Below are 54,070 nucleotides of genomic sequence, written 5' to 3'. Positions count from 1 at the left end.
CTCCAGGGTGGCTCGCACATTTTCGAGGGCCTTGATGGCAGGCCTGAATGCAGCCGGGCTAAACGTCGATGACCTCGAAGTTACAACTGAACCGCTCCTCCGGTTTCATGCGGTTAGAGCCAGAGCCTCAGGAGGAGTACTTGTTCGCACCGTCTTGGACGATCCATCTTCTGTCCAAATTCTTTTGGTTGACTCCAAGGGCCAGAACCTCGACGACGCCGCGTATCGCAAAATCGAAAGGTACTTTTCGAGAGGAGAGTTCAGGCGAGCTGACGCAACTGAGTTCGGGGAGATCACTTTTCCCCCGAGGGCACTAGAGTTTTACCGAGCAGCTCTCGACGCCGCGGTGGATGCCGAGAGCATCTCGGAGTCCCGCCTGAAGGTCGTAGCCGATCTTGCGTGGGGGCCGACATCCATAATTTTGCCAAGAGCTATAGGACGCCTAGGGATCGACCTTTTGGCGATCAACGCCTATACGGATCCCGACCGCTCGGCTCTCACGGAAGAGGAACATGCTGACTCACTGCTACGGATCGCCGACACGGTAAAGGCTTCGGGATCGCACTTTGGAGTTCTTTTCGATCCTAGCGGGGCGCGTCTCGACGTCATCGACGACTCGGGTCGGGTTCTTACAGATTTCGAGATGTCGATGATTTTGTTACGACATGCGCTTCGCTCGAATCCTGGAACCATCGTAGGTCTGCCTGTCAATGCAAGCTATGAGATGGTCTCCGAGATAGAACAAGCAGGCGGCCAAGTCGTTTGGACCGAGTTGGATCCTTCGCGTGCGGCCGAACGAGGCATTGCCGATGGAGCGGAGGTCGTAATCGGGTCCTCTGGGGGCGCTATATACACAGACTTCTTGCCTGCATTCGATGGGATGCTTCAGTTTTTGAAAATAGCTTCGTTTGTAGCCAACCTGCCTGGCCCGTTATCGGCCGAGATCGATGCTTTGCCTCGCTCGAGGGTAGTTCACCTTGAGGTAAGAAGTCCTCTTGAGACCAAGGGGACGATAATGAGATCGATGACAGAGCGAGCTAGGGGCTTGGTAGCGATTTTAGTGGACGGGGTTCGTTTCGAAACTGCTGGAGGGTGGGTGCTCGTCGCCCCCGACCCCACAGAACCAATTTGTCACGTGTGGGCAGAGGGACCAAGCACAGAAGAGTCCACAAAAATTGCACGAGAGTATGGACGACGTATCGAAGAGATAGCGCGTGGCAGTTGATGCTTACGACTTGCACAAGTCACGACTCAACAGACTGACTACGGAGGACAGCGAAACTCATGTACCCAGATGACCTGCTGTATACGAAAGATCATGAGTGGGCGCGAAAAGAGGGCAACTCCAAGGTAAGAACCGGCATCACCTGGTATGCCCAAGATGCCCTCGGCGACGTTGTTTTTGTAAAGCTACCAGACAAGGGTAGCTCGGTTTCTGCAGGGGATGCTTTCGCCGAGGTTGAGTCAACCAAGGCTGTGTCGGACGTGTACGCACCAGTGTCGGGATTGGTAACAGAGGTCAACGAGGATCTAGTCGATTCACCCGAAAAGATCAACGAAGATCCCTACGGAGCGGGGTGGATTGCGATAATCGAAATGAGCGATGAGTCCGAGCTTGCGGACCTAATGGATGCTGAGGCTTATAGACAGCTGGTTGAGTCGGGGGAGGGATGAGTCAGAGACACTGCCCAAATTGTGGCCGAGGCACCGAAGAGGGCGCCAACTTCTGCTCACACTGCGGTACCAGGCTAGAGGGAGACGAGTCGACAGTAACGCTCGTTGATTTAGAGGGGAGTGAGGAATCGGGACTGGAGGTTGGAGAGCTTCCGTCATTGGAGGCAGGGCAGGGAGTTCTCGTCGTGATAAGAGGTCCGAATCAAGGCTCGCGTTACTTCTTGGAAAACGAGGTTACAACCGTAGGACGTCATCCGGATTCCGACATTCAGCTTGACGACGTAACAGTAAGCAGACGTCACGCCGAACTCAGCAAGGATCCAGAAGGATACTTCTTCATAAAAGACGCCGGAAGCCTCAACGGCACATACGTCAATAAGAAACGAGTTGACCAGGCGCGTTTATCAACAGGTGACGAGATTCAAATCGGCCGCTACAAGCTCGTTTTTGTCGCCGGTGCTGAGGCGGCGAGGGGGCCGGCACCCCCTAGTACCGTGGTATGAGTTCCAAGCAAGAACGCGCTCATCTGACAATCGGAGAGGTCCTCAATCTCCTGAAAGAAGAATTTCCTGACGTCACTATCTCCAAGATTCGTTTCCTAGAGAGCCAGGGTCTTCTACAGCCAGAGCGAACACCTAGTGGTTACCGCAAGTTTTACCAGGAAGATGTCGAAAGACTCAAGTACATCCTGAGCCAGCAAAAGGAGCGTTTCCTTCCTCTAAAGGTCATAAAGAAACAGCTTTCTAGCATAGAGCGAGATGGAGGTCTGTCCAGTCTAGAGAGCGGGGCCGGAGGTGCGGATGCACTAGATGTGCGAGGGGAGCCGATCGATACTTCTGAGGGACTCCGCACCTTCTCTAAAGAAGGGCTTGCCGACGCTGCCGATCTGAGCCTCGATGCCATCGGCGAACTGGACAAGTATGGACTGATCGAAGCGAAGGTTTCAGCGGAAGGAAAGTTCTACACCGAGGAAGATCTCAAAGTGTGCAGGCTAGCCAAGGCGATGATGCGTCACGGCCTAGAGGCTAGGCATCTGCGCATGTACAAAGTTTTCGTGGACAAAGAGGTAGCGCTTTTTGAGCAGCTCGTCGAGCCAGTTATGAAACAAAAAAATCCAGAAGCGCAAAAGATCGCCAGATCCACTTTGGGAGAACTTGCCGCTCTTGCCAGAGAACTAGGACACGAGCTGCTGCGGCGACAGTTGAGACAGTTCGCCGAGTGAGAAAGCTAGCGTGAGCTTCTACAGATAATTGGAATTTGGATTGTCGAGAATTTATTTCCGGCAGTACAAGGGTGTGCTGCGAAGTGATCTCAAGGTACGCGCAAGGAAGCACGAGACAGCCGGATTACAATTCTTTGTGGCGGCGCATAGGACACCGATTCTAAAGAAGCTACCAGACAGAGGCGAGGAGGTGTCGTGGTAGAGCTCACGGTCGTTGGCGTCCGACTGGAGGTGCGATCGAATCAGCCGCTCGTTCTCTTGCGAGAGGTCTCGGGCGGGAGGTTTCTCCCGATTTGGATTGGGCCATGGGAGGCAAACGCTATTGCGATGGCTCTCCAGGGAATAGAGCCTCCTCGCCCAATGACGCACGATCTCATGAAAGAGATCCTCGAGGCTCTTGATGCTACGGTCAATCGGGTGGTCGTGACCGAGTTGCGCGACGGCACTTTTTATGCAGTAATCGATCTAAGCTATGACTCGAGGCGACAGGAGATTTCGTCACGCCCCAGCGACGCCATAGCGCTTGCCGTACGAATGGGAGTCAAAATCTACGCCGAGGAAGAGGTTCTTGAGGCCGCAGGCGTTACGATCCCCGAAGAAGAAGAGGAAGAGGAGATCGAGAAATTCCGGAGTTTTCTGGAACATGTCACACCAGAGGATTTCATGTAGGGCTCGACGTGACCATCGAAGCTTCGTCCAACGACTACTGCTCTCGAGTCGATCGCTAATCCCAACTTCGTAATTATCCTGGTGTAAAATCCGGTTACGAATTCGATTGCTGCTTTGCCGTGGCCGAGTTCTGTTCCCCCGAGCCGTGAGGGGCAGTCGCGCCGAGTTGCCATTGAGAGGGTCCATGCATGGCTGGTCGCTTTTTAGCATCGGCGAATCAAAAGGTAAGGGCTACTAAGAAGCCCTCTCTACATCGAAGCTCCCAGGTTTCGAGTACCGAAGGGGAGGAGGTTTCCATTCTCGACCGATTGGAAAACAACGGCGATGTCTTGGGAGCTTTTCGGGCGCCGGAAGTATGTGAGGTCGCTGGGGTTACCTATCGCCAGTTGGATTACTGGAGTAGAACCGGTCTCGTAAAGCCAGGGATCAAGGATGCATCAGGCTCGGGTACGAGACGCCTGTACTCTTTCAAAGACCTGGTGCTCATAAGGGCGATCAAGGGTCTTATCGAAGCTGGTATGAGCCTCCAAAAGATAAGGGAGGCCATCGATTACGTTAGAGGCGCAATGACTGAAGATCCTTCTGAACTGACTCTCATTGCCACAGAGGGCACTATTTTGGTGTTCGGACCGGGGGAAGAGTCGCGGCTCATCGATGCGTTGAAGGGAGGGCAGATCTCGTTGTCGATCGCTCTCGGTCCTTTGTATAACGAGCTAAAAAAGAGTGTCGCCGAGCTAGAAAGAGCAAAGAGGCGCCACCCCTCTCGGGAAATTCGTGTGGGGAGCGTTTCAGACGGACAGCTCAGCTTATTTTGAACGTGAGTCCTCGATCCTACCAAGCGGTGCACACCCCGGCTTTAAGCGCGCACCAGAGACTAAGAGCGCGTTTCACTGAGTTTGCAGGCTGGGTCCTTCCCCTTAGATATCCGGCGGGCACTATTGAGGAGCACCTTGCAACGAGAAGATCTGTGGGGGTTTTTGACGTGAGCCACCTCGGACGCGTGTTAGTCAGCGGGCGAGATGCTCTATTGCTTCTGCAGCGAGCCTTCACCAATGATCTCCTAAGAGTCTCGGTCAGAAAGGCTCAATACACCCTTTTGCTGAACGATGATGGAGGAATCGTCGACGACATTGTCGTTTTGTGGGTTGATTCAGACACGTTCGTGGTCATACCCAACGCTGCTAACACAATGGCGGTAGTGGACGCTTTGTCAAAGATAAGACAGAGATATCAAGCAGATGTCTTCATCGATAACATAACTTCTGAGACCGCTATGTTCGCTGTGCAAGGTCCGGCCTTTGAAGAAGTGTGTGAGAGCGCTGGGATCAGCCTCGAAACGTTGCCGCCGAGGTTTGGTGTCGTCAAGGCAGGGGAGTGGATTTTGTCTGGAACCGGATACACCGGAGAGCGGGGGATAGAGGTTATCGTCCCTGCCGCAAGCGCTTCGGATGTGTTTGAGACGTTGGCACGGTCTGCCATCGAAATTGGAGGAGGGCCAGCCGGTCTTGGTGCACGAGATACCTTGCGACTCGAGATGGGCTACCCGTTGTGGGGGAACGAGATGGACACATCTATTGCTCCCTCCGAGGCCGGCCTCGACTGGGTCTTGGTGGAGAGCAAAGACGATTTCGTTGGGAAGGCGGCTGCTCTTGAGTACAAGAAGTATCCTCGATGGCGGCCAATCGGCATCGTTATGAGGGATAAAGGTCCAATTCCCCGGAAGAGCTACTCAGTGAAAGCAGGTGAGATAAGCGGAACGGTTACGAGCGGGGGTTTCTCTCCTGTCTTGGGCCGCGGAATCGCTCTAGCTCGCATGCCCTCGAGCTTTGCTCCAACAAAGATTGTGGCGGGTACCAATCTCGCATTGCTTTTGGAATCGGATGACAGCGCCAGGAGATTGAAAGGCTACCACGAAGCTGCAGTAGGTGCGGAGGAGTTGTCAAGGCTTACTCGCCTCACTGTGGATATCAGAGGCCGCCCAGCTCTTGGAATTCTAACTTGCCCCCCTTTTGTAAAGACCTCACTGGACTGATTTAGTGCGTGGTGTCGGTGCCACGAAATTGGGGTGTGATATATACATATGGCCTTATCGTGAACCCCGTTGAAAGATCGAGAAGTTGTCGTCTTTGGGACCGATCAGGCCGAGGATCGCTGAGCGAGGAAAGGAGTTGAGGCCCGGCGAATGAGTTTCGTACCGCACACTAGCCAAGATCGCAAGGAGATGCTTGCCACTCTAGGTCTCTCTTCTAGCGACGAGGTTTTCCAGGGAATTCCACCAAAGCTTCAGGCCCCGGCACTTGATTCCTCCAAAGTTCCAGGTCCTTTGAGCGAGCCCGAGATTGTCAGATACATGCGAAGTTTAGCCGATCGAAACACGGGAGGTCGGCTGGTCTGTTTCGCTGGGGGAGGGGTCTACGACGAGTTTATCCCAGCTGCCGTCGCTGAGCTGGCAGGTCGTCCGGAGTTCAAAACTTCTTACACGCCATACCAGGCAGAGGTTTCTCAGGGAGTTTTACAAGCTCTTTTCGAATACCAAAGTCTTGTGGCCCGCTTGACAGGTATGGACGTGGCTAACGCGTCCGTATACGACGGAGGATCGGCTGTGGTCGAGGCCGCCAATATGGCAGTTGCTATAACGGGAAAGCCGGAGCTGGTAGTCAGTCGGGGCGTAAACCCCCGCTACAGAGAGATGCTCGCGACGTTCGCAAGCGGATCCGGACACAGTGTTTACGAAGCGGATCTCGACCAGTGCGCCACAAAAATTTTCGGGGACAAATCAGTTTCAGAGATGGCGGGACAAACGGGTCCTGCTGCCGTCATAATTCAACACCCGAACTACTTAGGCGTTATCGAAGATCTCGAATTACTGGTCGACATCGCTCACTCCGCTGGAGCTCTCGCAATCGTGGTGAGCGATCCCGTAGCAAACGGAGTTCTCCGCAGGCCCGGCGAGTACGGTGCCGACATCGTAGTGGCTGAGGGACAGCCTCTCGGAAACCCATTGATGTTCGGGGGGCCATACCTGGGAATCCTTGCCTGCAAGGAAGCTTACGTTCGTTACTTGCCGGGCAGGATCGCAGGAATGACCAAGGACGCCGATGGACGCACCAGTTTTGCTCTGGCGTTACAAGGCCGGGAGCAACACATACGCCGATCGAAGGCATCCTCGAACATCTGTACCAACCAAACGCTGAATGCCATTACAGCTTGTATCTATCTGTGCTGGCTGGGTCCAGAGGGATTAGCACGCAGCGCACGCATAGCGTGTTTGCTTGCCCACAAGCTAGCCTCGAGCCTGGCACAGATCGATGGATTCGAGATTGCCACGGACCTTCCATACTTTCGTGAGTTTCCCTTGAGAATTCCTGTGGATACACCCACGTTCCTCGAGGGTATGGCCAGAGAGGGAATCCTAGCTGGCATCCCGCTTGAGAGTCACTATCCAGAACTCGGAAACACCATCTTGATCGCCGCCACGTCGGCACGTACCATAGATGAGGTCGAGAGGTTCGTCCGGGCCGCAACCGGGGTGGGGAAATGATAAAGCGCTTCATAGAGAGAATCGTAGGAAAGACTGACACACCGCCAGAGCCGCTGCGTCCAGGGGAAGCAGTAGAAGGCACTTTCGAGGTGAAGTTACGGGAGAACGGCCACCGCTATAACATGGCAAAGGCTTTACAGCGCACCTACGAAGTTCAGGAAGCTAGACGAAAGCTGGGGCTAGACGCGGAAGAAGAGCTTCGTCTTCCGGAGGACTACTTGCTTGGCCCGGTGCCTAAATCTGTCCAGCAAAGCATGCTCGAAAGAGACAGGTATTTGGACACCCAACGCAGGTGAGTCGGAATCGTTGGATTTAGTATCTCCTCGCGGGGCAAAATACCTGCCTCGAGATCGTAGATCCCGCCACAACCAGGAATCCTGTCAGTTGATGTGACCCAATGAACAATGATCGGGCAGCCAGTTTGAGTTCACCTAAGGCAGGCGGCCGGGCATCCAGCGATCCTATATCTGAGGGAGCACCAGAGCCCGTAATTTTTGAGTATTCCCAGCCAGGTAGGGCGGCGTTCTCTCTACCTCCCGAGCCCGAAGGCCTTCCATCGTTGGATGAGGCGATTCCACCACAGCATTTAGCTGAGAGTCCGCCCCCTCTTCCAGAGGTATCCGAGCGAGATCTGGTCGCGCACTTTACGCGACTGGCTCACCGCCAATACTCGGTGGACGCCGGTGCGTATCCGCTCGGCTCGTGCACCATGAAGTACAACCCAAAAGTAGGGGAGCGTATTGCACTAATGGATGGATTCTCGGGCATGCATCCAGCCTGTGACCCCGCCTTAGCACAGGGAGCTCTCGAGGTCATGTATCTGTTGGAGAGGGCGTTGTGCGAAGTTACGGGAATGGCTAGAGCGAGTTTACAGCCACCGGCGGGAGCAGCTGGTGAGCTCACCGGCCTTCTCGTTATGACGGCCTATCAGAAAGCTCGTGGACAAGAGCGGAGAATTGTTTTGATACCGGATTCTGCACACGGAACAAACCCTGCAAGCGTCACCTTGGCGGGCTGCGAGGCCGTGGAGATTCCATCCGACGAAGAAGGAATGGTCGACATTTCGAGCCTTGAAAAAGCGGTGTCGGATAGCGTGGTGGGGCTCATGGTGACAAACCCGAACACCCTTGGGCTATTCGAGAAAAACATTGTGCGAATAGCTGAAATTGTCCATGAGGCGGGAGGGCTGCTCTACTACGACGGCGCGAATCTGAACGCGATACTCGGGGTTTGCAGACCTGGTGATATGGGCTTTGACGTAGTGCACATAAACCTGCACAAGACATTCGCAACCCCTCATGGGGGTGGAGGTCCTGGTGCTGGTCCAGTCGCGGTTTCGGAGGCTCTTGTCGAGTTCTTACCTGGACCTCTTGTAGAACGTGATGTAGAGCGCGACCATTTCTACCTTGAGAACCCGTCTCGCTCAATCGGCAGGGTTCACAGCTATTTCGGCAACTTTGGTGTGCTGCTGAGAGCATTGGTGTATATCCTGGCGAACGGTCCAGCCGGGCTGAGAGAAGTGGCTGAGACAGCGGTTCTGAATGCCAGGTATCTGCAGGCTTTAGTGTCTGATGCGTTTCCCCCAGCCTATCCTGGTCCGTGTATGCACGAGTTCGTTACTACTGCATCTTCGATCAAGAAAAGGACCGGTGTGAGAGCAATGGATATCGCAAAACGCCTTCTCGATAAGGGATTTCACGCGCCCACCGTGTACTTTCCTCTCATAGTGGAAGAAGCCCTAATGATAGAACCGACAGAGACGGAGACTCCGGAGACCCTACGAGCGCTAGCGAATGCACTTTTAGAAGTCGCTAGGGAGGCAGAGAGCGATCCTGAACTGGTAAAGGGAGCACCCCATACCACGCCGGTGCGAAGGCCCGATGAGGCCCGGGCTGGAAATCCTAAGACCAGACGGCTTTCTTGGTGAATCTGGTTATTCGGATCTAGCGAGACTTGAGTTGGAGGAGCGGGGTGGGAACTGAGCTGAAGCGCCTGAGGATTCTATCCGCCTCATTGATCACGCTGGATGTTCACAGAGATGGGCGCGGAGAATTCGTAGAGGTTTGGCGCGACTCTTGGATTGCAGGGGCATTGACTCCTAAGCAAGCTAACATGTCTCGCTCAAAAAAGGGGGTGTTGAGAGGATTGCACTACCACCTAAGACAATCCGACTTTTGGTTCCTAGTCGAGGGAAAAGCCCTTGTTGGGCTGTACGATTTTCGCCGGTCGAGTATTACAAAAGGGGAAAGTCAAATTATTGAATTGTCCGCAGAACGTCCCCAAGGGCTTTATATTCCGCCAGGAGTGCTACACGGTTACTACGCCCTGGAAGACTGTGTTCTTATGTACTTGGTCGACCAGGTATATGACGGAACCGACGAACACGGTGTTTTTTGGAACGATTCGGAACTGGGGTTGGACTGGCCTGTCGAGAATCCGGTGCTATCCCAAAGAGACCTATCGAATCCCAAGCTGTCCGAGGTGCCCCCTGAGGAGATACCGCAATGAGAGCATTACTCTCGGCAATTTCTTACAATCCCGTGGTCCGCATAAAGGTCGGTCCTATTTCTTTGTCTCCACATGGCATGGGGATCGCAGTTGGCTTTCTTGTCGGAATTTATAGCTTCTTTTTGCCGGGAATGCGGAAGAGGTCTATCCCCGAAGATCACGCTTACAGCATCGTAGCTCGTGTATTGATTGGTGCTCTAGTCGGTACTCGGCTTTTCTATGTCCTAAACCACCTCGATCAATTCCCCTCGCCACTCGATTACTTCAAAATTTGGCAGGGCGGACTCACTCTGCTCGGTGGAATGACCGGGGGAGTAACATTGGCCTACCTATACTGCCGCCGACGGGGTATACCCTTCTTTTATGTGAGCGATCCAGCAATGCCCGGTCTGGCAGCTGGCCTAATTTTTGGTCGTATCGGCGATCTTGTAATAGCGGATCACCTAGGCAAGCCGACTAGTTTTTTTCTTGGTTTTCGGTGTCCCAATCCAGCGGTGGTGGGCGAAACAGTTGGTTCTCCGTGCACTCCTGGGACTGTTGTACATCAGACAGCGCTTTACGATTTTTTTGTGGCAATTGGGTTGTTGGTTGTTCTTCTGTTGCTCAGCAAACGGGAGCGCTACCCCGGATTTCTAACACTCACTTTCGGAGTACTTTATGGCGCTGCGCGCGTTTTTGAAGACTTCCTGCGAGCCGACAAGACTATCGCAGGTCTGACAGGAAGTCAGTGGGTAGCCTTGGCGGTCTGCGCTTATTGCACCTATGTTCTAGTCATAAAACGACAAAGTCCCGGATGGGGAATGCGCGGTGACCTCAGTGTTATTTCTGAGAAAGCTACTGAAGTCGTATCCGGTTCCAAAGACTCAGAAGATAACCGGACTCGCCAAGCAGAGTATTCTTCTGAGAATTTGAAGCGTGACTGATATTTGCAAAATTTTGAGCATAGAGTATTGTGCGGATAAATATTCGTTTGGTCGGCCTCATCACTCAAATTCGGTTATTCATCTAAAAGTGGGGCGCCGTTAATGTCGTCGATGAGACGACGGAGTTGTGAAAATGATCGCCTGTCGAACCAAAGCGCTATCCTGGGAAGGTCGACTTCATCGTTGTCCTCTATTTCCTCAGGATACGGCGGCACTGCCTCGATCCGCCCCTCGGTAATGATAGGTGAGTATTTCTCTGTCAAATACTCCAAGTACTCTTCGGGAATTAGGCGCCTGAGCCTTAGAACTAGCCTTCCGTCGACGAAACGCTGAGAGTGGTAAACCGAGTAAAATCGCTCGATTATCTCGACGGCACGGTCGACGTCTTCAGTGACGTCCATTAGCTCGAGATCCGATTTGTCTATGTACCCTCGGCTCAGGACATGCTGCTCGAGAAATGTTCTCCATCCGTTCCAATAGGTGTCCTCTGTAGGCTCGAGTAACACAACGGGGTGGGGATCGGAGCGCCCTGTCTGCATAAGTGTAAGCAGCTCAAAAGTTTCGTCCAACGTTCCAAATCCACCAGGCAGTAAGACGAACGCGTGGGACTCTTTGACGAATGCGACTTTACGGGAGAAAAAGTATTTGTAGTTCACGAGCTTTGGATCCCCAAGGATTGTCTTGTTAGCACCCGGCTCGGAGGGTAGACGAATGCGCAAGCCGAAGCTTGCCCGCGCTCCAGCTCCCTCGTTACCCGCTGCCATCACCCCTGGCCCACCCCCGGTAATCACCATCCACCCTCGCCCAGCTATTTTTCGAGCGAATTCCTTAGCTTGCTTATAAACCGGGGAGTTCTCTGGGGCTCTGGCGCTTCCGAAGATAGCAACTCTTCGTACTTGTCTGTACGGGGCAAAGACTCTAGCCGTATAACGTAGCTCTTTCAGTGCCGAAAGAATTAGCTTGATGTCGCCTGTCGGTGCATCGTCTCGAAGAAGTCGCAAAGCCGTGGCGACCATTTCTGCTGCAAGTGATGCCTTCTCAGAAGGAGCATCGGGAGCAGCTAAGGAGACGCAGTGTTCGATGGCATCGTTGATCGAACTGTCTGCAAAAGCTCCTCTACGAAGAAGGGGATGTTGCTTCGAAACCACATCGAGGGTCTCGAAAGGTTTGTCGGATGTCGAATCGGAAGAAACGCTCACTATCACCCACTAGCCTTACACACTCTTTATCTCGCTAGAATGATCGCGCCCGGACTGAGCAACCTCCGATGGGTTAGTACAGCCGAGGAGCGCTGCTGGCAATACAAGAAGGACTAGAGGGAGCGTACCCGTTTGCACGTCTTTGAGGTTCGGGTTTTGACTGGCAAAAATTTGACCCTCTAAATAGCGGAGATTCCAAGCAGGATGAGCGAGCACGGCGAAGATCGCCAAGAAGACGCATCCACCTATCTGGAGGTGGGGACCGGCGCTAGATCGAAACCCTTTGAAGTTGGGGTGTGGCCGATGATTGTGCTCGGCCTTGTCATCGCCGTCGATCAACTCGATCAAAACATCCTACGGGGTGTACTTTCGCAGTTAAAAGACCAATTCCATTTATCGGACAGTGCCTTGGGATGGCTGACTTCTGCCTTTATCATCGTGCATGCCATCGTCACAGTCCCTGCAGGATATGTTGCTGACCGCCGTATCCGACGTAAGACCATTGGCTGGACCGTGGTGTTTTGGAGCTTTCTCACCTCGGCGACTGCTCTTTCTTTCTCCTATTTTCAGCTGTTTTTCTTCAGGGCCTTACTCGGCCTGGGTCAGGGAATAACCGAGCCCTCAGCTAGCTCACTTCTGGCGGATTACTATCCTCCTTCTCGGCGAGGTAGGGCATTTTCGGTGCAACAAAATCTCTTCTTCATAGGGGCCGGCATTGGCCTTGCTCTAGGTGGAGCGGTCGGCCAGGCCTTCGGTTGGCGATGGGCATTTGTCATTGCCGGAGTTCCGGGCCTCGTGGTTGCAGCTCTGGTGTATCGCCTCAAAGAGCCGAAGCGGGGGATGGGGGACAGGATAGCTATAGGCGCCGTCAAAAAGTTTGAGGAAGCTGAGGAATCGGAGGTACGGCCGGTTTTCGAGGAAGGGGTGGGAAGGTTCTTTGTCCTATTGGTCCAAGGACTTAAAGAGGATATGAAGACGATTCTTTCGATTCCAACCCTGCGTTATTCCTTGGTTGGAGTGAGCGCCCTTTTGTTCACCGTATACGGGCTTTCGGCGTGGCTTCCTATTTTTTACCAACGTTACTCCGGTATGAGCGAGGCAGCGTCGGGTATTTTGGTTGGAGCAATGGTGACAGTCGGAGGTGTCGCGGGAACAATAGTGGGAGGCAATCTTGCAGACCGTTACGGTACAAAGATAAAAGGGGGGCGAGTAGTTATCCCGGCGTACTGCATATTCGCGGCGACGATAGTGATGTTTCTTTCCCTTCCGGCAGTGTTTGACAAAAACTTTGTTTTGATCAGAGTAGTACTTCAGTTAGGCGCGATCTTTTTCGTAACGATGGCTTTGCCAGCATTAAGAGCCGGACTTTCCGATGCAGTGCCAGCAACCCTTAGAGGAGCAGGGTTTGCAGCCTTTTCTCTAGTGGCTGCGCTTTCTGGATCTGCCTTAGCAGCGCCGCTTCTAGGTCAACTAACGGATTTCTTCAATCGTCCGAGCCTTATAAAGACCACAGGTCGAATTGTAGGGCACTCAAGGTGGGCCAGTGACTACCTCGGGTTAGGGGTTGCGGAACCTGGACAGGGCCTACGGCTTGCATTCTTTGTAATACTTCCGCCTGTATTTCTTGGCTCGTATGTCTTGTACAAGGCGCGAGAGCACATGGACGAAGACGCAGCAAAAATTCTTCGTGCGGTAGCCGAGGCTTTGCAAAAACAACAAGAAGAAAAAGCGTCGGTATCTGAGCATGCTGCAGCGAGTGCTGGGTAATTAGGTCGATCTGCAGTCAAGTAAGTTGACATAAGATTCCTTATGGGCACATTGCAGAGACGGAGTTGTGTCGTTGGCCGAATCCCAGCTACTAAGCCGCTGTGCCACGCAGCACTTGGTATGCCCAGTTTATCTCGGCCGCTTTCGATGTAGCTTCAGACGGGCTAATCCCACTTTTAGGCGCCATGTCTGGGTGATAGCGAAGCATTAATTCTCGGTAGCGTTTTTTTATCTCGATAAGCGATGCATCCTGAGCGACTCCAAGAATGGCGCATGCTTTTTGCCGGTTTAATTCAGAAACTGCAGTTGTGGATGCATTGGAGTCGCTAGAGTCAGCTTTGGCGAACTCGGATAGTATGTTTTCGACGGTGTCCCCGGGCAGGCCAAGCCAACTTTCCCAGTGCTTGAGTAAGGAAATTTCAGGGTCGCTAAGCTTTCCATCGACCAAGGCAACGATGACCCCGAAGGTTAAGAGAAGCCGTTGGCTCAGTCGGTCCAGAGTTCGAGGGTCGAACGTCGTTGTGTATCCAGAAATAATCCACCGCTTAACGAGATCCGGAGGCAACATGCCGTCAGAGAATCGAGTACAAATTTCTGTTACCGCGTTGATTTCGGATCGCATTACCGCTCCGTCTGCCCGTGCAACAGCAGATGCCAGTGCAACCAACGACTCTATAAACCCGAGAATCTCGGTGAGTTCTCTTTCAATGTCGATTCCTATCGAGCGTGTTAGCTCGTCCAGATCCCGACGACGGAGCGACGAAGAAGCTCCTAACGCTGCAAGGTTTTGGACTAGAACGATGGGGGTTCCCAGGCCCCAGGGGAATCCCCACCATCCAAAAAGCAGGTTTTTGAAAAAATGCTGAATTACTACGGAACTACGGCAAAAATCACAGGTAATCTCTGGAACCGAACCAAACCGGTGAAAGATAAGAAAACCGCGTATGACCCATAGCTTTGTGACACCGGTAGCACGCCGAAATCCACAACTCGAACAAGGTAGTTCCAGATTTGATTTGATCTTGTCCACGACCACAGAGCTGACCGAAGGCAAAACATTCCAGGACTGAGGCGCTGATTGATGTCTCTTAGAGTGAAACTGGGTGCTCTCGGAGACATCCGCTCCTGAAGGGCCAGCATGGGCGAACCGGGCTAGACACTGAGTACACCACTGAGCGCTCATAGGGCTATAAGCACCGCATCGCTTGCATTGGAGTCGAGACATCGGTACCTACCCCTTTACGGCCCCCTGCGAAATCGAAAAAAGCTTCTATTGACAGCCGGCGGCGAAACGGGCAGTTCGAGCAAAGGCAAGCATAGCGGAGGCCTCTGACAAAATGAGTACCGCCTTGGTGCCCAATGGGACGTGGGCCCAGTTTGAGGTCATGCGCTCTTAGCGAGCTCCGGAAGCTTTCCCTCTTCGTAGAGCTTTCTGGTGAGGCTTCGCTGAAGTTTGCCACTAGATGTTTTGGGAATAGTTCCTGCTGGAACCATCACGACCTCGGTGGGTGCCAGCCCGAAGTGCTCGCGCACCGTCTTTGATGCTTGAGATGCAATGAATCCGGCGTTCTCTGGGTCTTTGGTCTCTGCGACCAAAGCAAAGGACTCCCTGCCGCGAGAAGTTCGCACAGAAAAGGCTACCGTGTTCCCAGCACGAACGCCGGGGACTCGTTCGACCAGCCTTTCGATGTCCTGCGGGTAAATGTTTCTACCGGCGACTATAATCACGTCTTTTTTGCGACCACAGATAACAAGCTCTCCATCGGCTATGTAGCCGTAATCGCCCGTGCGTAACCATTCGCCATCGAAGACCTCGGTGGTGGCCTGGGGATCGTTATAATACCCTGGCGTAATTGCCGGTCCTCTCAATTCAACTTCTCCAACGACCCTTTCCCCTAGCTCGTTTCCTGCATCGTCCACGATGCGCAGCTCGACGCTGGGTACAGGACGACCCAACTTTGGTAGGCGTCTGGCTTCTTGGCCTACCGAAGGTGGAGCGGCAATGTTTTCGCGCTCTAGTCGGATAGCCGATACTACATCCACGGACATCCCTGTGCCCGGCTTAGGAAATGTAGCGGCGATCGTTGCCTCGGCCAGTCCGTAAGCGCAAAACGGCGCACCAGGGGAAAGATTCGCCTCTCGACCTGCCTTGACAAAGCTATCTACCGTGTCGGGGTCGACAGGCTCTGCGCCGTTAAGCGCCAGCCGCCAGCTTGACAGGTCAAAACTAGACGCCGACTTTTCCAAGATTTTGGAGGCAAGCGCATATGCGGAGTTCGGAGCCGGTGAGATCGTGGCTTTGAAGTGAGAAATGGCCTCCAGCCAGTCTCTGGGGCGTACCAGAAAGTCTTGAGGCGCACCTATTACCAGATTTATTCCGAAGATGAGGGACGAGCACAAAACTCCAATGAGTCCCATATCGTGATAAAGGGGCAACCAACTCATGAGACGATCCTCTGGTGCGAGCTCAGCAACCTTGGCGGCGCCGTCGAGATTCGAACAGATCATGCTGTGGGTGACGATAACGCCGCGAGGGTCGCCGGTAGATCCCGATGTGAACTGGAGGACAGCCATCATTTCAGGGGTAACGCGAGGAACCTCGTACTGAGCACTGCCTGAAGCCTCGAGCTCCTCGATGCCCACAGGGACGGGGTCTGCAGGTTCTGGCACCACCAAATCTTGGAGTTCTTTAGAAACCAGTACGAGGGTGGGTGTAGCAGCCCGAATTCGCCGGCGCGTCGCATCTACAAAGGCTTCTATGGATCCTAGCCTCATGGGCAAGGGCATAACGATAACAGTGGCCCCTGCGAGCCAGGATGCTGCTATCGCCTTTACAACTCCTTGATTAGTGGGTCCCAAAATGGCGACTTTGGATCCTGGCCCTACTCCCTTCGCTTGGATCTTGCCGGCCATTTCCCGAGCCTCGTCGACAAAGAGCGTCAAAGGTTTGGTCTCGTGGCCACTTCGCCACAAAAAAACGATCTCTCGACCGTCATGATTAGCGCTGTTGATGCGCTCTGTTACGGTGCGAGGCGCGAGAATCGAATCGCACATCCTTCTACCCCACTTCTTTGCCCCAACCAGCGAGTGACAATGCTTGGCAAGACGATCACAGATGCTCATTAGACATCTGAAGGAGCCGTACGGATACAGTCGAAATGCTCCCCTCTCATTGCCAGCGGCTATTAACAATTTCATCTTCGTGTGACACTAATAATCATTCGTAACAGCCAAGTAACGAATCTCAGAATCCCTGTCGATATCCAGGGTGGAACACCAGGGAGGTGACAAATGAGTAGAACGAAAAGGCTTGCATGGACGGTGCTTGTTTCGAGTGTGGCATTGATTCTGGCAGCAGCAGCCAACGCTTCGTCTCCTAGTTCTGGAAATCAGGCTTCTACCGGTACGGTCCCTGCCGGCACTGTGGTAGTCGGGAATACGGTAGGAATCCCAGCACCCGAAGTCTCTCCCACATCTACTCCTTCTGAGGGTGAAAACGATGGCGAGGTTGAGGAATCTAACGAGTCTGGTGAGGCGGATGGGAGAGAATCCGACAATCACGGTAAGTATGTCTCAGAGGTAGCGCACTGCGTTCCTCCCGGCCCTGAGCATGGCAAGTATGTGTCAGAGATGGCTCACACACATGAGAACGAGGCACAGAAAGCGGATGAGCTTTGCAAAAGGGCGAACGCTGCCGACAACGGAACCGAAATGGAAGCAAACAAGCCATCGGAACACGACGTAGAAGAGGGCTCAGCTCAATCTGGCAATGAAGAAGAAGTAGCAAAAAACGCCAAACAAAACAAAACTAAAACTAAAACTAAAACTTCCGTGAAGCATCAGAAAGAAAAGAGTGGTTCCTCCTCAGAGGAGGATTAGTGAGAGGCAGCGCGCTTCTCGAAGGCAAACGAACCAAAACTACGCGGGCATCAGTGGCTTGGTGACGGGGAACCCATTTGCGGGTCGGGCCTTTTCAAAAGACCCGACCCGCTGTTTTTAGTTTTGCGAAGCGAGATACATGGGTACGACCGTGTAATAAACCCAGGAGATATATTCGACTAGTTGTGGTTTCCGGATGACAATGTCGCCCCGGTAGTGCCCACAAAATTCCGGAAGAAAATTGCGCGCTCGGCAAAGAAAGGTTGAGCTGTCGCTGATTGCAATCTCAAGGAGTAATCTACGTTCTGACCTAAATTGAATCCCACGGGAAAGTTCAAATCCACAGTGACCCTTTGACCCTTCGGTATTGATACGACCTGCTGTATAAATTGTCCAGTACTCGAGTCTATCTCCACGTGGATGGTGTTAGTAATGTCAGGGCTCGCCATTAGCAGGTATGCTTGCGCTCCTCCTAAGACTGAAAAACCTTCTAAAATTGTTCTATTAGTCCCTTCAGCAAAGTAGTAGTCCGTGCGCCTTTGGACTCGAAAGTCGCCGTAGTTCCACTGAGCTGAAGCCACGGTACCACCGCTCGCCCCGTTCACTACTCCCGTGAAGTACATAGGTCGCTCAGCAAAAAATGGCGTTTTGCTTAGGGAACGAAATCTGACGGCAGCATCTTTTTCTGGTCCGGTTATCCCAGCCAACTCAAGAGTTATTCGAGTGTTGGCGGGAAGGAAAAAGTCTTGATCGAAAACACTGCCCTGACCCGGGCCAAGCATGAACGTACCCCGGACGATCTGATCTGCCTCACTTACTAGAGTGTAGAAAGTTCTAAAACCGCTCCTCGAGGTTCCTTCAGCGAATACGACCTCGGTTATCGCGTCGGGTGCGATTCCTAGACCGTTGTGTCCGCCGGAGCTAGGAATCCCACCAACGGCTGAGGCATCCCAGTACATGGGTCGTTCAGCGAAAAAGGGTTTTCCAATCGATGAGACAATCTTTGTAGAAACATCCTTGCCCGGTCCTACAACTGAATTTACTTCGATTGTTATTCGCACGCCCTTCGGAAGGAAGACTGGCTGGCTTATCGGTCCCCCCTGACCCGGACCGAGCATGTACGTTATGTCCACAACCTGGTCGTCGTACGGGCTGTAGAGGGTTAGATATTGCTTGAAGCCCGCGCGCGTGGTTCCTTCTGGGAAGAAATACCTGTCATGGGCGCTCGGACCCGTAAACGATGATCTAAAAGCAGGACCTGGACAGGGTGCGGGTACACAAGCCCTGTTGACCCAAAAGTTGCTTTCACCAGGGGATGCTGACCCGTCTGTGGCGCCGATTACCACGCCATTGAAGTACAGGACCCTCTCTGCAAAGAATATTTTGCCCGATACCGAATCGGCTCGTATCGAAACGTCCTTACCAGAACCTACCTCGCTATTGACATCAAGTGTCACTCTGCTTCTAGGGGGCAGGAAATATCTCTTTATCACGTTGCCCCCTTGTCCAGGTCCTACAGCATAGGTGATGTCGACTTCTTGAGGGACATCTGGAGAGTAAAGTGTCAAGTATTCTTGAAATCCGGCGCGGGTCGTTCCTTCGGCAAAAAAGTGGGATGGCTTAGGCCCCCCTCCGGGCAGCGGTGAGTCATAAAAAATGTTGATGGCGCTACGCTCGGAGGCAAACTGCTCGAACGGCACTGAATATCCAGTGCTGGTAACCCAAAACTTAGTTCCGTTTGGATCGAAAGCGATGCCTAGAGGAAAACGGCGGGTATTGACAGTCAAATAAACCGAATCTTTCATTTCATCAATAATCGAAACGTCCGAGGTCCCGTAATTAGCAACATAAACTCTGCCAGATGACGGATTGACTTTGACACGCCGAGGATCAAGGCCGATGCCTGTCCTCATGGAATAAAGCTTTTTACTCTGTGCCACATCTACCACTGAAACTGAGTTCTCTTCGGGGTTTGTAGACCCTGAAGGATCGCAAGCGACAACAAAGCAAGAATGAGTCACGTATAGTTTTTTCGTAAAAGGATCGATGTCGATATCGGAGATTGGACTACCAACTGCAATCTGGCCCACTATTCTGTTTGTGTTACCGTCTATGATCGCAATGTCACCCTTATTGGGCCTTCCGACGTAGACCTTGTTGGTTAAGTAGTCAACTGCAACTCCTGTCGCCGAATCATCGACAGAAATGGTTGTGGTAATCGACCGAGTATTACCATCGATTACGAGAACATCGTGGTAGTAGAAAGAACCGTAGTTACCAGGCCTTGGGACATATACAAGATTGGTGACTGGGTTAATGCCCAGATATACCGGTCTCGAGGACAACCCCGTGCCTATCACTTTTTCAAAGCTTGGCCCCGAACCGCCTATTACGGCGGTCAATACGGCAATGTTGTCTGCCCATGAGCGCGTCATAAAGATCTGATTAGTGTTGGGGTTGTACACCATCCTTTCCGGACGCTTGACCCCTAAGAATCCGTCAGGAGTCTCTGTGGAAGGATCGATGGTACCGAGGACCGCCACGTTCGCCATCGTGTCTGCGTCGTGTACATAAAACTTGAACTGATCTGGGTGTACTCCGCCTATGCCTTGAGTCACCGTGTACAGAAGCCTCCGTCCGGTCACGGTGTCGGTGGCGAAGAAAATGTCCACCGGATTTGATGTTGCAGGACAGTCATACTCGGGGAAGGAACCACAATCCAGGGTTCTGGCCTGATCCACGACATCGACGTTTGCACTGGCCGATGCAGACTGCATTACAGGCAAAAGAAGTGCTATAAGCGTTGTTGTCGCTGCAAAAGCCACGACTCGTGTTTTTGCGGATATCCCTCGCACTGTTTGACTGCTCCCCTTCTCTATTCCCGGTTCCATGCACGGGTAGACCGTCTTTTTCTGCCTTTGCCCCTCCATGTGCTTTTCTGAAAACCGACACCTGTTTGCAGCGCGAAGCGGTCGCGCTGCGATGTCGGTGCACCTCCCTTGAATGATAGTCGACGGGGCCATATCAGGGGAGGTGCGCTTGTCGCGAGGGAGAAAAAGAGATCTCTAGGACTGGCAGAAACCTCTTTGTGATTCGAACATATGTTCGATAGCATATGGGTATGAAATCCCTCGGTAACGAATCATCTCCCTTTGGCCACTCCTCAGTACGCAGAGGAATGGCTGGAGCGACAAGGTTTACTATACCGCCCGATCCCTTCCAAGGTCTTGCAGCAGTTTTTCCGAGTGGGATTAGAGCGGGCTCAACTTTGACTCTGAGCGGTGCGCTGGGAAGCGGGGTCTCCCGCTTCTGCTACGAACTCTTGGCTTGGTGGTCAATCTCATGGGGATTTTGCGTTCTAGTCGATCTGACCAGAAAAGCTTCTCCGGCAGCCATAGTCGCTGCTGGAGTTGACCTCGCTCGTCTTGTAGTTCTCAGACCTGCTGCCCATCGCACCGACAGGATTGCCTCGGCAATAGGAGCCCTCATAGATGGCTTTCCTTTAACCGTTGTCCTGGCTCCACCAGGGGCTATACAAGATTGGGTTATCCGAAAAGCTAGAGCAAGAGCAGCCTCGAGAGGAGTAGTAGTCTGCTTCGCCACCACAGGGGAGAGGAGAGAGCCTACGCTCGCTCCGTTGAGCATCATCCTCTCTTGCGAAGAGTGGTTTAGTGATTCTTTAGGCATCCTCTCCCAACGCCGCATCAAAGCAAGCGTCAGAGAGTATGGCTCCTCGAGGGTCGCGTTTATCACAGAGAGGGCTGGTTGTCCCCACCTTTATGTTGCCTCTCAGAGGAGCGAAGGCTTGCTTTCTATTTCTGCCTCAGAAAATGCCTCTTTTCAGGAGCGATTTATTTGGCGTCCTGACGATCCCAAGGGGTACCTCGAGGTGGCAGTAAATGGATCCTGAAGGCAAGAGCGACCGTGGTTACTGCACCCTGAGTATATCTAGGTGGAACCTTGCCGCTGTACGGGCCGCCCACCCGGAGTTCGAAGATTCTCCAGTGGCTATCGTCTCCTCGGGCCGCATCTTAGAGGCATCTCCTGGTGCTGAAAGAATGGGCATCACCGTCGGCATGAGCACAAGGGAGGCACACTCTCGCCTACCCTCTCTTGTGCTTGTGGAGCAAGATGAAGAACTTTCGAGGCGCGCCTTTACTCCTATACTCAAGGCTATTTTCGAGGTGACCCCTTTTGTTCAGATAGAGCGAGTAGGATACTTACACTTCCCTCTCGATGGACTTCTCCGCTACTACAAATCACTCCGTATCTTGGCAGAGAGAGTTCTCGAGTCTCTCCCCTCCTCCTCGGTGCTGGTACCTCGCGGTGACACAGTGCCAGCTGTAGGGCTGGGAATAGGACCCACACGCTTTACATCCCTTATGGCTGCTTCCAGAGCTGCCAGACTGAGTGAGTCCTCCTCAGTTTTGACCTTGGGTAATGGTCCTCCTTCGACTAAAGATTCAGCTTCTTCTTGGGCCAAGAATGGCGCTGTGAGCATATCGCTCGCCCATTATCTTTCTCCTCCGGCAGGCTGGATGGTCTTCGACTTGGAAACCCCACCGGCCAGCCTTGTGGGCCAATTTCCGATTGAAGTTCTCAAGTATGTTTTAGAGCCCGAAGACCCTCACGATATGGATGTGTGGCACCTTCTTGGGATCCACACCCTAGGCGACCTAGCTGCCCTAGATCCAGGTTTGTTAGCTGATCGTTTCGGTCAGTGGGCTGTGAACGCTTGGATTTTGGCTAACGGGCAGGATCCCGAAGTGCTGCTTCCAGCCAGGCCACCTCTGGAGATGGAGGAATCGTGGGAATTTGACCCTCCCGCTTTCTCAATGGATAGCTTATTGTTTGCTTCCGCGCAGCTCGCGACCCGCCTAGATCAAAAACTCAAGGCCCAAGCCAGAGAGTGTCGCTATTTGCGATTGGAAGTCGTCGAGGAGAGCAGCCGGGTCGCTGCAGTGGCGTGGCGTGTACGAAGCTCGATCTCGGCATCGATCCAGCGTTGCAGATGGCATCTTGAGGCGATGGCTGTCTCTTCTCCGATAAGGGAGCTTCGGCTCGTCCCTCAGAACTTGATCTCGCTGAGAGGTACCCAGCTTTGCCTGGAAGGACTTTCTTGCACTTCTCCTAGCAATACCAGGGAGTGGGAGGTCATAGAGAAAGCTCTCGACCGAACCTCTTGGATTCTGGAGGAGGAAGCGGCTTACTTTGTCGAAGTCGTGACGCCTGGAGCCTCAAAGGGACATCTTCCTCACGAGGATGCCGTTTTCGTGAGCCGCTCTCTTTGCGAAGCTTCAAAGCAAAAAGCTTCTTTCAAATCGGGGCTAAGAAGTAGAGGTCGATTCCGGACCCTTTTTTCCTCCACAGATAGCTCGAAGGAGGGTACACGCCTCGACATAGGTGGCAGAGAAGGTTCTCAAGGTGACAGCTTGAGCTCTACTTCGTCCTGTATCCCAGGAGCCTTTCCTCTTCCTTACCCTGCCTTGGTGGTGCAGGTCGAAGAGAGTCGCGACGGCGTCGAAGATAACCGCGAGAGCAGTGTCTCGGAGATTGCCTTTGAATCACAGCAAGGCAAAGGAGTTTTCCTGCGCTCTCCAGGTATTCCCGCCGATCGGTCAAGTAAACTTCCGGAGCTTTTAGCTCTAAAGCGGGCATCCCGGGTGACAGCTGTTCATTTTCAAAAAGAACCGCTGGTAGTGCGCAAAGGTCCCCGGATTACCGATCCTCCCCAAAGTGTAGATGGACACCCTGTAGTTTCAGCCGCCGGACCATGGTCTTATCTCCTCAAATGGTGGGACGACCAGCACTCTTTTTGCGGAGAGGTGTGGCAAGTTGTGCTCGAAGATCCTCAAAACCAATCGGCGATGATCATTTTTCGTGCTGAAGACGGCCTGTGGTATTTGTATGCAATTTATGATTAGTGCATTGTACTTAGCGTATATACGATGCAATATGCAGAGCTTCACTGCCACTCCAATTTCAGTTTTTTAGATGGCGTATCGGATCCCGCTAAGCTAGTCGAGCAGGCCGCTCAACTCGGCTACTGTGGGCTTGCTATAACCGATCACAACGGCTTGTACGGAGCAGTCCGGTTTGCCGACGCTGCGAGAGCATTTTCCCTTCCTACCATCTACGGTGCAGAGCTCACGATTCATGCGGATACTTCCCTACGGCTGTACCAAAACGTTTCCCACTCGATTTGTTGCGGGCTCTCCACGGCTCACGTTGTAGTACTGGCGACAGGAGTGAAAGGATACTTTGCTCTTTGTAGGGTTATTTCGAGAGGAAATTTGAGGGGGAAAAAGGGACATCCGTTACTTCGTCTATCGGATCTCGAAGCTCTCTCAAAAGAGTGTCTGATTCTCACAGGAGCCTGCCCTCTTTCTGCCGACCCTCGCTATCTTTTGGAGATCGTCGACAGATCGCATCTGTTCATCGAGTTGACCAACAACTTGATGCCCGAGGACTGTGCCCGCAACGCCTTCAAACGCCAGATTGCAACTCGGGAACGGCTTCTCACTGTAGCTACCAACAACGTTCATCACGCCCTCCGTAAGCAGGGTACATATGCCCAGGTTGCAACTGCGATCCGCGCGGGTACTAGTCTCGACGATCCCATGCTGCGTTCTCTTCTTCATCCCACCAGCGAACGCCACCTAAAGTCTGCCGAAGAGATGGCGGAGTTAGTCGATCCCCTCAGCGTAGAGAGGGCTGCAGAGATTGGATCCTCGATAGCATTCGATCTATGTTTTGCCGCCCCGTCGCTTCCGAGATTCGATACCCCTGGCGGGAAGTCCGAAGCTCAGTACTTGAGAGACCTAGTCTTCGAGGGTGCTTCCAAAAAGTATCCTCCCCCTGGTAACGAGCGTGCCCTTCGGCAGCTCGAATACGAGCTTTCGATCATCGAAGAACTAGGCTACGAAGGATATTTTTTGATTGTCTGGGATATTGTCAGATTCTGTAAAGAGTCGGGCATTCTTTGTCAGGGAAGGGGCTCTGCTGCAAATTCTGCTGTCTGCTATGCGTTAGGTATTACCAACGCTGATCCCATCGCTTTGGACTTACTCTTCGAACGGTTTCTCTCGCCTGAGCGAGATGGTCCTCCCGATATAGACATAGATATCGAGCACGAGCGCAGAGAGGAGGTAATCCAGTACATCTACGCAAAGTATGGGCGGAGTCGTGCTGCTCAAGTCGCCAATGTTATCTGTTATCGCCAGCGCCTTGCTCTTCGTGATGCTGGACGAGCCTTCGGGCTTACACCGGGCCAATTGGACAGCATTTCTCGCGGAGTCTCAGGATTTCTCGGAAGCGAGGCACGCCAAGCACTGAAAAAATCCGGTATCGACCCTCGCATTGCCCGTCGAGTAGCAGACACCGCAGAATATCTGACCGGATCCCCTCGCCATCTAGGAATACACACTGGCGGCATGGTTCTGGCATCGAAGGAACTCTGGGAAGTGTGTCCCGTAGAGTGGGCATCGATGCCGGGGCGCTCCGTCCTGCAATGGGACAAGGACGACTGCTCTGCGATGGGACTGGTCAAATTCGACCTTTTGGGACTGGGAATGCTCAGTTGCATCCATCGCTGTATAGACCTGGTTCGCCAGCATCACGGGGTAGAAATAGATCTTTCCAAGCTCCCCCAAGAGCCCGAGGTCTACGAGACCATCTCTTCCGCTGATACGGTTGGCGTTTTCCAGATAGAGAGCCGTGCTCAGATGGGCGCCTTGCCCCGCGTTCGCCCCCGTTGTTTTTATGACCTGGTCGTCCAAGTCGCCCTGATAAGACCGGGGCCAATCCAAGGAGAATCGGTACACCCCTACATAAGACGCAGGCGCGGCGAGGAACCCATCACGTATCCCCACCCCCTTTTACGGCCAGCTCTCGAAAAAACTCTTGGGGTCCCCATATTTCAAGAGCAGCTCATGCGGATTGCAATGGACGCCGCGGGCTTTTCTCCATCTCGAGCAGACAAACTCCGCCAAGCTCTAAGTCACAAACGCAGCCGAGAGAGACTAGCCGCTCTCAAAGAAGAGCTTTTTGAGGGAATGCGAGCCAACGGGATACCCGATAGAGTTGCCGAAGAGATTTACTCGAAACTGCTAGGATTCGCCGACTTTGGTTTTCCAGAGAGTCACGCGGCTAGCTTTGCCTACCTTGTTTATGCCTCCGCATGGCTCCGCTATCACTACCCGGCAGAGTACTTGGCAGCCATCCTCAATTCACAGCCCATGGGGTTCTACAGTCCCGCCTCTCTAATCTCGGATGCTAAGCGTCATGGAGTGGTGGTCTTGGAGCCTGATGTCTGTTACAGCGACTTCGACTGCACTCTGGTTGACACGATGCCTTCTAGCTCGGGCGGAAAGCCGGTACTTCTAGGATTGCGTTATGTTCGCAATCTCGGTCCACGGACCATCGAGAGTATCCTGCGTGCTCGTCGTCAATCGCAAGAAGGCGGTCGTAGCAGCGAGAGATCGATGGGGACAAATGTAAGTGATCATGAGCTCCCGAGGAGCGAGGCGAGCAGTCTAGTCAGGGAAGGCTTTCCGAACATGAAGCCTTTTCGAGACTTTTATGATTTTGCCGAGCGGACGGGCCTCGACAGAAAAACACTCGAATCATTGGCCATGGCGGGAGCTCTTAGGTCCTTAGGGATATCTAGACGGGAAGGAATATGGAAAGCTGGCGTCGCTGCCGATGGCATCACTACTGCAAAAACCAAGGTGCGCCTGCCTCGCATAGGAAGCGAGATTCAGCTTCCCGAGCATATCGTAGAGATGAGTCCTTTTGAAAAAACAGTAGCCGACTTGTGGGCTACTGGGGTGTCTCCGCACTCTCACCTCATGGAGCACTACCGATCCTTTCTTGCTGAACAAGGCGTATGGACAGTGGCAGATGTATTGGCTTCGAAAAACAAGAGCAGGGCAAAAGTCGCAGGAATTATTACCCACAAACAACGTCCATCAACAGCAAGAGGAACTCTTTTTTTGAACCTCGAAGACGAAACAGGGATGCTCAATGTAATAGTCGATCCTCGAACACTCGAGAGGCACCTCGAAACCATCGTCCGGGCAAGATCCGCATTGATCGAGGGGGTAGTCGAAAAGTATCAAGGATCCGTAAACTTGTTGGCGGCACGGATAGCAGAGCTTGCCTTCGAAGCCGCTCCCGCAAGTCGAGACTTTCGTTAGGCATCGCTGGTCGAGACCGCTACACTAACTTCTAGAACTACCTCGACCACGACAGCAGCCGAGCGCCCGTAGCTCAGCTGGTCAGAGCAGCGGACTCATAATCCGTAGGTCGCAGGTTCGAATCCTGCCGGGCGCACCGATTATTTCAATGGGTCCTTGTTCAATGGCGAAGCAGCTATGCCATGCTAGCCTTGAGGGTGACCTCAGAACCGACGTCGCCTGGGCACAGTCTCGACAAGGCGTAATGGAAACTCGATCAGATAGACCAAGGTCATCGGATGCTTCAACTCCGCCCAAGCAGAGCCCGCAATCATGGGCGAGCGGAGATGAAATTGAGAGCCGCGCGATCGACGAACACCTGTATTCGAGCTGGCTGAACCAAATACGCCACTCGAACAGTACTGACGTCGAAATCAATCCCTTCCCTAAATCGAGGAGTCTCGTCGAAGAATTAGTCGCCTCTCGAGGCTTCGCACAATCTGGTGATACTCCAGATTTAGTGGATCCCACCATTCAAGCTACCCCCAGCATGCCTCCCTTAGTAACGGGACCACCTCGAGTTGTCAGAGAAGCTCCAGTGTCGTTGTATCGAGCAGTTGCAGTTTTGGCCTCGATTGTCGTAACTACTGCCTTCCTGTCGCTGTACGAGATTATGCTGCCGCAACGCAGAGCCGAGGCGTACAAGACTCGAATCGAATCTGCCATTGGTCAACTCGAAGACCTAAATAGCTCATACCGCCAGCTGTTGTCAGCTCAGATGGCGCCAGACTTCAGAGAAGCCTCCAACAAAGCGAAACAAGCTCTGCAAGGAGTTATGTCCTTTAAAAGAGTCACTTCTGAGCGCCCGCCGTCTAAATTGCCACTGACCGTATTCGGCGGCAGGCCAGATCCTGCCGCCGTCAAATCGGATGTAGACTCTCTCATCCAGACAATGGATCCCATAGTTGAGCAAGTCCAACTTCGCTCCGCACTTTTTGGCGCTGTTGCAGACTACCGAGAGCAACTTACCATCGCGCGTAGCGCTCTAACGTCCGAGGGCATCGAGGGTGAGGACAAAACCGTTGTCGTGAGCGGAATAGCATCTAACCTCGAAGCGATAAAAGCCACCCTCGAAAGAGCTTTTGTCCCCAAGGGCTGCGAGGAGTTTTACGTCATCCTGATAAATCACCTAAACGCCGTTATCTCGGAGATGCGCGGGATACTGAATAGATCGGGAGGTCAGCTCTCCTCACCCACTACCCCACTTCCCGACACCTCTGCGGTACTGAAAGCTATAGTCGAAGCTGACTCCTCCATAACAAACGCTCGTATTTATCAAGCATTGCCAAAAGAGCTCTTAGACATGTACGAGGCTCGCTTGAATAACATAAAGGCACAATATGTAGTGCGGCCTTGAGTTAAGCCCGGCGTTTATAGCGAGTAGCGACAAAGTTTTAGCAAGTGGAAAAGCCGCACGACTGGCACTTCCCGCAGCCTTCGGCAAAGACATAGCTGTACTCCTGGCACTCGGGACAGATCTCTAACATCCCACTGACATCGCCAAGGTATAGGTCTCCGCCGGATCGCTGGGTTGTCTGTTCTTGTCGAGGCGATACAACAGATGACCCGTCCATCAAGCCTGACGGGGATTCCCCAGCTCTAGCTCCGTTGGACCCATTGCTTCTGCCCAGATAATGCCTTTCCAGTAACTTGGCAAGCGCGTCAGGCACTGAAAATACCTTCTTTTCGCCAAAACCTATCGAACTCCGCCCACCAATTCCTTTGAGCTGGTCGACGATGAGTCTGAGCGGAATTCCACATCTCAGACCTAGGCTGATCTGCCGACCCAGAGCCTCCGAAAACGCGGCGAGGTCCGAGCCTGCCTTCCCGAAGACGATAAAGACCTCAAACGGCATGCCGTCGACCTCTGAAACAAAAACATTCATGATGCCAAGCGGAGTCGGCACCCTGAATCTGCGGGCCGGTAAGCCGTGCTCCGTCTCGGGGACTCTCCGCGGATACACTCTAGGGTGGTCTACACCAATAAGAGTACCGGTAGTTGTTTTTTGAGACGTAAGACCGGACCCTCCTACGGAGCTACCGGAGCTACTCGGCCTTGCGTCTTCTAAGTCATCGGCTGAATTTCCATACATTGAATCTTTGTTCGTTTCGCCTCCACCATTATCTCGCCTCTGTTTCTGCGGAACCCCGACATTGAGTACCTGCCACTCCTTTGAGCCATCTCGATAAATAGTGACACCTTTACATCCTAGTTCATATGCGAGAAAGTACACCTTTGCAACATCTTCAGGCCTTGCATCGTGCGCAAAGTTCACCGTTTTGGAAACAGCATTATCTGTATACTTTTGAAACGCAGCCTGATGCCTAATATGCCACTCCGGTGCTATTTCATGCGAAGTTACAAAGATATCCCGAAACTTCTTTGGTACCGCTTCTATGCCCCGAATTCCACCCTTTTTGATAATTTCAGCGATCAACTCATCGGAGTAAAATCCTTCCCGCCGTGCTACAGTCTCAAAGTAAGGATCTATCTCTACTAGTTGCTCACCATCCAGTACTTTGCGGTAGTACGCAAGAGCGAATAGCGGCTCGATACCCGATGAACATCCAGCTATAATTGAAATAGTCCCAGTCGGAGCGATCGTGGTCCGAGTAGCATTTCTCATCGGCCGCCCTATTTCCTCGTAATAGGAGCCTTTCCAATTTGGAAATGTTCCGCGCTCACTAGCAAGTTCTTCGCTTGCAGCGTCAGCTTCTCTTTGGATAAAAGACATTACCTCTTCCGCTAAGGCTATGGCTCTATCTGAGTCATAGGGAATTTCCATTCGGAATAATAGATCGGCCCACCCCATGACTCCAAGGCCAATTTTTCGATTGCCGTCCCGCGTGATGCGGGCAATTTTTTCGACTGGGTAATTATTCATTTCAATTACGTTGTCAAGAAATCTGACCCCGTAATGGACTATAGTACCAAGGCGATTCCAATCGAGAGTCTTGGTCTGTTCATCGAGAAAACGAGCGAGATTTATAGATGCTAGGTTGCAAGACTCGTATGGAAGGAGTGGTTGTTCTCCGCACGGATTAGTAGATTCGATAGTGCCAATATGAGGCGTAGGGTTTGTTCGAGGCTCGTTCATTCTGTCAATAAAGACGATACCTGGATCTCCGTTCTTCCATGCAGCATGAACAATCTTGTCAAAAACTTCTCTTGCCGAGAGACGACCGACTATCTCCCGATTTCTAGGATTTACAAGATCGTAGTCCTCGCCTTTTATTACCTTCTGCATAAAGTTTTCATCTACAGCAACAGAGATGTTGAAGTTTGTTATAAGATTGTCAGATGCGTGCTTGCATGTGATGAAATCTAAAATGTCCGGATGATCTACTCGAAGTATTCCCATGTTTGCGCCGCGCCGTGTGCCTCCTTGTTTTACATGTTCGGTCGCGGCATCGTAGACAGACATAAAACTTACAGGACCTGAAGCGACGCCATGAGTGGAACTAACTCTGTCGTTTTTTGGACGGATGCGTGAAAACGCAAAACCAGTTCCGCCCCCACTTTTGTGGATAATGGCGGCGTGCTTGAGGGTCTCAAAGATGGACTCCATTGAGTCTTCGACTGGCAACACGAAACACGCGGAGAGCTGCTGAAGATCTCTTCCCGCGTTCATTAAGGTGGGTGAATTCGGCATAAACTCACACGTAACCATCATTGTATAAAACCGGGATGCCCAAACAGTGACGTCTTGTGGGCAGCCGAATTTTTCCTCGGCCGAGGCAATGTTGGTTGCAACTCGCCAGAACATGTCGCGTGGAGACTCAATCGGGTTGCCGCGCTCATCTTTTTTCAAATAGCGCTTTTCTAGGACTCGCCTGGCGTTCTGAGTCAGCTTTGGTTCGATGGCCGGAATAGCCGTTGCCATAGATTCAGTCTTGCTCACTGCATCTCCTTATGTCTCAAGGCCGAATATTTCCACTCCTAATAATGTTTGACTATCAACCATGCTGTTGACTGGCAGTGCTGGCTCGCGCAGTCCTTCTACGCTTTTTGAGCTTCTCGAGCTCTTCGGAAAAATCGCTCGGGTCACCAAAACGTTTGTAGACCGAAGCGAATCGAAGGTAAGCAACGCTATCCAGTTCGAGTAGCTTGGAAAGAACGGCTTCGCCAAGATGAGCAGAAGTCACCTCGGCGCTGTTTCTGGATAGCACCTCGTCTTCTATCTCTTGCACAATCGACAAAATCACATCTGTACTCACTGGGCGGTTAGCGCAGGCCTTCTCCACACCCCGGATTAGCTTTTCTCTCATGAACGGCTCTGCTCGCCCATCTCGCTTTACCACGACCACTTGCTGAGGAGCTGGTCTCTCGTACGTCGTATACCTAGAACCGCACACCTCGCACTCTCTGCGCCGCCGAATTACCGATCCATCTGCTATTTCGCGCGTTTCAACTACGCGATCTTCGTTGCTCGAACATCTGGGGCACCGCACAGGGATTACCTCCACCTCACGGGTCTCCCGCTCAAACTTGCTTCTCAAAGCCCCTCCTCACGTAGTTACTGAGGCGAGATGCTGAAGGAGGCACTGTAGCGTAGCTCCCTACCGACCCAACCTTCTAACCTCAAACACTAGATATGGGGCTTTACACGTATTATGCGTCATAGATCTGGTAATTGCAAGGATGGAATTTGCCGCTTGTAATTTCCCCAACCTTTCCACGGGTTATCCCGAGCGACAATGGACATCTTCGGGAATGTTCAAAACCATGCCTACCTCGATCGTTGCCCCGCCGAGCTGGTTCGCGTCACGAATGGTTTCCACAGCACATCTTGGGTCCACCCCGGGAAAATTTTTCAGCGCGATGCCCCAGAGGGTCTCGCCTTCGGAAACCGTGTGCTGCGTCCTTGCTGGTACCCCGCGAAGCGGACCAGGTTCTTCTGCTGGTCCGCTAGCTATGCTTAGGGACCCCGGAATGGGTCCCAGCAAAAACACGACCACTACGACGACGAGCAGCTGAAGGCGCGTTCTCCACAGAACGCTCGACAAGTCGCGGCGAATTTTTCTCATTGCTGCTACCTCCTCGCCTGGTCACGAGTCTTGGCGCGCGTTTTGGGCGCGCGTCGTACAAATGTTCGATGCCACCTTAGAGGACGGGTATGACATTTTTGCCTTGGCAGGTTTCGCCAACCATTACGACCGAGGCGAACAACGGTTATTCAAGTAGGGGTGGATGACTTTCATCACGGCAATAGAACATATGTTTGACAGCTATTCGAAAACGTGCTACAAAGCGCTTAGGAAATGCCCGTTCATCTGTAACCCTTATAGGGCTATCGGCAATCAGGGGAAGGCTCGAGGCCGGTCGCGGCCTAAGCGCTGAGGTGTCTTCAAGCAGGGAAAGCTCGGAGAATAGCCTTCAAAGGACGATACACAGGGTGGTGGAACTCGTATGAGTAATGGCCTCGAGGGTAAGAGCGACGAAGGCAGAGGAATTGAAAACAGCAGGGATATCAGTGGTTTGACTCCTCGGCAGCGTCAGATTTTGGAGTTTATTGACGGATATGCTGGCGAGAGAGGTTTTCCTCCAACCATTCGTGAAATTCAGAATGCTGTAGGTCTTCGCAGTACTTCTTCAGTGCATGCGCAACTCAAAAATCTCGAAGAAGCAGGACATATAAAAAGGGAGCCCTCTCGCCGGCGGGCTTTGGGTATTACGTATCAATCCAGAAGACAGGGGCCGGAGGCTTTCTCATTGGGCGGGTTATCGATAAGAACCAAACCTACGTGCGACGTTGAGTCTGTTGTCGAGATACCGCTCGTGGGCAGAATTGCCGCTGGCCAACCACTCCAATCCTTTGAGCTAGAAGCAGAGGATGCCATTCCGGTACCTGCCGGCGTTTTTCCTGAGCTAAAAGTTGATGATGCGGAGAGTGGAAACATTTTTTTCCTGCGTGTGTCCGGTGACTCGATGGTTGGAGCAGGTATCAACGAAGGGGACCTGGTTCTAGTCCGTCGTCAGATAACCGCTCGGTCCGGGGAGATCGTCGTTGCTGAAGTCTGGGGAGAGACGACCGTTAAGCGGCTTCGGATCTCGAAGACAAAAATCGGGCTGGAGCCTGAGAACCCGTTTTACTCGGTAATAGAAGCAGATCCAGAGGAGGTCAGAATCATAGGAAAGGTAATTGGGCTTATAAGACCCATAGTTGCCTGAGCACAATAAGACAAACAGACTCTTGCTTTTGTCGGGAATTTGGGCCGCACGGTGTAGATGGGCCCTTCAGCCCGAGTACAAACAAGCAAATAGCGACACGACGGTGTGAAATCAGGGAACTGTGGCGACATCGGCGATAGCCCTCGGACAGAACGAGTGCGCTTTCGGCGAAAAAGTTTCCGGGGAATCAGAAAAGAGACACTCCCCTATTGAGTTTCGGAGCCGGTCCACTCCCTCTCCACTCTCAGCAGACAATAGAACCCAGGGCACACCATGTGGCGTGTGGGATTCTCTCAGCAAGCGCTCGACGCGCGAGTGACTGCTAGTGCCCATAAGATCGCACTTGTTTACAGCCAATATTTCTGGAATTTCTCCGGCTCCCATCTCGCCAAGCAATTCTCGTACGACTCTGATCTGTGCAGCAGCCTCTAAAGACGCGCCGTCGACCACGTGAACGATCAAATGTGCACTAGAGATCTCGTCGAGAGTAGCCTTGAACGCCCTCAGAAGCTCAGGAGGCAGCTCTCGGACAAAACCCACTGTGTCGATTACTAGAATCTCCTGTCGATGTGAGGCCAAATAGGTACGACCTGTATGTGGATCGAGAGTGGAAAAAAGTTTGTCTTCTATAGCGACTTCGGCTCCTGTGAGTCTACGTAGAAGGGTGGACTTGCCCACATTGGTGTAGCCAACCAGTGCCACTAAAGGAACACCCGACCTTGTTCTGAGCTTGCGGTTTGCCTGCCTGGTCTTGTCTAGTCTTTCCAATTGCCTAGAGACCCGGCCGAGCTGACGCCGGATTCTGCGTCTCTCTTCTTCTAGCCGTTGCTCGCCCGGGCCCCTTGTTCCCATGCCGCCACCTAGTCTGGAAAGCTCGCTACCTTTCCCCCTCAGTCGCCCGAGCTTGTACTGCAATTCAGCCATCTTCACCTGAAGCTTGCCTTCAGCAGAGCGAGCGTGCATAGCAAAGATCTCTAGTATCACGTCGGTGCGCTCGCGCACTCTAAGCCCTGTAAGCTTAGAGAGCGCTGCCTCTTGTGCCGGGCGCAACGGTCCGTCGACGACGAGACATGTTGCGCCGAGTCGAGTAGCGAGACTTTTTACCTCCCTTGCCTTCCCCTTCCCAAGGTACGTAGACGGATCGGGGGCTTGGCGCCGTTGTACGACCCGTGCGACCTCCTCACCTCCGGCGGTGTCAATGAGCTTCGACAACTCGTCGAGAGATGCCTCGACAAAGCGAGTGTGGTCATTGGCACCGTAAATGGCTACTAAGATGCACTTCTCCTTTTCCATGCAAGGTCAACTCGGCTACTTTGAACCGCCGAAAGCTTCTCCTATGCGCTCAATCCCTTCCTGAACACGTTTCTCGTCTAGAGTCACAGAGAATCTCACAAAGCCCTCCCCATGTTTTCCGTATCCCGCTCCGGGTACGACGACTACATCTGCCTTATCGAGCAGTAAATCGGCTAGCTCGCCAGAACGGTACCCCTCAGGTACTTTCGCCCATACATACAATGTCGCTTCTGGATACTGGACCCAATCCCATCCGATACTGCGAAGCCCGTCGACTAAGAGCTTTCTACGATGCCCATAGACCTCTCGAACCTTTTCTATAAAGTCCCTCGGACCGTTGAGTGCTGCTATAGCTGCTCTTTGAACTGCTGGAAAGATCCCCGAGTCGATGTTGGTCTTTATCTGGCCCAAAGCTGAGATTGCATCGCTGTTTCCCACCACCATCCCTACGCGCCAGCCGGCCATGCTAAAAGTCTTTGAAAGCGAGTGAAACTCAACGGCCACATCCTTGGCGCCGTCGACCTGCAGGATAGACGGTGCGATATATCCGTCATAGGTGATCTCTGCATAAGCATTGTCATGCGCTACGAGCAAGTCGTGTTTCTTTGCATAACCAACGACCTCGCGGAAAAAATCCAGCGTCGCCACGGCAGCACAGGGATTGTTAGGGTAGTTCAGCCAGAGTAGTCGGGCTCTGTCTGCTATCTCGTCAGGGATAGAATCTAGCGCCGGCATGAATCCCCGCTCTTCGCTCAATGGGACTCTGTAGATCTCTGCACCTGCAATAAGAGCCGACATTTCGTAAACCGGGTAGGCAGGATCGGGAACCAGAACCACATCTCCTTGCGAGCACATTGCGAGGGCGAGGTGGGCAATTCCTTCTTTAGAACCGATCAGAGCGAGTACTTCGCTCGAAGGATCCAAATCCACTCCGAATCTATGCTCGCAGTACTCGGCAGTTGCCTCTCGCAGCTCGGGCATTCCCTTGTAGGAGGGATACCTATGTACGTAATCGTCTTCCACTGCCCGCACAAGAGCAGCTTTTACATGTTCAGGAGGCGGGATGTCTGGATCTCCTACTGCAAAACTAATTACGTCAGCTCCAGAAGCAAGTCGCTCTTCTATCTTCTGATCCAATGTCGCAAATAGATAGGGGGGGATCCGCTCCAGGCGATCCGAGAACCTCATCCACTCCTCCTCTTTCTATCTATTCATCCAGTAGTCGTTCTAGATCTATGTCTGCTTCAAACACCTCTCTGGCAGGTCCTTGCAAAAAGACCGTTTTATTCAACCTCACGACGAGTTCTCCCCCGGGGAAGCGCAGTCGTACAACGTCGGACGTAGCTAGACCAGTAGCTAGCGCTACTACGCCGACAGCGCAAGCTCCTGTTCCACAAGAAAGTGTCTCGCCGACCCCACGCTCCCATACTCTTACTCGAAAAGTGTCCTTTCCAGATGGGCTGACGAATTCGACATTGGTGCCGTTGGGAAAAGCAGAATGCCGCTCGACAAGAGGGCCGAGATGTCTCACGGCTGATTCAAGATCCAAAGAGCTGTCGCCATGAAGGAAGATCACTGCATGAGGATTGCCCATGCTGACAATGTAGGCATCTACAAACTCCTCTTCTGAATCCCCGGCACAGAATCCAGCAGAGTGAACACCCTGCCCCGTGCCAAGCTTTACTCGAACGAGGGCAGGAGTCATCGAAGTAGCATGCTTCAAGAGCTGTATTCCAGGAGCCGTGAGATCAACGATGTCGTCTACTGCCAAGCCCGGTTGGCCCATATCCACACTGAAGTCTGCTGAGTCATTTTCAGCCACTACGATCTTGTGTCCTGCACGTGTCTCGATAGGGACCTGCGGTCCCTCGACGATTCCTCTGGCGAGAAGATATAGCGCTGCACAGCGCACCCCGTTGCCGCACATTTCGGCAATGCTTCCATCGGCGTTCCGATAATCCATGAAAAACCGCATGGAATGACGGAAATGGGATGACGAGTCGGATGACTCCTTTGCGTCCCCGAGATGGCGAACCAGACGGATAACCCCATCCGCTCCTATACCTTTTCTTCGGTCACACAAACGCGCAATAGCTCCCGGGGGGAGATCGATTAGATCATCCGGGTCGAAAATCATCACGAAATCATTGCCCGTGGCCTCTGATTTCGTAACTCGAAGAACACGCTGCGGCTCGTATGTAGAACTCGAGTACTCCTTCGGTGTAGTCATGCACTTGCCCTATCGACTATTGGAGTCGAAATGAGATCGTATGGTGGGCTAGAGATCGAGCCCTTCTCAAGCCGCCGTAGCACGAACATACCAATTGCTTCGAAGTGTTTAGCGGGGTGTTCCGATGAAAACCAGCACAAGCGGGGATCTCTTCTGAACCAAGCTCGCTGCCGCCTTGCAAGCTTCCAAGTTGCAGCGGTGACTGCTTCTACCATCCGATCGCGCCCTGCGCCAGCATTCAAGCATTCATATACCTGCTTGTACCCTACTGCCGATGCAACCGACGGAGCTGGCGGCCGAGTGGCCTCGAAAAACACCTGTCGCACTTCTTCTACCAGTCCCTCCTCCAACATGCGCTCTGCCCGTTTTCTTATGCTTAGACGGTGTGCCTCTTTAGGCATCGACAGCCCGATTCCTACGAGGTTTATTCCTCTCTGGCAGTAATGCTCGATGCCTCGATACCAGCCATCCTCGCTTTCCCCGCACAACCGCCGCATCTCAACTACTTCCAAAGCTCTCACAACTCTCCTGGGATTCTTTTTGTCTATGCGCGCAAGCACTTCGGGAGCTTTGCAGGACAGCTCGTCTATTAGCCCTTGAATCCCCTCGCAGGCAATGCGCTCCTCAAGTTTGGCTCTAAGAGCACGCCCTGGGGGGAACAGGGGCAATTCGGTTGTGACGGCAAAGTAGTAAAGAGATGACCCTCCAACGAGGATGACCGGCTTACCTTTAGCCGCGATTTCCTCGATGCAAGTGCAGGCCTCCTGCCGAAACCATCCTGCGCTGGACTGCTCCCAAGGGTCGAGAACATCGATCAAGTGATGCGGAATCTGGCGCAAACTTTGTCGGGATGGCTTCGCTGTTCCAATGTCCAGTCCTTTGTAGAGCTGAGCGGAGTCGACAGAGACAATCTCACCGCCCACTAGCTGAGCCAGGTAGATGGCGAGGTCGGACTTGCCACATGCAGTGGGCCCCACCACCGCAATTAGCTGTGGCTCAGATGCCATTTAGATCCCCAGGCTGTCGTCGCCGTAATGGTCCGTAGAACCTTTCGCAGCGAGCTCCCCACAATGAATGCTTCTTGCCACCCCCTATGACTTCAATGATTCGTTTTACAAGACTGCTTTGACCTGAAGACGCAGAGATTTCCGTAAAGATGCCAGCAAGGCTGGAAAAAGAAGTAAATCCAGGCCCTCCTAGCACAGATATATCGCCTAGTTTCATCCTAGGCATTGCAGGCAGAATAACCGCCTGCACACCGGAGATCTCAACGAGAACAGCTGCAACTTCGTCGACATCATCTATTGAGATCGGCTTAGGGTCATCTATGAGGTCGACGACCCCCTCAATCTCGTCCAGTTCACTCGCAGCAAGCGGTGGGAAGCGAACATCATTGAGGGCTGCTTGAAGCCCAGACCAAACCACCTCGCGGCCAGCATGTCGATGTATTGGCCAAAAAGTTCCCATTGATCCCCTAAGGCTTCCCCCCTTTAATAGGGTGACAAAAGCTCCCCTGCGCGTTTGCAGACTCGGGGACAAGCTCTGAGCTTCGACTTCGATCAGTGTTCCCCCAAGACCTGCGTGAAGCGCCGCACCTAACAACTCCAAGGGGTCCGAGAAGGCCTCGGAAACCTGAGCGATGCTCACTGTTCGACTCCGAGGACCTCGCCTTCTAGGTGATGCGGTCCTGCATCTACTATCCGCACTTGCACAAAAGTCCCTGGCCTGACCCGTGAGACCCTTGCCCTATCGTCTACAGCGAAGTTGACGATCTTGTTTTGAGGTGTTCTACCGCACATCTGACCGTTGCCCCGGCGAGCGGGCCCCTCGACTAAAACTTCCTCAGTTCGACCTATCCTGCGGAGGTTCGACTCCAGGCCTAACCGCTCTACGGTATCAACCAGAGCTTCAAAGCGCGCCTTTAGGGTTTCGGCTGTTATGTCGTAAGGGAGCTCCGCTGCGGGCGTGCCGGGCCGAGGCGAGTAGATAAACATGTAAGCCCCGTCGAAGCGCGCTTCCTCCACAACTTGTAGGGTTTGCTCGAAGTCGGCGTCGGTCTCGCCGGGAAAGCCTACGATTATGTCTGTAGTAACAGCGAGATCGTCGATCGCTGCCCTGGCAGCTCTCAGCTTTTCTAAATATCGCTCGGAAGTGTAGCCCCGATGCATAGCCTTCAGTATTCTGTCGGATCCCGATTGCAAGGGCAGGTGCAGTTGCGGCATGACGCTGGGGCAATCAGCCATGGCATCGATTGTCTCAGGCCGCAGATCCTTCGGGTGTGGGCTCGTGAATCGCACGCGTCGAATACCGTCTACGGCATCGATCTCCCTGAGAAGGCGGGCGAACAGAGGCTTTCGACCATCCAGTCCTAGGTCTCGCCCGTAGGAGTTCACGTTTTGGCCCAGTAGGGTGACTTCTACCACTCCCTCAGCGGCCAGCTGCTTTACTTCTGCGACGACATCGTCGGGGTGGCGAGAGCGCTCTGGTCCCCGAACTTTAGGCACTATGCAGAAGGTGCAGGTGTTGTCGCACCCCACAGAAATCGCAACCCATGCCGAATACGAGCTCTCTCGCCTGGCGGGCAATCGATATGCCTCAAGGAGCGTATCGTCTTCTGCAGGCGTGTCGAAGACTTCGCATACAGCGGCTCCCCTCGACTCGCGTTTTTCCAATAGGTCGAGCAGTCGGGCGAGGTTGTGGGTTCCGAAGACTACATCGAGATACGGTGAACGTTCTAGCAATCCGGCGCCGTCTTTTTGAGCCAGACATCCCCCAACCGCAATGCGCATTGCCGGATTCTTCGCCTTGAGGGGCTTAAGAGCGGCAACGTTCCCATAAAGCCGATTGTCCGCATTTTCCCTCACGCAACAAGTGTTAAAAACAACAAGGTCGGCTTCGGAGACGTCGCTCGCTGGGTGATACCCTGCCTCCTCGAGTAAACCGGCAATGCGCTCGGAGTCGTGAAAATTCATCTGGCAGCCATAGGTTTTTATCAGGTACCGTCCTCTTGGAGCCATGACTCCCCCCGCTGCTCGTGGTGGTGCGCACGTAACACAACTCGTGCCGTGCGAGGGGGTCAACCCCAGACGTTCTCGGTGATCCTGTATTCCCTTATGACCGTTAGCTCGAAGTTGTTCTGAAATCGCCGGTCCCTTTCGATGCTAGCTTTTAGCTCTTTTAGCAATTCTCTCGTCTCAATATCGTTCAGCCTAGCTCCGTCAACGATCACCCTAATTTCGCGGCCTGCTTTGAACGCATAAGCATCTCGTACTCCCCTATGGGATCTACAAAACTCCTCTAGTTCTTCGAGCCGTTCTACGTAGTTGGCATTGCTGCGCTCGACCCTCGCTCCAGGACGGCCCCCACTCAAGCGATCAACCACCTGCACGAGCACCGCAGCGACCGTTTCTGCTGGCACCTCGTTATGGTGAGCCTCGATAGCATGGCAAACAGCCTCGTCCTCACCATGTTCCCTCGCGAAGTTTGCGCCAACGATAGCGTGTGGTCCTTTCCGTTCGTAACGAAGTGCTTTCCCAATGTCGTGCAGTAAAGCTGCCCTAGTTGCCACGGTCGGGTCTACAGACAGCTCCTCTGCGATCATCCGAGCCAGCCTCGCACTCTCTCGAAGGTGATCCAGAACGAATTGCCCATTGGACTCCCATAACTTGAGTCGTCCGAGAACCTCTGTAATTTCTTTGTGCATATCTTGAAATCCGAACTCCGCCGCTGCTGCTTGGCCTGCTCGCCTGAGATCTTGTTCGAGCTGCCGGCTTACGTTCTCGTAGGTGTCTTCGATTCTTTTCGGCTGAATACGGCCGTCCGCTAGTAGTTCTTCCAAGCACAACCGTGCTTTCTCTCTCCGCAACGGATTGAAGCAGGACAAGGCGACTCGATCCGGGTGATCTTCTACTTCGAGAATCACATCGACACCGGTAACTTCTTCGAATCTACGAATGTTGCGCCCGTCCTTCCCGATAATCCGTGATTTGAAATCATCCGAGGGAAGCTGAACTTCTACCAGGGGCACGTCCCTTAATACTGACCCTGCGAGGCGTTGCATGGCGTTAGCGAGGATTATGGCGGCCCGCTTATCGGCCTCTTTCTTTACCCGCTCTTCGAAAGCTTCGAGATTAGCCGCTTCTTCTTGCTTGGCTTGCTCGAACAACTGGTCCCGTAGTTCTTTCTTGGCTTCTTCAGGAGTCATGCCAGCGATGCGCTGAATTTCGAACGCAATTTTTTCGGATTGTTCGGTTAGCCTTCCTCCCAACTCGATCAGGCGGGCCTCCTCGGCTCGTACTGCGCGCTCTCTTCGCTCAAGAGCGAACTCTCGCTCGCCTAGCTCTCGCTCCGCTCTATACAGCTCGGTTCTTTTGGCCTGTGTTTCTGCTGTCCAGCTGTCCAAATATCGCTGAACCTGCTCGAATAGCTTCTCTCTCTCCTGCTCTAAGCGGCCTCGCTCCGCGGCCAACAACTCCTGCTGCTTTTGGAATTCGAAGGCCTGACGCTCGGCGGTCCTATATAACTCGCCTCTTTCTTTTTGTAGCTGTACGCGCTCGTGCTGCAACCTCTCTAGCTCGTCGGCTAGCCGGCGTTGCGTCTGGGCCAGCTCCACATATTGGCGGTGGAGTCGTTGGCGTTCCTCTTCTAGTTCGAGGTGGCCTGCTTCCATGCCTAGGGGGCTACTACCTGGCCCCGAGCCGACAAGGTAAGGATTTGGATTCTGAGGATCCCCTGCTACCATCGATCTTGGCCCCCGAGTATCAGCCCGGTGCCCACTATTTCACCGCCAGAGCAACACTTTCAGTAGCAAGCTTTGACGAATTTCGACTGGGCTCAATGCAATCCTACTCTCTCTTACTGTCATTATTTGGGTCAATGGATGTTTCTTTCGCTCTTATATGTGAATTTGGCCCGGTTTTTCCGGATCGCCACTTGGCTCCGCATTTGCGTGTAAAATCACAGAGTTGAAAGTTACGACAGCGTAAGTTCTCTTTCACGCATGAGTACGAAATACGAAAATGTCGCACCCCTCATTTAGGATCCCTTTAGACCTGAAATCTAGAGGTAAAAACGCTGCATCGCTTCAGCGAGGGCCTAGCACGTGACGTTTCACTGTAGCCTGCTCGGTTTCGTCCTACCGAGGGCCCGGAGGGAGCAAGCCACTAGGGAGGTCCAGTAATGGAAAAAGAAAAGGCCCTGGAAATCGCAATTGCCCAAATCGAAAAAACCTACGGTAAGGGCTCGATCATGCGCCTTGGGGACGAGGCTGGACGGATGAACGTCGAAGTGATTCCCACTGGTGCCCTTAGCCTTGACCTTGCCCTGGGAATCGGCGGTTTGCCGCGGGGTCGTGTAGTGGAGATTTACGGTCCCGAGTCCAGCGGAAAGTCCACCCTGGCTCTCCACGTGGTAGCCGAGGCGCAGCGCCAGGGCGGCGTAGCTGCTTACATTGACGCCGAACATGCTCTCGACCCAACTTATGCCAGAGCTATTGGCGTCAATATCGATGAGCTGTTAATTAGCCAGCCGGACACAGGAGAACAGGCTCTTGAAATAGCCGACATGCTCGTTCGCTCTGGAAGCATCGATGTTTTAGTTATTGACTCGGTAGCCGCACTGGTGCCTAAAGCCGAGATCGAAGGCGAGATGGGAGATGCACACGTAGGCCTCCAAGCAAGACTTATGTCGCAAGCTCTCCGGAAGCTGACTGCGAATCTGAACAAGTCAAGGGCCTTGGCAATCTTTATCAATCAGCTTCGTGAAAAGATTGGAGTGATGTTCGGATCTCCGGAGACGACACCGGGAGGTCGAGCTCTCAAATTCTACGCTTCAGTGAGGCTCGATGTGCGCCGAGTCGAGTCGATTAAGGATGGAGCAGAGGTTGTAGGCAACAGAGTGAAGGTGAAAGTGGCCAAGAATAAGTGTGCCCCACCCTTCCGCTCTGCGGAGTTCGACCTAATGTACGGAACGGGAATCAGTAGAGAAGGATCGCTTCTCGATGTCGCTACCGAGATGGGGCTGGTGAAAAAGAGCGGATCTTGGTTTACCTACGAATCTTTACAGCTGGGACAGGGGAGAGAGAACGCAAAGAAATATTTGGCGGAAAACGTGGAAGTTGCCCTGGAGATTGCATCCCGGATACGGGAACAGATCGTGGGACCTGGAAGCCAATCCGAACCGCTTCCGGCAACCCCTCCACGAAGCTGAGACCACTCAATTTATTGGATGAGCAAGCTCGTGTAGCGACACTGTGGCGGATCCGTCAGCGGCGGTTGTAGCTTGATTCGGGCATCACTGCTCTTTCTATCAGAGGGTACGAAGGTCAAGCCTCCCTCAGCCAAGAAGTTCGAATTCGTCCAGGGTGGTGTATCGGGCGCCATCCGGTCCTAGCACACTCTCAACGAGCGACATTTTAGAAACATCCATGGCCACTGGGGGGATCCGGTCTAGCGTATCCACTATCGCACCCACATCGACTGGCCGTCTCAGGCGGGCGACTGTCAGATGGGCCGTATGGGGCTTATCGCGCTGCACTGGCACGACCTGTACAACGGCATCTCGGGTGCGGAGAACCAGCTGATTCCATGCTTCTGTTCCCGGTCCGAGGCCTACCCACAACACCTGAGGTCTGCGCAGTCCTGGGAAAGCACCAGCTCGTCCAAACTTTACTTGAAATGGCTTACATTCGCGGGCTGCGCTAGCGGCAGCAGTTTTGAGATCGTCGAGCCCTGTGGGGTCTAAAGTGCCTACAAAGACGACCGTCAAGTGCCACGTCTCTTTTTTTAGCCAGCGTATTGCGGAAAAGGCCAGGGGATCCTCAGCGGCTACCGATTTGGCATTTGCCACTGTCTCTTCGATGGCTTCAAGCGCTCGAGGAGATGGCCACACGGCAAGGAAAACTCGCCTTTTTTCGCTGTTTGGCATTTCTCTTTGAGAACTCAGCTTTTTATCGCTGTCATATGGAGAGACCAACTATAAGGACTGCATACCCGATGAAGACAGTGTTCTGCGAGCTAAATTTAGCAGTGAAGTCGTCGTGTACTCGCGGATCCTCTCTCTGTCGCCGTGCAGCCTAATTCCAATTGAGCGGACCTGGCCCTTGAGTGCGACCCCTAGGTAGACCTGTCCCACCTCGGCCTCATCGGCCTTTGGGCCTGCTTCCCCCGTGCAAGATATCCCAACGTCAGAAGAGAACAGACGGCAAGCTGCTATGGCCATCTCCTCTGCACAGCGGGCGGACACTACTCCATTCACCTCCAAAACGCTGGGGTCGATTCCTAACACCGAGGTCTTGGTTTCCTTCATATAGGTCACCGCACTCCCCTTGAACCATTTAGAGGCTCCGGGAACTGTCGTGATCCGCTGCCCGACCATTCCTCCGGTAATGGATTCTGCCGCTGCAAGACTCAGGCCTTTGTCGACTAATATCGCGCCCAGCACTGCCGGAAGGGTATCCGAGTCCTCACCAAAGACCAGCTCTCCAAGTCGATGCGCAACTTCTCGTGCGACCGGCTCCAGCAATCGCTTGGCCTCGGTAGTGTCTGCCCCTCGAGCGACGATTCGCACTTTGAGTTCGCTCAGGGTAGGCAGATACGAAATAGACACGGGCGCCAATGAGTCGTAATGGGAGCTGACTCCTTCGATGCTTTCCAGTATTTCGGCCACTGCTGCTTCGCTAGCGCCCCACACTTTGAATGTTTTAACGGCCGTCGCGATTTTGCCCGAGCGCCTTGATTCCAGGTCAGGAAGTACCCCACGTTCGAACATCTCTCGCATCTCATGAGGTACACCGGGTAACGCATAAATGCCGAGACCATCCCAGTCGAGTATGACCCCCGGAGCTGTCCCCAGCTTTTGTGGGATGTATCGTGCACCCTTGGGAAGATCTGCCTGCTTCAGATTCGCTTCGGGCATCGGGATTCCCCGCGCCCGAAAAATATTGGAGACTCTTTCTTCTAACTCAGCGGATCTAACGAGCGGCACACCCGCTACTTTTGCCAAGGCTTCTCTGGTCAAGTCATCAGGTGTAGGTCCGAGTCCTCCGGTGCACACTACTGACGAACCGCTCTCTAAAGAGTTCAAGATGGCGCCTGCGATAGCGTCTATGTCGTCTCCTACGCAGACATGGCGCCCTACTTTGTATCCCTCCTCAAATAGCCGTCTCGCCAAGTGAGGCGTGTTGGAGTCGGAGATTTCGCCGTAAAGGACTTCGTTACCGATAGCTAGAAGGTCGACTATCAAGTTTTCGCCTCTTTTGGAAAACTCTGGACAAGGTGAGCTATCAACTCTTTCCTTCAGGCCCCTTTTGCTTTCGGGCTCGCAGGTTTAGAACGGTAGCGGCTTCTTCTTGATGGTCTTTTTTTGCGGTCGTTGCTAGATAAGCGTCATCGACATCACCACCGCGTCTTGCCTCCCTGTCGAGCAATGCCTGGATTACCGGTTCTAAAACATCTTCAAGACTGCCCGAGTCAGGAGGAGGCGACTCGGCAACCGGACGCTTCGATAGGACGTGAATTCCACGCCACGCGTAGTCGAGACCCGAAGCCAGAGTAAAGCCTACGGCTAACCACATGGCAATTGTCGCGGGACCCGGCCTCGAAGCCAGTGGTGGAAACAAGAACAATCCCACTGCTGTCATCTGCGTCACAGTCTTCGCCTTTCCGAATGGGGTTGCAGGTATCGAAACGCCCCGTCTCGCAGCCATAGATCTCAGAACAGAGACTGCTACTTCTCGCGTAACTATGAGCGACACTGGAATCCAGGATAGTCGCCTCTCAAGCAACAGAATCCCGAGAGCTCCGATTACTTGTAGTTTGTCTGCCAAAGGATCCAGGTAGGCACCGCTGGTTGTCGGGCCCAGTCGCCTAGCAGCGATACCGTCGAGGCTGTCGGAAATACCAAGAAGTGTCCACAACCCAAAAGAAGCCCAGGCAGCACCAGAGCTATATCGTCCCTCGAGGATCAAATAGAAAAGAAGGGGGAGAGAAGCCGCCCGGCCGAAGGTTATAACGTTGGCTACAGTCACGATAGCGGTGGGACCGTAATGCTTGTAAGTGTCGCTGGTCGGGCCATCTTTACTAGGCTTGCGTTGCATTTCAGTGTCTATCACCTAAAAACATACCTCCTCCCTGTGGCAGCGGCAGTGTGGCCGTTGGACTCGGGCGGTTTTCCAGAAACACGCCCATTCTCAGTGTAATCAGCGGCTTCTAGTTGGGAGTCCATTGACTGCTCTTTCCCCGAGCATTCGCGACTATGATTCAGCAAGACGCTTTCCACCATTGTGCCGCCCATTGTGACGCCGGAGGTTTCTATGTCTATCGACACCAGGCAAACCACCACTATCGAGTCGATCAATCCTGCGACCGGAGAGGTAATTGGAACTGTGCCCGAGATGGGCGAGGGGGAGGTACGAGAAGCGGTCCAGAGAGCACGGAGAGCTTACGAGCTCTGGTCGTGTCTACCTTTCGAGCGACGCGCAGAGCACATCCTTTCTGTGTGCGATCTCATGATCGATCGGGCACGAGAGATCGCTCGCAGTATAAGCCGAGAAACCGGTAAGCCAATCGGCGACGCATACATCACTGAGCTCTTCACCACGGCCGATTTGATCCATTTCTACGCGCGGAAGGGGAAAAAAATTATGCGGCCGCGTCAGGTGTCTACGGGTCTCTTCCTGAACAAAAAAGCCTACAAAATTTATCAGCCTCTTGGCGTCGTGGCAGTCATCAGTCCGTGGAACTACCCGTTTAGCCTGACGATGGGTCCGGTAGTTTCCGCACTTTTCGCAGGGAACACTGTCGTGTTGAAACCATCCGAGTTCACCCCCTTCGTTGGCAAACTCGTGGGCGAGCTATTCGAAGATGTAGGAGCTCACTCGGGAATCGTGCAAGTAGTAACTGGAGGTGGTCGGACTGGCGAAGCGCTGGTTCGAGCAGGAGTGCAAAAGGTTGTCTTTACCGGATCGGTAGAGACTGGACGCAAAGTGATGCGAGCTGCAGCTGATACGCTCACGCCCGTCGTGATGGAGCTTGGCGGTAAAGATCCAATGATTGTCTTAGACGATGCCGACATTGAGAGAGCAGCGAACGCGGCGGTGTGGGGAGCCTTTTCGAACTGCGGGCAGACGTGCACATCGATCGAGCGCGTTTATGTTACAGAAGGCGTTTACGACGAGTTCGTCTCTAAAGTAGTCGAAAAAACGAAAGCGCTTCGAGTCGGGTACTCCGAAGGAAGCGAAACCTATGACGTCGGATCGCTGACTCGCCCAGCACAGCTAGACATAGTGGAAGAACACATAAAGGATGCAGTGGAAAAAGGCGCCAGGATACTTACGGGCGGGCACCGCATTGAGGACAAAAAGCCAGGATATTTTTATGAACCCACCGTTCTCGTCGATGTCGATCACCGAATGCAGATAATGAGAGAGGAGACTTTTGGTCCCGTACTTCCGATTATGAAGGTACGCAACAGAGACGAGGCTGTAAGGCTGGCAAACGAGTCACGGTATGGGCTCGCAGCAAGCGTGTGGACCAAAGACACTAAGGAGGCCGAGAGGCTCGTAGAAGAAGTTCAAGCCGGTGGTGTAGTTGTGAACGACTGCCTCGCGCACTACGGAGTACCCAGTCTGCCTTTCGGGGGGGTCAAAGAGTCCGGTATAGGAAGGACTCACGGGGCGGAAGGGCTGATCGAGTTTTGCGAAGTCAAATCCGTTCTGGTTGATCGGTTTGGACCAAAGCGTGAACTGTTTTGGTATCCGGCGCCTTCATGGTTGACGCCATTGCTGGATAGGACTATTCGGATCCTCTATCGCAGAGGGTTGCCTAGAAAGCTCACTAGGGGTTGAGCTGTCGACATCTTCGGAAGTTGCCAGAAAGTACATCTCATCTCCTGTGGGGGAATTCCTCGCAGTTGCCACTTCGTCGGGCTTGCGCTACCTCGATCTAATACCGTGTGAAACTTCGAATCTCGCATCTGGACGTAGGACTTCTTTCTTCAGGAGAAATCCAAATCGACAACTTGGCCGACGGCACTGGATCTCTTGCGAACAAAAAGTAGATAGCCGCGCGCTTGAGGTTCTCGAACTGTTAGAGACGGAGCTTCGCTCTTATTTTGCAAGGACGCTTACTGCTTTTTCGATTCCCCTAGACATCGAAGCCCACACATCCAGATTCAAGAGGGCGGTGTGGGAAGCAGCTCGTGCTATCCCATACGGAAGCAAAGTCAGTTATGCACAACTTGCGGAAACTGTGGCGCGCCCGCGAGCTGCAAGAGCGGTTGGGCGCGCGTTAGCTTGGAATCCGGTCCTAATTGTCATTCCGTGTCATAGAGTTGTTCGATCGAACGGTGAGACCGGGGGATTTGTCTCTGGGGCCCGTGTCAAAGAGTTTTTGCTGGCTCTAGAGAGCGGCCGGCAGCTATGAGTAACCGGCACCTATGACTAAATGGATTCGGGTGATACTGCTCTTAGCACTTGCTCTAGCAGCACCTGCAATCATGCTTTACTCGTCTTTTTTTCGGCATAAATTGCAATCCAACACAGAGCAACACACCAACGTCCCCGAGCTTCAACAGCCATCCCCTTCGCCTATGCAAACCTCATATGCTACGCCAACAGCTGAGGCCTCGAACTTCTCTACTAATAAATCGCCGGGGCAGGATCCAGTCGCGACATTGGCAGCGATACTAGAAGCACACAAGCGTGGCGACACTCATGAAATCGAGAAGTGGGCGACTCCCGAGGCTGCCGTTCAGCTACAGTCCTTTCCCCCAGGTGCCTTCGATCCAAGAGTCGCTCAGTGCATTCCGGCGCCGGACCAGTCCAGTACGGATTTAGTGTGTACTCTAAAGCCCAAAACGTTCATGCTGGGCGAGATTGAAGCGCGCATGCGCCAGACTGGCGAAGGCTATCAGTTAATTAGGGTAAATCCCGTCGTCGACTGATCGTCTTCGCTTGAACTCCTCGTACTCTTCTGGAGACACTAAGACGACACGGGCTTTGGAGCCCTCGGACGGACCGACCACTCCTCTTTTTTCGAGCAGGTCCATCAGACGCCCTGCCCTTGCAAAGCCCACACGTAGCTTCCGCTGAAGCATCGAGGTCGATCCGAGTTGCGTTTGTACAACCAGATCCATTGCCTGCTCTAGAAGCTCGTCGTCGTCACAAGTGTTGTCCGGTGTCTCCCGACTCGTAAATACGACGTCGTCCAGGTACTCAGGTTTGGGAACGAGACGTCTCCAGTGGGCCACAATTTTTCGCACTTCCTCCTCGCTCACATAGCAGCCTTGGATTCTTTTAGGCACCCCCGAGGATGCTGTAAGTAAAAGCATGTCTCCCATGCCCAATAGCTCTTCAGCTCCGCCCGTGTCAAGAATTACCCTAGAATCTATCTGAGAGCCGACTTTGAATGCTATGCGACTGGGGATATTAGCCTTGATCACTCCCGTTATGACATTGGTTGATGGTCTTTGAGTCGCAATTACTAGGTGAATCCCAACTGCCCTAGCCATCTGCGCAAGGCGCATAATTGAGTCCTCGACATCTCTTGCAGCGACCATCATGAGATCGTTCAGCTCGTCCACGACGACGACTATGTATCCCATAACGTTGTGCTCGAACGTTTCGCCCTTGAGCTTTCCTCCATTACTTAGGATCGAGGCGTTGTAACTGGAGATATCTCTCGCCCCCAGTTCTGCTAGTTTTTCGTATCGAAGTTCCATCTCTCTTACTACCCAACCCAATGCCTCGCTGGCCCTCTTTGGATTGGTCACCACACGAGTCAGGAGGTGCGGAATCCCGTCGTATACGCCAAGCTCTACACGCTTAGGATCCACCAACAACAGCCTCACCTGTTCGGGACCGTTACGCATAATCAGCGATGTCACCAATGCATTGATAGTGGACGACTTGCCGCCCCCTGTAGTCCCAGCTATCAAAAGATGCGGCATCTCTCCCAGGTTGATCATGACGGGCTTTCCGGAAATGTCCTTACCAAGTGCGCAATCAAGAGGATGAGATGCATCTTTGCCCGCTGAAGATCCGAGGACATCACCTACCGTGACTAGACGCCGCTCCCGGTTCGGTATCTCGATTCCGATCGCTGACTTCCCTGGAATTGGGGCCTGAATACGCACGCTTTCGGCGGCCAAAGCATAAGCAATGTCGTCCGAAAGACTTTTTACTTTGGCCACTTTAACGCCTGCAGCCAGTTCGACCTCGAACCGGGTAACTGTTGGCCCTGGGGTAATTCCGGAAAGGGAAGCCTCGACATCGAACTGGCGCAGCGTTTCAATTAGCACCCGTCCTACTTCTTCCAGAGAGCTTTTGTGGGGGGCGGCTCCAGAGCCCTCTCGCAAAAGACTCACAGGCGGAAGTGGATATGAAGTAACTGGAAAGCTTGACTTGGCATCTCCTAGCCTCAGCGTGAGTTGATCAGGGAATTTATTCGATTCCCGAATATTTCCACGGTTCTCGCTGCCCGTGGAATTTACTGGGGATGCTTTTGGCTTTGTCGGTTCGACAACGCATTCGCTATCTTCGCTATTTACTGCGGTCGCAAGTTCGTACACTTTTTCCGGGTAACGCGTACTTGAAGGCTCGCTACGCGGCTCGGTTACGGAAGACAGCTTGCCGCTCTCGTCTGAAGGAATGTGTGCGCTGCCCCTTCGTCTCCGCCGCTGTCGGACGACCCTTTCTGCCCAGCCCACCCCAGCAGCAACGGGCTTCCAGACAGGAATACCAAGCCCGCAAGCTCCAAGCGCTAATACAGACGACACAGACAAAGCAAGGGCGAGAGGCCTACCCAAGCTCTGTATCAAAATCGCAGCTAATTTCGTCCCTAGCCAGCCCCCGATCTCGCTGGTACGCCCTCCCGTTATTGTTGCGCCGAAAACAGCACACGTTATGAAAAGTCCGGCAAGAGTGACACCGACCCTAAAGGGGCGGCCGCGCTCTCTTAATGACTCCACTCCCACTGCAAAGCCAGCAAGAGGAAGCGCCTCGGCTGCGATCCCCAGCATGCCTAGAGTTCCACTCTGTAGCGCAGAAGCCACAGGTGCAGCTTGAGGGAGCCACAAAAGTAATGCCGACAAGCCAGACAACACCAAAAACGAAAAACCCCATACCTCGCGCGAAATCGACCCGAGCGACGAATTTACGGATTTGAGAGCTGTGGAAAGAAAGCTCCGGATGCTCTTCTTGCAACGTTGACGGGTGCGGCGCCGGGTCTTTGTGCTTCCCGGTCGCCGGCGTCCGCCGTCGGAAGTTCGTGTTAATTTCGTTTTTTGGCGCGACCTAGCGGCCACCCGCGCTGGGGCATGTGACAATATTTGCTGCTCCTATGGGCAGTGGCGCCCCGGGTTGGGCGCCGCCCCGACTCCGCCCGCAGCGACCGTATCTGGGAATTTTACCACTTGTCTACCATCTCCCCTCGGAATGGCTTTCGGGCGCGGGCGATGTCGAAGAATATTGCTTTCCACCTCTGCGTAGGTGCCTCTACCGTCTCTAGACGGATACCGATAGCATCAAATAGTTTGGGGCTTAGGATCATCCGAAGAACAAAAGGAATTGGTTTCTAGATTGGTGGCCAAGGGAGAGGAGGTTCCGAAAGCGTCTCTGGAAACCGTCCAGACTCCAAAAGCCAGTGAAGTCGGTGCTTTAAGGCAGCTATCTCGGACAAGTCGAGCAAATTCTCGAGTTGTCTCGCTACTTTGGAAGGCGATTCGCCTCGCTCGAGATCATGCTCGAAAGCCGCTACATCTTCCAAGATTCTTTGAGGTACCGGGGCTCCGGCGAACTCCCAAATCACAGTGCGGAGTTTGTCGTCTCGGTGGAAACAGGTTCCATGGTCGAGTACCCACAACCTCCCTTTCTTGTCGATGATACAGTGACCTGCTTTTCGGTCGGCATTGTTGATGGCGAAGTCGAATACGCATACTCGCATAAGTTCCTCCGAGTATCGACTGTCGTCAGCGAATTCAAAGTACTGCTCAGCCCGCACAGGGGGGATGTAAATCTGTACTGCGCCTTCACCAAGGGGACCGTCACGAATTATGGTAGGGGGAACGAAGCACCATCCCAAAGCCCTCGCTACTAGGTAGGCTGCTCGCTCTCTTCTGTGGAGCGAATTTTTGTCGAAATCCCACAGCGGGCGTGCCGAGCGCACAGGTTTGTAGATAGCTAAGATGCCAGGGGGATCTCCAATCCTCACTAGCAGTGCGTTGTTCGTGCTTCTTGTGAGAGCACCAATTATAACCATGGGCGTTTTGGCGAGAGCGCTTTCGCTCTTTGAGTACCAAATCTCTGGAGGTCGTTGAAGCACGGCAGAGACCGCGCGAGAAGCTACCGAATACTCAGGCACCGCCCGGAGCGAGTCGGGCCTCTTTGTGACCGTTGCGTGCAAAGCAATCGTGACCTTCGTCCGGGTCGATCGGCATGGTACAAAAAGGACACAGTTTTCTCCCCGCCGCAGCCACAGCGGCACTCTGGATGGCTAGTACTTCGGCCTGGCTTCGAGTTATCCATATTCGAGCCTCTTCGGAAGAAGTTTCATCTCCGATTTCGAATTCTTCGCTTCTGGGTTGCAAACCAAAATCAAGGCTCGTGCTATCCTCCGGCACCTCGCCCTCTTCTGCTTCTGCAGAGCGAGCCACGACCAAAATTAAGTCTTCTTCTGGGTCGTATCCGATGCCGATCTCACCTACCACCCAATCGAATCTAGCAGGAATTTCTGGCTCTTGGATTTCCTCGAGAAGCTTGTCGAAATCGGTCCGTCGAGGTTTACCAAGTTCGGTTGCTATACCGGCAAGAAGCTCGTCCAGGCGAGCTGCTAAGGCCTCTACCTGAAACTTCTCGCACTTGACAACGAGGCTGCCCTCGCTTCCAGTAGCTATCAAAAAAAATGTCCGCTTCCCAGGCTTGCCGGTTGCGCCTACGGCAATTTTGGCGGCGGGTTTCAGTTCCAATGGTTGCTCCAAAGGTCTCCAATCAGCTCAAAGTGTTCCAATTCGAGTGTGGCAGAGCACTAAATCCTAGGCTCTCGTCTTTCGAAAAGTCTGCAATGCGACGAACGTTTCGTATGCCGAAACAGCTCTTGCTCCGTCAGCATTTGCGCAAAGCATCAGAGGCTCATCGCCAACAACAAACGTCGAGACAGAGGCAACACCTATATCGATCCGTCGATACAACTCAAGTGGGAGTCCTAACAGACCCGCCACAACCGCCTTGATTGGATCAGCATGGGAGAAGGCCGCAACAATCCCTTTATGCTCAGTCTGTCTGGCTAACACTCCCTCGACAAATCGCATCATTCTAGCTTGAACTTCGACGATGCTCTCTCCGCCCGGTGGCCTCCTGAGGCTCGGATTTTTCACGAGGTTTCTAAAAGACCGAAGTCTCACGACCTGTTTGAAAGTTTTACCCGCCCACTCCCCGCACTCGGCTTCCAATAGGTCCGCGTCCTCTATCACTGGAATGCCAAGGGCTCTTGCTAGTGGCTCGGCAGTCTGCATTGTGCGCTCTAACGGACTAGACCTGATCTCAGAGATCGGTAACGCCGAAAGATGCTTTGCCAGATCCTCCGCCTGCCTCGACCCTTGCTCACTGAGATCTACCCCAGGAAGTCGACCGGGAAGGCGCTTGTTTGTCCATATGGCCTCCGCGTGACGAATGAAGAAAAGGACCACCGGATGAATAGAGTTTTCGTGTTTATCCATCATGCTCCAGCCTGAGATTGGGCATAGCTAGACGAAAGTCGGGATACCCTCTGGACGACTCAAACCTCTATTACCACTGGAACCACGAGTGGCCGCCCCGTTCCGGATTTTCTCAAAAATTGACCGGCGGTGCTTCTTACTGTCCGCTTCAAGGTTCCCCAATCTCTTACGCCTCTTCGGGCCGTTTCTTCGACAGCACTTGCCACCTGAGCCTTCAGCTCTTCCAATTCATTACCCCCCATCGCTCCGTTTCGAACCCCCCTACCCTCGACTTCCACTTCTCCCATTAACTCACCAGTCTGGGCTGAAACAGTAACTACTACGACAACGACGCCTTCCCTCGCAATTTGCGATCGCTCTCGCAAAACCTCATGGGAGAGGTGATCCTCTCGAATAGCGGCTGTTGCAGAGCCGCTGTCGACATACCAAATTCCTGCCGGAACCGTGCTTCTTTCCATGCGTAAAACACCATCTTCGAGGACCAGGCTGTCGCCGTTTAATCCAATCATTACGTTTGAAGGCGGTACTCCCATTTCTTGAGCAATTTGCCCAGCTGCCACGAGATGTCTGTGCTCTCCGTGGATCGGCGTGAAGTGCCGGGGAGACGCTAGCGAAATCACGATCTTGAGATCTTCCGATGCTGCATGTCCAGATACATGTACCTCCGGACACACCTCCGAGTACAGCACCTCCGCGCCTTTCGCGTACAACATGTCTATCACTCGATAAACCGCTGGTTCGTTTCCAGGGATGGGATGTGAGCTAACCAGGATGGTGTCTCCGGGCGAAATTTCGATTGTAGGATGTTCTCCAGATGCCATGAGTGCGAGTGACGAGTACGGCTCCCCTTGAGAGCCAGTGCAAACAATACACGTCATCCACGGGCTAATACGCCCCAGCTCGCTAACGGAAATCACAGACTCCTCGGGTAGCACCAACTTCCCAGCTTTGACGGCAATTTCGACATTCCGCTCGACAGATTTCCCGACAAAGCACACCTTTCTTCCGTATTCTGCGGCTGTGCCGACCAACTGCTGAATTCGGTGA

45 protein-coding genes and 1 tRNA gene are annotated in these 54,070 nt (G+C 53.2%); 24 read left to right on the top strand and 22 right to left on the bottom strand.

Annotated elements, in window-relative coordinates:
• The first annotated feature begins 7 nt into the window (after positions 1-7).
• From C4318_07845 to C4318_07790, 12 genes are all read left to right on the top strand, one after another.
• Positions 8-1,225 (top strand): hypothetical protein, encoded by a 1,218-nt coding sequence (locus C4318_07845; GenBank protein MER3455049.1) that lies wholly within the window; start codon positions 8-10, stop codon positions 1,223-1,225.
• Between the two features lie 59 nt (positions 1,226-1,284).
• Positions 1,285-1,674 carry a glycine cleavage system protein H gene (gcvH, locus tag C4318_07840; GenBank protein ID MER3455048.1) on the top strand — a complete coding sequence of 130 codons (390 nt, stop codon included), beginning with the start codon at positions 1,285-1,287 and terminating at the stop codon, positions 1,672-1,674.
• The gene (locus C4318_07835; protein ID MER3455047.1) at positions 1,671-2,177 is read left to right on the top strand and encodes a hypothetical protein; all 507 of its coding nucleotides are present in this window, start codon (positions 1,671-1,673) and stop codon (positions 2,175-2,177) included. Before gcvH ends, C4318_07835 begins: the two co-directional genes overlap by 4 nt.
• Complete coding sequence (locus tag C4318_07830) at positions 2,174-2,896, top strand: MerR family transcriptional regulator (protein MER3455046.1); 723 nt, start codon at positions 2,174-2,176, stop codon at positions 2,894-2,896. The genes C4318_07835 and C4318_07830 overlap by 4 nt, the downstream gene beginning before the upstream one ends.
• Before the next feature lie 195 nt (positions 2,897-3,091).
• Positions 3,092-3,565: a hypothetical protein gene (locus C4318_07825; protein MER3455045.1), complete on the top strand. Its 474-nt coding sequence runs from the start codon at positions 3,092-3,094 to the stop codon at positions 3,563-3,565.
• Positions 3,566-3,753: 188 nt separating this feature from the next.
• Positions 3,754-4,380, top strand: a complete 627-nt coding sequence (locus tag C4318_07820) for a MerR family transcriptional regulator (protein ID MER3455044.1) — start codon at positions 3,754-3,756, stop codon at positions 4,378-4,380.
• Complete coding sequence (gcvT, locus tag C4318_07815) at positions 4,374-5,597, top strand: glycine cleavage system protein T (GenBank protein ID MER3455043.1); 1,224 nt, start codon at positions 4,374-4,376, stop codon at positions 5,595-5,597. The genes C4318_07820 and gcvT overlap by 7 nt, the downstream gene beginning before the upstream one ends.
• Positions 5,598-5,747: 150 nt before the next feature.
• The gene (locus tag C4318_07810) at positions 5,748-7,106 is read left to right on the top strand and encodes an aminomethyl-transferring glycine dehydrogenase (GenBank protein ID MER3455042.1); all 1,359 of its coding nucleotides are present in this window, start codon (positions 5,748-5,750) and stop codon (positions 7,104-7,106) included.
• A complete protein-coding gene (locus C4318_07805; GenBank protein ID MER3455041.1) occupies positions 7,103-7,402 on the top strand; it encodes a hypothetical protein in 300 nt (99 codons plus the stop codon). The genes C4318_07810 and C4318_07805 overlap by 4 nt, the downstream gene beginning before the upstream one ends.
• A 101-nt stretch (positions 7,403-7,503) precedes the next feature.
• Positions 7,504-9,033, top strand: a complete 1,530-nt coding sequence (locus C4318_07800) for a glycine dehydrogenase (aminomethyl-transferring) (GenBank protein MER3455040.1) — start codon at positions 7,504-7,506, stop codon at positions 9,031-9,033.
• 26 nt (positions 9,034-9,059) lie between these two features.
• Positions 9,060-9,614: a dTDP-4-dehydrorhamnose 3,5-epimerase gene (locus C4318_07795; GenBank protein MER3455039.1), complete on the top strand. Its 555-nt coding sequence runs from the start codon at positions 9,060-9,062 to the stop codon at positions 9,612-9,614.
• Entirely contained in the window at positions 9,611-10,537 is a 927-nt protein-coding gene (locus tag C4318_07790) for a hypothetical protein (GenBank protein MER3455038.1), read from the top strand. The genes C4318_07795 and C4318_07790 overlap by 4 nt, the downstream gene beginning before the upstream one ends.
• A gap of 74 nt (positions 10,538-10,611) precedes the next feature.
• On the opposite strand, the gene C4318_07785 is transcribed toward C4318_07790, so the two are convergent.
• On the bottom strand, positions 10,612-11,742 hold the full coding sequence (locus tag C4318_07785) for a TIGR00730 family Rossman fold protein (protein ID MER3455037.1): 1,131 nt from the start codon (positions 11,740-11,742) through the stop codon (positions 10,612-10,614).
• Between the two features lie 198 nt (positions 11,743-11,940).
• Here C4318_07785 and C4318_07780 point away from each other — a divergent pair, with 198 nt between their 5' ends.
• Positions 11,941-13,503: a hypothetical protein gene (locus C4318_07780; GenBank protein ID MER3455036.1), complete on the top strand. Its 1,563-nt coding sequence runs from the start codon at positions 11,941-11,943 to the stop codon at positions 13,501-13,503.
• Between the two features lie 91 nt (positions 13,504-13,594).
• Here the strand turns inward: C4318_07780 and C4318_07775 are convergent, their stop codons facing one another.
• Entirely contained in the window at positions 13,595-14,728 is a 1,134-nt protein-coding gene (locus tag C4318_07775) for a hypothetical protein (GenBank protein ID MER3455035.1), read from the bottom strand.
• Between the two features lie 158 nt (positions 14,729-14,886).
• Complete coding sequence (locus tag C4318_07770; GenBank protein MER3455034.1) at positions 14,887-16,701, bottom strand: fatty-acid--CoA ligase; 1,815 nt, start codon at positions 16,699-16,701, stop codon at positions 14,887-14,889.
• 93 nt (positions 16,702-16,794) lie between these two features.
• Between C4318_07770 and C4318_07765 the strand changes: the two genes are divergently transcribed.
• A complete protein-coding gene (locus C4318_07765; GenBank protein MER3455033.1) occupies positions 16,795-17,382 on the top strand; it encodes a hypothetical protein in 588 nt (195 codons plus the stop codon).
• Between the two features lie 179 nt (positions 17,383-17,561).
• Here C4318_07765 and C4318_07760 read toward each other — a convergent pair whose 3' ends face one another.
• Complete coding sequence (locus C4318_07760) at positions 17,562-20,273, bottom strand: hypothetical protein (GenBank protein ID MER3455032.1); 2,712 nt, start codon at positions 20,271-20,273, stop codon at positions 17,562-17,564.
• A 287-nt stretch (positions 20,274-20,560) separates the two neighbouring features.
• On the opposite strand from C4318_07760, the gene C4318_07755 reads away from it, so the two are divergent.
• From C4318_07755 to C4318_07735, 5 genes are all read left to right on the top strand, one after another.
• Entirely contained in the window at positions 20,561-21,292 is a 732-nt protein-coding gene (locus C4318_07755) for a hypothetical protein (GenBank protein ID MER3455031.1), read from the top strand.
• Positions 21,282-23,306, top strand: coding sequence for a hypothetical protein (locus tag C4318_07750; GenBank protein ID MER3455030.1), 2,025 nt, complete (start codon positions 21,282-21,284; stop codon positions 23,304-23,306). Before C4318_07755 ends, C4318_07750 begins: the two co-directional genes overlap by 11 nt.
• Before the next feature lie 24 nt (positions 23,307-23,330).
• Complete coding sequence (locus C4318_07745; protein ID MER3455029.1) at positions 23,331-26,579, top strand: error-prone DNA polymerase; 3,249 nt, start codon at positions 23,331-23,333, stop codon at positions 26,577-26,579.
• Positions 26,580-26,641: 62 nt separating this feature from the next.
• A tRNA-Met gene (locus C4318_07740) sits at positions 26,642-26,718 on the top strand.
• Positions 26,719-26,823: 105 nt separating this feature from the next.
• Positions 26,824-27,975: a hypothetical protein gene (locus C4318_07735; protein MER3455028.1), complete on the top strand. Its 1,152-nt coding sequence runs from the start codon at positions 26,824-26,826 to the stop codon at positions 27,973-27,975.
• A 37-nt stretch (positions 27,976-28,012) separates the two neighbouring features.
• On the opposite strand, the gene C4318_07730 is transcribed toward C4318_07735, so the two are convergent.
• The 3 genes from C4318_07730 to C4318_07720 form a co-directional block, all read right to left on the bottom strand.
• On the bottom strand, positions 28,013-30,502 hold the full coding sequence (locus C4318_07730; GenBank protein ID MER3455027.1) for a hypothetical protein: 2,490 nt from the start codon (positions 30,500-30,502) through the stop codon (positions 28,013-28,015).
• A 73-nt stretch (positions 30,503-30,575) separates the two neighbouring features.
• A complete protein-coding gene (nrdR, locus tag C4318_07725) occupies positions 30,576-31,070 on the bottom strand; it encodes a transcriptional regulator NrdR (GenBank protein ID MER3455026.1) in 495 nt (164 codons plus the stop codon).
• A 231-nt stretch (positions 31,071-31,301) separates the two neighbouring features.
• Positions 31,302-31,646 (bottom strand): hypothetical protein, encoded by a 345-nt coding sequence (locus C4318_07720; GenBank protein ID MER3455025.1) that lies wholly within the window; start codon positions 31,644-31,646, stop codon positions 31,302-31,304.
• Between the two features lie 442 nt (positions 31,647-32,088).
• Here C4318_07720 and C4318_07715 point away from each other — a divergent pair, with 442 nt between their 5' ends.
• Positions 32,089-32,790 (top strand): repressor LexA, encoded by a 702-nt coding sequence (locus C4318_07715; protein ID MER3455024.1) that lies wholly within the window; start codon positions 32,089-32,091, stop codon positions 32,788-32,790.
• 111 nt (positions 32,791-32,901) lie between these two features.
• Here C4318_07715 and hflX read toward each other — a convergent pair whose 3' ends face one another.
• The 7 genes from hflX to C4318_07680 are packed head-to-tail and all read right to left on the bottom strand — an operon-like array spanning position 32,902 to position 41,054.
• Entirely contained in the window at positions 32,902-34,083 is a 1,182-nt protein-coding gene (hflX, locus tag C4318_07710; protein MER3455023.1) for a GTPase HflX, read from the bottom strand.
• Positions 34,084-34,098: 15 nt separating this feature from the next.
• Positions 34,099-35,271 carry an LL-diaminopimelate aminotransferase gene (locus C4318_07705; GenBank protein ID MER3455022.1) on the bottom strand — a complete coding sequence of 391 codons (1,173 nt, stop codon included), beginning with the start codon at positions 35,269-35,271 and terminating at the stop codon, positions 34,099-34,101.
• 19 nt (positions 35,272-35,290) lie between these two features.
• Positions 35,291-36,313 (bottom strand): diaminopimelate epimerase, encoded by a 1,023-nt coding sequence (dapF, locus tag C4318_07700; GenBank protein ID MER3455021.1) that lies wholly within the window; start codon positions 36,311-36,313, stop codon positions 35,291-35,293.
• Complete coding sequence (locus tag C4318_07695) at positions 36,310-37,320, bottom strand: tRNA (adenosine(37)-N6)-dimethylallyltransferase MiaA (GenBank protein MER3455020.1); 1,011 nt, start codon at positions 37,318-37,320, stop codon at positions 36,310-36,312. The genes dapF and C4318_07695 overlap by 4 nt, the downstream gene beginning before the upstream one ends.
• Positions 37,310-37,960: a hypothetical protein gene (locus C4318_07690; GenBank protein ID MER3455019.1), complete on the bottom strand. Its 651-nt coding sequence runs from the start codon at positions 37,958-37,960 to the stop codon at positions 37,310-37,312. The genes C4318_07695 and C4318_07690 overlap by 11 nt, the downstream gene beginning before the upstream one ends.
• Positions 37,957-39,330, bottom strand: a complete 1,374-nt coding sequence (locus tag C4318_07685) for a tRNA (N6-isopentenyl adenosine(37)-C2)-methylthiotransferase MiaB (protein MER3455018.1) — start codon at positions 39,328-39,330, stop codon at positions 37,957-37,959. Before C4318_07685 ends, C4318_07690 begins: the two co-directional genes overlap by 4 nt.
• Before the next feature lie 59 nt (positions 39,331-39,389).
• Positions 39,390-41,054 (bottom strand): ribonuclease Y, encoded by a 1,665-nt coding sequence (locus tag C4318_07680; GenBank protein MER3455017.1) that lies wholly within the window; start codon positions 41,052-41,054, stop codon positions 39,390-39,392.
• A gap of 437 nt (positions 41,055-41,491) precedes the next feature.
• Between C4318_07680 and recA the strand changes: the two genes are divergently transcribed.
• The gene (gene recA, locus C4318_07675; GenBank protein ID MER3455016.1) at positions 41,492-42,520 is read left to right on the top strand and encodes a recombinase RecA; all 1,029 of its coding nucleotides are present in this window, start codon (positions 41,492-41,494) and stop codon (positions 42,518-42,520) included.
• Positions 42,521-42,646: 126 nt separating this feature from the next.
• On the opposite strand, the gene thpR is transcribed toward recA, so the two are convergent.
• The 3 genes from thpR to C4318_07660 are packed head-to-tail and all read right to left on the bottom strand — an operon-like array spanning position 42,647 to position 45,422.
• Positions 42,647-43,237 carry an RNA 2',3'-cyclic phosphodiesterase gene (gene thpR, locus C4318_07670; protein ID MER3455015.1) on the bottom strand — a complete coding sequence of 197 codons (591 nt, stop codon included), beginning with the start codon at positions 43,235-43,237 and terminating at the stop codon, positions 42,647-42,649.
• Positions 43,238-43,285: 48 nt separating this feature from the next.
• Positions 43,286-44,611 (bottom strand): damage-inducible protein CinA, encoded by a 1,326-nt coding sequence (locus tag C4318_07665; GenBank protein ID MER3455014.1) that lies wholly within the window; start codon positions 44,609-44,611, stop codon positions 43,286-43,288.
• Entirely contained in the window at positions 44,595-45,422 is an 828-nt protein-coding gene (locus tag C4318_07660) for a hypothetical protein (GenBank protein ID MER3455013.1), read from the bottom strand. Before C4318_07660 ends, C4318_07665 begins: the two co-directional genes overlap by 17 nt.
• A gap of 201 nt (positions 45,423-45,623) precedes the next feature.
• On the opposite strand from C4318_07660, the gene C4318_07655 reads away from it, so the two are divergent.
• Genes C4318_07655 through C4318_07645 form a run of 3 tightly spaced genes read left to right on the top strand, consistent with a single transcriptional unit; the run spans position 45,624 to position 48,253 of the window.
• Positions 45,624-47,156 carry an aldehyde dehydrogenase gene (locus tag C4318_07655; GenBank protein ID MER3455012.1) on the top strand — a complete coding sequence of 511 codons (1,533 nt, stop codon included), beginning with the start codon at positions 45,624-45,626 and terminating at the stop codon, positions 47,154-47,156.
• Positions 47,098-47,733, top strand: a complete 636-nt coding sequence (locus C4318_07650) for a methylated-DNA--[protein]-cysteine S-methyltransferase (GenBank protein MER3455011.1) — start codon at positions 47,098-47,100, stop codon at positions 47,731-47,733. Before C4318_07655 ends, C4318_07650 begins: the two co-directional genes overlap by 59 nt.
• Before the next feature lie 13 nt (positions 47,734-47,746).
• Positions 47,747-48,253, top strand: a complete 507-nt coding sequence (locus C4318_07645; protein MER3455010.1) for a hypothetical protein — start codon at positions 47,747-47,749, stop codon at positions 48,251-48,253.
• Here C4318_07645 and C4318_07640 read toward each other — a convergent pair.
• The 5 genes from C4318_07640 to C4318_07620 form a co-directional block, all read right to left on the bottom strand.
• Positions 48,224-50,413: a cell division protein FtsK gene (locus C4318_07640; GenBank protein MER3455009.1), complete on the bottom strand. Its 2,190-nt coding sequence runs from the start codon at positions 50,411-50,413 to the stop codon at positions 48,224-48,226. The two genes, C4318_07645 and C4318_07640, sit on opposite strands and share 30 nt — an antisense overlap.
• A 470-nt stretch (positions 50,414-50,883) precedes the next feature.
• Positions 50,884-51,669 carry a hypothetical protein gene (locus C4318_07635; GenBank protein MER3455008.1) on the bottom strand — a complete coding sequence of 262 codons (786 nt, stop codon included), beginning with the start codon at positions 51,667-51,669 and terminating at the stop codon, positions 50,884-50,886.
• On the bottom strand, positions 51,662-52,285 hold the full coding sequence (locus C4318_07630; protein MER3455007.1) for a hypothetical protein: 624 nt from the start codon (positions 52,283-52,285) through the stop codon (positions 51,662-51,664). Before C4318_07630 ends, C4318_07635 begins: the two co-directional genes overlap by 8 nt.
• Positions 52,286-52,339: 54 nt before the next feature.
• Positions 52,340-53,026 carry a phosphoglycerate mutase gene (locus tag C4318_07625; protein MER3455006.1) on the bottom strand — a complete coding sequence of 229 codons (687 nt, stop codon included), beginning with the start codon at positions 53,024-53,026 and terminating at the stop codon, positions 52,340-52,342.
• Positions 53,027-53,082: 56 nt separating this feature from the next.
• Positions 53,083-54,070: ribonuclease J (locus C4318_07620; GenBank protein MER3455005.1), on the bottom strand; the 988-nt coding region annotated here is incomplete at its 5' end.

The organism is Acidimicrobiia bacterium (assembly GCA_040289475.1).
GTDB lineage: Bacteria > Actinomycetota > Acidimicrobiia > ATN3 > PSLF01 > PSLF01.
This window is presented reverse-complemented; position numbering and strand designations above follow the sequence as displayed.

Coding starts and splice junctions, on each gene's coding strand:
- gcvH (MER3455048.1), top strand. CDS start 1,285: ATGTACCCAGATGACCTGCTGTATACGAAAGATCATGAGTGGGCGCGA.
- C4318_07835 (MER3455047.1), top strand. CDS start 1,671: ATGAGTCAGAGACACTGCCCAAATTGTGGCCGAGGCACCGAAGAGGGC.
- C4318_07830 (MER3455046.1), top strand. CDS start 2,174: ATGAGTTCCAAGCAAGAACGCGCTCATCTGACAATCGGAGAGGTCCTC.
- C4318_07820 (MER3455044.1), top strand. CDS start 3,754: ATGGCTGGTCGCTTTTTAGCATCGGCGAATCAAAAGGTAAGGGCTACT.
- C4318_07810 (MER3455042.1), top strand. CDS start 5,748: ATGAGTTTCGTACCGCACACTAGCCAAGATCGCAAGGAGATGCTTGCC.
- C4318_07805 (MER3455041.1), top strand. CDS start 7,103: ATGATAAAGCGCTTCATAGAGAGAATCGTAGGAAAGACTGACACACCG.
- C4318_07800 (MER3455040.1), top strand. CDS start 7,504: ATGAACAATGATCGGGCAGCCAGTTTGAGTTCACCTAAGGCAGGCGGC.
- C4318_07790 (MER3455038.1), top strand. CDS start 9,611: ATGAGAGCATTACTCTCGGCAATTTCTTACAATCCCGTGGTCCGCATA.
- C4318_07780 (MER3455036.1), top strand. CDS start 11,941: ATGAGCGAGCACGGCGAAGATCGCCAAGAAGACGCATCCACCTATCTG.
- C4318_07775 (MER3455035.1), bottom strand. CDS start 14,728: ATGTCTCGACTCCAATGCAAGCGATGCGGTGCTTATAGCCCTATGAGC.
- C4318_07770 (MER3455034.1), bottom strand. CDS start 16,701: ATGAAATTGTTAATAGCCGCTGGCAATGAGAGGGGAGCATTTCGACTG.
- C4318_07765 (MER3455033.1), top strand. CDS start 16,795: ATGAGTAGAACGAAAAGGCTTGCATGGACGGTGCTTGTTTCGAGTGTG.
- C4318_07760 (MER3455032.1), bottom strand. CDS start 20,273: ATGGAACCGGGAATAGAGAAGGGGAGCAGTCAAACAGTGCGAGGGATA.
- C4318_07755 (MER3455031.1), top strand. CDS start 20,561: ATGGCTGGAGCGACAAGGTTTACTATACCGCCCGATCCCTTCCAAGGT.
- C4318_07750 (MER3455030.1), top strand. CDS start 21,282: ATGGATCCTGAAGGCAAGAGCGACCGTGGTTACTGCACCCTGAGTATA.
- C4318_07745 (MER3455029.1), top strand. CDS start 23,331: ATGCAATATGCAGAGCTTCACTGCCACTCCAATTTCAGTTTTTTAGAT.
- C4318_07735 (MER3455028.1), top strand. CDS start 26,824: ATGGAAACTCGATCAGATAGACCAAGGTCATCGGATGCTTCAACTCCG.
- C4318_07730 (MER3455027.1), bottom strand. CDS start 30,502: ATGGCAACGGCTATTCCGGCCATCGAACCAAAGCTGACTCAGAACGCC.
- C4318_07720 (MER3455025.1), bottom strand. CDS start 31,646: ATGAGAAAAATTCGCCGCGACTTGTCGAGCGTTCTGTGGAGAACGCGC.
- hflX (MER3455023.1), bottom strand. CDS start 34,083: ATGGAAAAGGAGAAGTGCATCTTAGTAGCCATTTACGGTGCCAATGAC.
- C4318_07705 (MER3455022.1), bottom strand. CDS start 35,271: ATGAGGTTCTCGGATCGCCTGGAGCGGATCCCCCCCTATCTATTTGCG.
- dapF (MER3455021.1), bottom strand. CDS start 36,313: ATGACTACACCGAAGGAGTACTCGAGTTCTACATACGAGCCGCAGCGT.
- C4318_07695 (MER3455020.1), bottom strand. CDS start 37,320: ATGGCATCTGAGCCACAGCTAATTGCGGTGGTGGGGCCCACTGCATGT.
- C4318_07685 (MER3455018.1), bottom strand. CDS start 39,330: ATGGCTCCAAGAGGACGGTACCTGATAAAAACCTATGGCTGCCAGATG.
- C4318_07680 (MER3455017.1), bottom strand. CDS start 41,054: ATGGTAGCAGGGGATCCTCAGAATCCAAATCCTTACCTTGTCGGCTCG.
- recA (MER3455016.1), top strand. CDS start 41,492: ATGGAAAAAGAAAAGGCCCTGGAAATCGCAATTGCCCAAATCGAAAAA.
- thpR (MER3455015.1), bottom strand. CDS start 43,237: ATGCCAAACAGCGAAAAAAGGCGAGTTTTCCTTGCCGTGTGGCCATCT.
- C4318_07655 (MER3455012.1), top strand. CDS start 45,624: ATGTCTATCGACACCAGGCAAACCACCACTATCGAGTCGATCAATCCT.
- C4318_07645 (MER3455010.1), top strand. CDS start 47,747: ATGACTAAATGGATTCGGGTGATACTGCTCTTAGCACTTGCTCTAGCA.
- C4318_07625 (MER3455006.1), bottom strand. CDS start 53,026: ATGATGGATAAACACGAAAACTCTATTCATCCGGTGGTCCTTTTCTTC.